The sequence below is a fragment of the Pseudomonas sp. HLG18 genome (assembly GCF_051903985.1).
Lineage (GTDB): Bacteria > Pseudomonadota > Gammaproteobacteria > Pseudomonadales > Pseudomonadaceae > Aquipseudomonas > Aquipseudomonas fluorescens_BT.
The window spans coordinates 1701497-1752899 of record NZ_CP195831.1; the positions used below are offsets into that span (position 1 = coordinate 1701497).

Here is a 51403-nt window from a genome sequence, read left to right on the forward strand (position 1 = left end):
TCGGCTGACGCACCTGGGCAATGGGGGGTCGAAGACTGTGCGCTGGCCGCCCAGAACCTGATGCTCAGTGCCTGTGCAGAAGGACTGGGCACTTGCTGGATCGGTTTTGCCCAGCGGTATCTCAATACTCAACAGGGCAAGCAAATGCTGAATCTTCCACAGGCGTGGGTTCCGGTAGCACCGATCATCGTCGGCCATCCGAAAGCCGCGCCGGCGCCTGTTGCCCATCAGGCACCAGAGATTCGCTGGATTGGTTGATGCACCGCTGAGCATTCATCCGGATGAGCGGGCACGCGCACATTATTGCGACGAGTGATTAACCGGCACGCCGGGTTGGCCATTCATTGACAAAAATCACAGTGCCGGCGCAGGGGGGCCGGATACTTTGAAGGGTGCCGGCGTGTTCCCGGCTCACTCAACTGAGGAGAACCACCATGAACAAGCGTTTATCTGTTGTTGTGCTGAGCGTCCTTCTGGCGATGACGGCGGGGTGCAGTCATAAGCATGTGCAAGAAATGAATGCTCGTATCGATTCGGCACAAGGCGCTGCCGCTGCTGCGCAATCCAGAGCCGATGCCGCGTATTCAAAAGCGGAACAGGCGCAGGCCGCGGCCAGTCAGGCACAACGCACCGCCGATGAGGCCAATGAACGCGCCAGCCGAATGCTTGAAAAGGCGAGTCGCAAATAATGCCCTTCCACCCGGCCATCGTTGCGAGCGGGTTGTGTAAGTGGTTTGGCGAAGGCAGTACGCGCATGAAAGCGGTCGACCAGGTGGCGCTGGTCGCGCAGTTCGGCGAAATGGTGTTTGTCGTCGGCCCCTCGGGTAGCGGCAAGACCACACTATTGAGCATCCTCTCCGGCATCCTGCGACCCGACTCAGGAACGGTGCTGATTAATGGCCTGGACATCTGGAGCCTGAACAGCGACAGATTGGCCGAACTGCGCCTGGATCACATCGGGTTCGTGTTCCAGGACTATCACTTGTTTTCGCGGTTGACGGCGGCCGAGAACGTCGCCATCCCCCTGATCCTTCGGCATCAAAAATGGAACGATGCGCTTTCGAAAGCCCGCCAGAGTCTGGAGGTGGTGGGCCTAAAGGATCGGGGGAACATCTTGCCCATGAAGCTTTCCGGAGGGGAGCAACAGCGCGTTGCCATTGCCAGAGCCATCGTGGGGGAGCCGCAAATCTTGATAATGGACGAGCCCACGGCATCTCTGGATGGGGACACGGGAAAAATGATAATCGCGTTCGTCAAGGAGAGAGTACTCAATCAGCAACGCTGCATCCTTATTGTCACTCACGATGCACGGATCAACGAGTACGCCGACCGTATCATCTACATGACTGACGGCCGAATCAGCGAAACCGGGCATGCCATATCGTGAAAAAGTCCCTGCTGTTTACGCTGGCGGTAGTCGGTGTTCTCGGGGGGCTGATCGCCGCCTATCTGCTCGGGCGGACACCGCAGCCGCTGCCGCCCGCCTTCGCACCAGCGAGCAGCAACGATGCCAGCGCGATCTATGCCAATGGCATCATCGAGGGCGAGCAGCCCGGTGGCAGCAATATCGTGATCTATCCGCAGGTGGCCGCGCCGGTAACTCGGGTGTGGGTGCAGGAGGGGCAGACCGTCAACCGCGGGGAGCCGCTGGTCACACTTGACGACGCGGTGCCACGCGCCAATTTCGAACTGGCCCAGGCCAGTCTGGCCACCGCCCGCGACCAGTACAACAAGCGCTTGGCGTCTTACAACATTGATCCGAAATCGATCAGCAAAGATACCCTGGACACCGCGCGCAATTCCGTGACCCAGGCGCAGGCTGCCCTCAAGGCGTCGGCGGCGTTGCTGGCGCAATACCTCATCAAGGCGCCAGCGGACGGTGTGGTGATGACTGTTAACAGCGCAGTGGGCAGTTATGTATCGCCCCAGGGGGCCTATGACGTTTACACCCAAGGGTTCGCGCCGCTGCTGGTCATGAGCGCCGATCAGGCGCATCTGGCTGTGCGCTGTTATGTGGACGAGATTCTGATCGCCCGTTTACCAGCGCCCGAGCACATGCAGGCGCAGATGCTGATTCACGGCACGGACATCCGTGTGCCGCTGGCCTTCGTGCGGGTGCAGCCTTACGTATCGCCGAAAATCGAGCTGTCCAACCAGCGCCGGGAAAAAGTCGACCTGAGGGTGCTGGCGGTGATTTTTCGCTTCGAGAAGAAAGATCTGCCGAACGTCTACCCGGGGCAGTTGGTGGATGTGTTCATAGGTCAGAAGTAATGGAAAGGGTAGACCGGTTACGCCGCACTGGGCGCTTCTACCTTGCACTGAACCTGTTGCTGGGCAGCGGATGCACGGTCGGCCCGGATTTTTCGCCTCCGGCCACGCCTGTGTCAGAGCGCTATCTGAACGAGCCGCTGTCGGGGACTGTTGCTGCGCAGGGCCAGGCTCAACAGTTCGTGCCCGGCGGTGAGGTCACACCGGACTGGTGGCGCTTTTTCCACTCGACGGCGCTTGATGCACTGGTGCGCCAGGCGATCACCCATAACATGACCTTGCAGGCGGCCGAGGCCAGTTTGCGTCAAAGCCAGAACGCGCTCAGAGCCGGTCACGGGGTCTTCTATCCGCAGCTCGATGCCCGCTTCAGCGCGAGTCGTGAGCGCAGCGCGCCGGTCCAGCAAGGGCTGACGACGGCAGGCTCGATCTTTAACGTGATGATATTCAGTGGCACGATCAGCTACACCCTCGATGTCTTTGGCGGCGAGCGACGTGCCGTGGAGGGCTTGCAGGCCCAGGTCGATCGCCAGACCTGGCTGACTCAGGCGGCCTATCTCACGCTAACGGCCAATGTCGTCAATACGGCCATTGCCCGGGCAGCCTATACCGCGCAGATCGAGGCCACGGAACAATTGATCGGTTTGCAGCGCCAGCAGCTGCAATCCACCCAAGTTCAGGTGCGCAGCGGAACGGTGCCTTATTCGGCGACATTGAGCCTGCAGAGCCTGATCGCGACTAACGAGGCCTCGTTACCGGCGCTGAAACAGAAAGTCAGTCAAAGCGAGCACTTGCTGGCCACGCTCGAAGGCGTGATGCCTGCAGAACTCAAACTTCCCGACATTCGGTTGACAGCACTTTCGTTACCGCACGATCTGCCGGTCAGTCTGCCTTCCGACCTAGTGCGCCAGCGTCCGGATATCCTCACCGCCGAGGCGCAATTGCATCAGGCCAGCGCGCAAATCGGTGTCGCCACGGCGGCTATGTTTCCCAGCTTCAGCTTGAGCGGTACCTACGGGGCGGCTGGGTCGTACACCGGTTCACTGTTTGCCGGTGCCGGACGATTCTGGAACTTCGGGCCGTCGATCGATATTCCGCTGTTTCAGGGAGGGCGCCTGTGGTACAGCCGCCAGTCGGCAATTGACGTCTATCAGCAAGCAGCGGCGAACTACCGACAAGTGGTGCTGGAGTCTTTCGCGCAGGTGGCGGATGTGCTCAGGGCAATAGAGCTCGATGCGCAAACGTTACAGAAGCAGGCCGAGGCGCAGGCCGCTGCCCGAGAGGCCTTGAGATTATTGCAGGCCAACTATCGCTCGGGGTTGGTGACCTATCTGGATCTGCTCGTGGCCGACGTGCAGTTGCATCAGGTCGATATTGCTTACCTTCAAGCATTGGCGCAGCGGCATCAGGACACGGTTGCGTTGTTCGTGGCGCTGGGCGGTGGCTGGTGGAACCGGCCCGATACTGGCATTAGCGGAAACTAGGCATGAAATACAGTGGAATTCTGCGCATCGGGTACAAACTCCTAGTCAATGATCGCGCCAAATTCTCGGCGTTACTGGTGGGTATCACCTTCTCGGTGTTCCTGATGATGCAAATGACCGCCATGTTCGCTGGCATCCTGAACCGCGCCTATTCGACGGTCACCAATGTCGGAGCACCGATGTGGATCATCGATCCGGCGGTCAACACCCCGACGATTGCCATCCCGTTGCCGGACTACCTGCTGGACGCAGTGCGCAGCATGCAGCAGGTGGAATACGCCGTCCCGGTATTCATTGGCAGCGCCCAGGTGCGCCTGGAAAATGGCACATATCAAGGGGTTAGCGTGATTGGTCTGGACGACACCAGCCTGCTCGGTCGTCCGGCCCTGGAGCAGGGCGCCATCGAGGATATCTACGCCGAAAACGCGTTCATCGTGGTTCACGATGCTGAATTCGCAAAACTGGGCAACCCTGCCATCGGTACCTCATTCGAGCTCAACGACCACCGGGGCATCATCGTCGGCATCGCCAGGGTTCTGGTCGGTGGATTGACCGGAGTGCCGACGCTTTACACAACCTACCGGCGTGCCATCGAATACATCCCTACGACACGCTTCACCGTGTCATACATCTTGCTCAAGCCCAGAAGCCGGCAAGGTGAGGCAGCCATCAAGCAGCAAGTGGCGCGGTTGGGCTACATCGCCCTGACCAGGGATGAGTTCAACCGGCGTATTGCCGACTTCTACATCTATCAGACCGGTGTCGGGACCAATATTCTGATGATGACAATCATCAGTTTTCTGGTCGGCCTGTCGATTTCCGGTCAGACGTTCTACAGTTTCATTCTGGAAAACCTGGATAAGTTTGCCGCTTTGAAAGCCATCGGCGCCAAGAACCGGGAGATGGTCTACATGATCTTCTTCATGGCCATGTTCACCGCGATGACCGGTTATGGTCTGGGCATCGGACTGGTGACTCTGATGATCGTCATCGCACGAACCTGTCTTCCCAACTACGCTGCGATCGTCACTTTCTGGAATCTGGGACTGGCGTTTGGTCTGGTGCTGTTGATTGCCGGGTTTTCCAGCTACCTGGGCATTCGCAAGGTGCTGAAGATCGAGCCGTTCGACATTTTCAGAGGCTGAGGCCCAAGAAAAAGCCCCTTGCCGGTTTCCCGGCAAGGGGCATACGTCTGCGGATTCATTCGCCCTTGATCGGCACGACCTTGTCCGCTTTCATCGCTTCGGGTTTTTTCGGCAGCGAGATGCTCAATACGCCTTTGCTGAAGTGCGCATCGATCTTTTCGGCGTCGACCCCTTTGGGCAGGTTGAACACCCGCTCGAAGGAACCGTAGTGACGCTCGCTCAAGTGATAGCCCTTGCGTTTTTCTTCCTTGTCCTCCTTCTTCTCGCCCTTGATGATCAGGCTGCCGTTGGACAGTTTGATCTCGATGTTCTTCTGATCCATGCCGGGCAGTTCGGCGGTGATCTCGAAGCTTTTATCCTTTTCGGTGATGTCCACCGCGGGCATGCTGCGGGAGAACAAGTCACGCGAGAAGAACGGCTCGACATCGAACAGGCCACGACTGAAGGGCGACATCAATGATCCGCGGTTAAAGTCCTCGAACAGGTGGTCAACCTGTTGCCGCAGCTTCTCCAATGGGTGCCAGAGATCGGTCGTCACGGGCACCTTGTTCGATTTTGCGTCCGCATGTTCCTGCATTTTTTTCACGGAATTGCTCATTTTCGGTACTCCTCTCGGATGGAAGGCGCAGCGCCGGACGTCCTGTCGGCGAACCGCGCGGACTGAACGAACTCCTTACAACGTCAACGTCCCGGACCACAGCATCCAGCCGGCGTAGGCCGCTGCGGCCCAGATGATGATCAGCAGACCTGTCTCGGGACCGCCAAGGGGCTGACCCTCACGGGATTTCAGCGTGCCCAGGTAGATCAGTGAGCCGGGGGCGTAGAGCAAGGCGCTGAGCAGCATGTATTTGGGGCCGGCGGCGTACAGCAGCCAGACGCAATACAGCGTGGCGACCAGCGCGATGGTCAGGTCTCGCACTTGCAGGGCGCGATGACCGGCGTAGGTTTCGCCCTGCCAGGTCATTTTCAGTGCATACAGACTGCTGAGCAGGTAGGGCAGCAGGATCATCGAGGTGGCAAGGGAAATCAGTGCCAGGTAACTGGCGCTCGAATACAGCGTCAGCAGCAGAAAAAGCTGGATGCATCCGTTGGTCAGCCACAAGGCGTGGACCGGTACGCCACGGGTGGACTCCACGCCGAGCGACAGTGGCATGACCTTTTCCTTCGCCGGTGTGAACACCGATTCGGCTGCCAGAAGCGTCCAGGCGAGCAGGGCGCCACCGACCGAAACAATCAGGCCGATGCTGATCAGCACGGCACCCCATGGCCCTGCGGCGGCCTGCAGTACGCCGGCCATCGAAGGGTTTTTCAGGGCGGCCAGTTCCGGTTGTTTGAGAATGCCCAGTGACAACAGGGATACCGCAATCAGCAGCAACAGGGTGATGACAAAACCGATGACCGTGGCGCGTCCGACATCGGCGCGTTCTGCGGCGCGGGCAGAAAACACATTGGCGCCTTCGATGCCGATAAACACCCAGACCGTCACCAGCATCGTGCTTTTGACCTGGTCGAGGGTGCTGCCCAGCGCCGGTGCGCCCCAGAAGTCCATGGTGAACGTGTCGCGCCGGAACGCCGCGATCACAAAACCGATGAACAACAGCAGCGGCACAATCTTGGCTGCGGTGCTCAGGGCGTTGGCACGGGCCGCCGTGCGCATGCCCCGCAGGATCATCCAGTGCAACGACCAGAGCACGACCGATGCACCGGCAATCGCTGCCTTGTTATTGCCGTCGCCAAATGCCGGAAAGAAGTAACTCAGCGCGGCAAACAGAATCACCAGATAGCTGACGTTGCCGATCCAGGCACTGATCCAGTAGCCCCAGGCAGAGTTGAAACTGAGAAAGTCACCGCCCAGTGCCCGGGCGTAGGCGAACACACCGTTATCCAGTGCCGGCTGGCGGTTGGACAAACTCTGATAGACCAGAGCCAGGGACAGCATGCCGACCCCGGTGATCAGCCAGCCGATCAGGATCGCCCCGGCCCCGGCGCTGGCGGCCATGTTCTGCGGCAGGCTGAAAATGCCACTGCCGATCATCGAACCCACCACCAGCGCCACCAGCAGGCTCAGCGTCAGGCGCCTGGGCTCGCTCTTGCGCAAACTGCCGGTCAGTGGCGAATGCTGGGCGGGGGTAGCGCCCGGTTGAACGTCTTGCAGTTGAGTAGCCATGACGCGCCTCCACGAGACAGGATGGTCGGCATTGGCCGCGGACGCGGTAATGCGGACCTCGAGGATTAATCTCGGCGAGAAACGCGCAGGCGTGTTTGATTAAAATCAACTGAGAGAAAAACGCCGCGCCGGTCGCAGGTGACGATCAACCGGTCGCGGCTCGCGCCGCAGGCAAGTCGAGGGCTTTCAGCAGCGTTCTGCAGGGAAGGGAAGCAGGAGGGCTTACGCCCGGTCCATTGCTTCGTCCAGCCCTTGTTCTTCACCCAGAAACCCACCGCTTTGATGTTGCCAGAGGCGTGCGTAAGTGCCGTTTCGTTCCAGCAGCTCGGCGTGGGTGCCTTGTTCGATGATGCGGCCCTCGTCCATGACGATCAGTCGATCCATGGCCGCAATCGTCGACAAACGATGGGCGATGGCGATGACGGTCTTGCCCTGCATCATGTCATCGAGGCTTTCCTGGATGGCGACTTCGACTTCGGAGTCCAGGGCACTGGTGGCCTCGTCGAGCAGCAGGATCGGCGCATTCTTGAGCATCACCCGGGCGATGGCGATACGTTGCCGCTGACCGCCGGACAGCTTGATGCCGCGTTCGCCCACCAGCGTGTCGTAACCGGTGTGTCCCTGGCGGTCGCTCAATTGGCTGATGAAACCGTCTGCCTGGGCGCTGATCGCCGCGCTGCGGACCTGCGCATCGGTGGCGTCCGGGCGACCGTAGGCGATGTTGTCGCGAATCGAGCGGTGCAGCAGCGACGTATCCTGCGTGACCATGCCGATGGCGCTGCGCAGACTGTCCTGGGTTACTTGCGCGATGTTTTGCCCGTCGATGCGAATCGTACCGCTGTCCACGTCATAGAAGCGCAGCAGCAGGTTGATCAGCGTTGATTTGCCGGCACCGGAACGACCCACCAGACCGATTTTTTCCCCGGCGCGGATGTGCAGGCTCAAGCCGTCGAGCACCTGGCGCTCACCGTTGTAGTTGAAGTGCACGTTGTCGAAGGTCACGGCGCCGCCGGAAGGCACCAGCACGCCGGCGTTCGGCGCGTCCTGTACTTTCGGGCCCCGGGTCAGGGTTTCCATGCCGTCCTGCACGGTGCCGATGTTTTCGAACAGCGACGTCATCTGCCACATGATCCAGTGGGACATGCCATTGATCCGCAACGCCATGGCGGTGATTGCCGCCACCGCACCCGCGCCGACCTGGCCCTGGTGCCAGAGCCAGAGCGCATAACCACCGGCGCCAAGAATCAGCCCGACCACCAGTGCCTGATTGACGATCTCGAACTGGCTGACCAGACGCATCTGGCGAAAACCGGTGTGCTTGAAATCCTCCATCGCTGCGCGCGCGAAATGCGCTTCACGGTTGGAGTGCGAGAACAATTTCACCGTGGTGATGTTGGTGTAAGCGTCGGAAATCCGCCCCGTCATCGACGAGCGTGCATGGGCCTGTTCCTGCCCGACCTGTCCCAGACGCGGCACGAAATACAGCATCGCCAACCCGAACAGCGCGACCCAGGCAAGAAAGGGCAGCATGAGTTTCAGGGCAAAACCACCGGCCAGTGCGATGATCGCAATGAAGTAAACACCGATGCCGGGGGCAATTTCGATGACGGTGAACAGCACTTCGCGCACCGCCAGCGCGGTCTGCATCACTTTGGTCGTGACCCGGCCGGAGAATTCGTCCGAGAAGAACGAAAGGCTTTGTCGCAGCATCAGGCGATGGAAGTCCCAGCGCAGCCGCAGCGGTAGATTGATCGCCAATATCTGGTGCTGCACCATCGTGCGCAACGCCACCAGACCGATGCTGGTCAGCAACACAATGGCGATGCCCCACAACACCCGACGCTCCTGCGCACTCTGGGCGCCACCGGCCTGCCAGGCCGAGAGCAGGTCCACGACTTGCCCGAGAAACGAAAACAGCCAGGCCTCGTAGATCGACACGCCGGCACTGAGCAGCGCCAGCGCAAGGACATAACCCCGGGCACCCCGGGTGCAGGCCCACAGAAAACGCAACAGGCCTGCGGGCGGTGGCGGTGCCTCGTCGGGTGGGAAAGGGTCGAGCCTGCGTTCAAACACGCGAAGCATAGTGGTCTCCGAAATGATCAGTTTCAGGGGAGTATGCCATTTTCGTCATTGCCCCCGGATAAGAGGACAACAGCCGCACGGCCGAGTTTGACCGCAGGGCGTTTCTCAATACTATCCAGCAGGCACGCAGCAGCGAGGCGTAACGGGCAGTCTGGCGATCCCCGGCTTATGGCACAGATGGATCATGGCCAGGCTCAAAGCAGGTCTTCGGGCTGCATCGTCAGAATGATTTTCCCGACGTTTTCAGAAGACTCCATTCGACGGTGAGCATCTGCAGCCCGTGATAACGCAAACGTGCTATCGACGACTGGCTCAAGGCTGCCGGCACCCTCGAAGCGATCAAGCCAGTGCTCGCGGAAACGCTTGATCATGGCGTGCTTCTCCGGTTGCGTGCGGGACTTCATGACCGTGCCGATGATTTGCAAGTGGCGGTAAAGAATGTCCTCCAGCGCCACCGTCATGTTGCCGCCTCCGCCAAGGATGCCCACCTGAATCAGGCGACCGCCGCGTGCAAGGGACGCGATGTTGCGGGCGAAGTAGGGCTCACCGATAAAGTCGATGATCACATCGACACCGCGACCCTGGGTTTTGTCGGCGATCACCTCAGCGAAATCCTGCGTCTTGTAGTCGATCGCCACATCAGCGCCCAAATGCTCGACACGCGCCAACTTGCTGCGATCGGTCGTCGCATACACCGTGGCACCGGTGGCGTAAGCCAACTGCACAGCGGCAGAGCCGACGCCGCCGGCTGCCGCATGAATCAACACTGAATCGCCAGCCTTGAGCCGAGCCAGGTGCATCATCGCTTCATGGGCCGTGACGAAGACCTCGGGAATGGCCGCCGCCTGTACATAATCAAGCTGTGCCGGGATGTGCATGGCCATGCGGTAATCGATGCGCGCCAACTCGGCGTAAGCACCGCCGCCGACCACGCCCATGACTCGATCTCCCACCTCGAACCCCGTCACCGAGCTCCCTTTGCCGATCACTTCGCCGGCGATTTCCAGACCGATGATCAGCGAGTCGCCAAAATTCGGATGCCCGTATCCACCGGTCCGGTGAGTCAGGTCCGCACGGTTCACCCCGGCGGCATAGACACGCATCAGCAGGTCGTCCGGACGGACTTCAGGATTGGCAACCTCTACGAGTTCCAGGACGTCTGGCGCACCAAACGCTTTGATGTTGATGGCTTTCATTCAGTTGTTCTCCGTTTCGTTGAACGTGGCGTTGGCGATAGCCGATGCGGTGATGGCGCCAGGGAAGCCTACATAGAACGCCAGGTGCGTGATCGCCGCCGCCATTTCGTCTTGGGTCACACCGTTGCCAGCCGCCCGGCGTAGGTGAGCAGGCAACTCCTCCGAGTGACCACCGGCAATCAATGCCGCCACGGTGATCAGGCTACGGTCGCGCGGGGACAGCGCCGGATCGCTCCAGATGTGCGGATAAAGCGTTGAGTCGACGAATTGCGACAGCTTCGGTGTGAACGCGCGCGCGGCTTCCCGAGGACTTTTGAAATTGAGCTTGGACATGGGCGAGTTCCTTAAACCTGGCTGATGAATTTGTGGGTGAGATAGTGCTCGATGCCTTCAATGCCGCCTTCGGAGCCGTGACCGCTTTCTTTCATGCCGCCGAACGGGAGCTCGGTCGCGACGATGCGATATTGGTTGATCCCGATCATCCCGGCCTCCAATCCGTCGGCAACGTCAATGGCCGTGCGCGCGCTGGAGGTGAACGCGTAAGCGGAGAGTCCGTAGGGCAGGCGGTTGGCTTCTTGCAGTCCATCGGCCAGTTCATCGAACGGCATCAGCACGGCGATGGGGCCAAAAGGCTCTTCGTGCATGACACGGGCGTTCATCGGCACATCCGTCAGAACCGTGGGCTGGAAGAAGTAGCCTTCGCCTGACAAGGCTTCACCACCGACCAATACCCGTGCACCTTTCTCAACGGCATCGGCGACCAGCTCTTCCATCTTGGCCAGCTGTCTTGGGTTGGCCAGCGGTCCGACCTGGGTGTCCGGATGCAGACCGTCACCGATCCTTAGCGCTTGGGTCGCCGATACAAAGTGATCGACAAAGGCTTGATAGGCGCCACGCTGGATCAGAAACCGGGTGGATGAAATACATACCTGCCCGGTGCCGCGAAACCGGTTGGCGACGCCCTCAACGGCAGCTTTTTCAATGTCGGCATCCTCGAAGACCAGCACCGGTCCGTGCCCACCCAGTTCAAGGGTGATGGGTTTCACGCCTTCGGCAGCGCGTGCAGACAGCAGGCGCCCGATCGGTACTGAGCCGGTGAAGGTCACTTTGCGAATGATCGGCGAAGCGATCAGATGGCTGGACACTTGATCCGGTACGCCAAAGACCACTTGCAACACACCCTTGGGCAATCCTGCATCGTCGAGTGCACGCGCCAGGGCCAGCGCTGTGGAGGGGCTTTCTTCACCCGGTTTGAGAATGACGCTGCAACCGGCGGCCAGTGCTGCCGAGAGCTTGCGTGCCGGGGTGATGGCCGGGAAATTCCACGGTGTGAATGCGGCCACCGGGCCGATGGCCTGGCGTTTGACCAGTTGCAATACGCCTGGACGATTGGACGGGACCACACGGCCATCGATACGCCGGGCGCTTTCGGCGAACCATTCGAAATACTCCGCCGCGCGGGTGACTTCATCCAGGCTTTCATTCAGCGGCTTGCCTTCCTCCAAGGTCATCTGCGCGGCAATCTGCGGCGCACGTTCGAGGATCAGGTCAGCGGCACGCTTGAGGATCTTGGCGCGTTTGTCAGGCACAGTCTGACGCCATTGCTCGAAGCTCAGGCGAGTCACTTCAAGGGCGTGATCAAGGTCGTCTGCGGTGGCGAGAGGGACGCGTCCGATTTCCCGACCGGTTGCCGGATTGACGACGGCGGCAGTATCGCGCCCTTCGGCACCGATCCATTCACCACCGATGAAAAGATAAAGCGGATTGTAGGAAGTCTTCATGCTGTGTCCTTCAGTTGGTTGTCAGAGATTCGTATGAAACCCGGCGCCTGATCAGGCGGCCTGTGCAACCCAGTCTATGGAAGGAGAGCCCATCGATTTAGACGGGCCAAAGGGAATCATTGTTGTCGGCAGAGGTAATATCGAGCCGCGGGCCGAACGTGTAGCATCCGGAAAAAAGCGGGTTGTCACGGTGAGCGTCAGATCTACAGGAAGGTTGCGATGGATAAGCTTTCGAACATGTCGGTGTACATAAAGGTTGTCGAGATGGGCAGTTTCACGGCCGTGGCCAATCATCTGGACTCAACGGTCGGTAACGTATCGCGTGCTGTCTCCGCGCTTGAAAACGTGCTCGATGCGCGCCTGTTGCAACGCTCGACCCGACGCCTCTCGGTCACCGATGCGGGGCGACGTTTCTATGAGCGCTGCACGAAAATTCTGGCTGATCTGGAGAGTGCCGAAGCCGAAGCCAGCAATGCCGCGCTGGAGCCTCGGGGAACAATGCGTGTGCATTGCGTCCCCGGGCTGGCTCGGCATCTGGTCACGGGGGCGGTGCTGGAGTACCGCCGGCAGTTCCCGGAGGTGACGGTGGATTTATTGCTCTCGCAACGCATGCCGAACCTGTTGGAGGACCAACTGGATGTCTCGATTCTGATTGCTCGAGCGCTACCCGATTCGGCGTACGTCAGCCAAAAGATCGGTGTCAGCCATTGTGTGCTGGTGGCGTCACCTGACTACCTGGCCCGACATGCGGCTCCCGAGACGCCTGAAGACCTGCGTGATCACCAGTGTCTGCTGTTGGGCACCGTGGATTATGTGCGGGATGAGTGGCAGCTCAGGAGCAAGGCGGGGGACGCGACGTTTGTCCCGACAGGGCCAAGTTTCAGCGTCAACGATATGGATGCGATGGCACATGCCATTCGAGAGGGGGCGGGGATTGGTTTGCTGGCCGGGTTCACGGCCATCGAGGATTTGCGTTCCGGGAAGCTTGTGCGGGTTCTGCCTGACTACCACACCTATGAGCGCAACGTTTACGCCGTCTATACCTCCCGGCAGTTCGTCGATGCAAAAATCACGCGCTTTATCGACACGTTGAAGGATCGGGTTGGCAGTCTGCTGGCAGCCACGGCCAAAGAACTTATCGATTGAAATCCTGGTAGGTCATGTGCGTCGGTACGGCTGCGCAAACATCCGGCACCGGGTCTTCAGAGATGCCCTTGGCGACATCAAGGTGGCTGCCGTAGGCGTATTGCTCGATCTGTCGAGTCTTTGCAGTACCGTCGTGTGCCGCTGTCACAGAGCTGAGGGTATGCGAATGTTCGATTCGTGACTATATGTTTCATTGGTCACGATTTGTAAGTCCTCGAGAGGGTGAGTAAGCTACGCCCATGAATCAGCCATCCCTATCTTCGCCCGGCCCTCGTGGCCCAGTCGATCACGACATTCGTGATCAGATTGTCGCGGCAGCCAATGAACACTTCAGCCAATACGGCTATGGCAAAACCACGGTTTCCGATCTGGCCAGGGCCATTGGTTTTTCCAAGGCGTACATCTATAAGTTCTTTGATTCCAAACAGGCGATCGGCGAAGCGATCTGCTCAAACTGTCTGGGCCAAATCGTTGCAGCGGTAGAACAGGCTGTTAACGCAGAGGCGATTTCGCCGACCGAGCGTTTCCGCCGCCTGGTGAAAACCGTGATAGCAACGGGTGTGGACCTGTTCTTCAATGATCGCAAGCTCTACGACATCGCTGCATTTTCCGCCGCGGAGCGCTGGCCCAGTGCCCAGATGTATGAAGACCAGATCAAGCGCTTTATCTTCGACATCGTGCGTGAAGGGCGGGAGCTCGGAGAGTTCGAGCGCAAGACCCCACTGGACGAGACCGTCGAGGCGATTCATCTGGCCTTGCGCCCCTTCGTCAACCCGTTGCTGCTGCAGCACAATCTGGATTTTATCGAGGTAGCGCCCACGCTGACCTCCAACCTCATTCTGCGTAGCCTGATGCCCTGAGCCAACTCGGATCACCAGTTCAGGTGAGCTGAGCCAGAGCGCGACATCCCCCAACCGGATTTCCTGTTACCGGCACATGCGTGCCGGTACGGCTTTGAATTCTGCTTCATGTGACCATTGACTGAAATGGTCACTTGGATAGTATGGCTTCGCTGTCTTTCTCGATGTTGTTTTTCAGTGATCCCATAGAGTCCAGATAATGAAAAAAATAATGCTCAAGAACCCCCTCGGCCTGGCCGTTGCGCTGGTGTCCTCCAATGTGTTGGCCGGGGGTTTTGCCCTCAACGAACAAAGCATCAGCGGGATGGGGTCCGGTTTTGCCGGGCGATCTTCATCAGCCGAAGACGCCAGTACGATCTACGGCAATCCGGCAGGCATGGCGCGGCTTAAACGAGAGCAGGTGAGCGTGGGGGCGGCGACGCTGTTCGCCAAATCGGACATCAGCCAGACACGCAGTACGTTTGGGGGAAAGGAAGACGGCGACATGGTGCCCACCACCACAGTACCGATGGGGTATTACGTCAAACCGATCGATGAACATTGGGCATTCGGTGTCGGGTTCTATGTGCCTTTCGGGCTGATCACCGACTACGGCAGTGGTTTTGCCGGACGCTATTACGCCAACAAAAGTGAAGTCACCACACTGACCTTTCAACCGACCATCAGTTACGCGTTTAACGAAAAGGTATCGATCGGATTCGGGCCGACCATCAATCGTATCGGCGGAGAGATATCGGGCATGGTACCCAATCCACTCAGCCCGGGGCGCAATGACGGCAAACTCAAAAGCACCGGCGATGACACCGCACTGGGCTTCAATGCTGGCGTGCTGGTGCAGGCGACCGAACAGACCCGCCTGGGCCTGACGTATCACTCCAAAGTCAGTTACCACCTGGATGCCAAAACCAAGGTCACCGATGGCATCTTCAGCGTACTGGGCGTCAGCGGCCGTAGTTACGACGCATCGCTGGATGTCGACACGCCTGAGTCAGTGGACTTTTCGCTGACGCATCAATTCAACAACGACTGGACGCTTTATGTGGGCAGTACCTGGACGCGCTGGAGCCGCTTCAAGGAGCTGACGATTGAGAACAGCGGCTTGCCGCCCTTGCTCAGCGGTCAATTGGGGACGATCAGCGAAGAGCAGAACTGGCATGACACCTGGGCTCACGCGATCGGTGCGGCCTATCAATTGAACAGCCAATGGGTGCTGCGTGGCGGGTTTTCGGTCGATCAGTCACCCGCCAACAACACCAATCGGGGGCCGCGCATTCCGACGGGCGACCGTAAGGTTGTCAGCATCGGTGCCGGCTGGACACCCGTGGACAATGTCACGATCGATCTCGCGTATTCCTATCTTTGGGAGGAAAGCGTGGAGGTCAACGACACCTCGGCAGCGAGAGGTGCCTACAGTGCCAAGTACAAGAACAGTGCCAGCGGGTTCGGAACGTCGGTCAGTTACCGCTTCTAGTTGAGCGCTATCAAGCCAAATGCGGATCGGGAGTACACGTGTCTCCCGACTCTTGAAACGATCTGGGGTTGCTGCTCAGCGCGCCGCTACAGAACCCGGCTCAACGGGTTGCCATCCTCCACCGAGCGACTTGAATACTGCCACCGCCGCACGGGCCGATTCAGTCCGCGCCTGCGCTCTGGCGTCGGAGGCCTGCAACAATGTTTCGTCGGCGTGCAGGACATCGATCAGGCTGGCGGTGCCTCTTTCATAGGCGGTGAACGAGGACTGGCGAGCTTGAGTCAGCGCCGCTTCGCCCCCGGTAAGGGTAGTGGTCTGGGCTTGCCGGTTCACCAGTGAGGACAGCGCGTTCTCTACGTCTTCGGTGGCGCGCAGTACCGACTGGCGATAGACCGCCAATGCTTCAGATTCCTGACCTTTGGCCTGATCGATCTGGGCGTTGATGCGTGCGAAGTCGAATAGCCTCCAGCGCAAACCCAGCACACCGGCCGACTGGCTTGCGCCGCCGGTGAAAAGATTGCCACCGGATACGGCTGTCGCGCTGCCGAGCAAGGCGCTGAGTGAAAATTTCGGGTAGTACTCGGCAATGGCTTCACCGATGCGCGCGTTGGAGGCCGCAAGACGGCGTTCGGCCACGATCAGATCCGGTCTGCGCCGCAGCAGATCTGCCGGTGTGCCCAGCGCAGTCAACGACGGCACATCGGGAATTTCGCCCTCACGTGCCAGTTGCGTGCGGTGAGAGCCGGGAGGCGTGCCGAGCAGCACGTCCATCGCATTCATGGCTGCTTCCAGACCGCTTTGCAGTACCGGAACGGTCGCCTGGACTTGCGACAATTCACCCTCGGCCTGACGCACCTGGTAGTCCGCGGCCAGGCCCTTGCCGTAAAGCAACCGGACTTTCTCCAGCAACGCGTGTCGGGTGTCGACTTGCCGGTTTGCAATATCCAGCCGTGCCTGTAATCCGCGCAGGGTGATGTAGATATCGGCCGTTTGCGCGGCGATCGCCAGCCGTGTAGCGGTGAAGCCCGCTGCTGAGGCCTGGTACTCGGCCAGTGCTGCCTCACGTCCACGGCGCAGCCCACCAAAGACATCGACTTCCCAGCCCGCCTCGAGGTTGGCCTCGTAAGAATTGCCATAACGGTCATAGCCAGGTGTTGAATTCAACACCTGGCCCAGTGGCGTCTCGACGGACTGATAAGCGCGTGCCGCCTGTGCGTTGATGTTTGCCGAGGGCAGCAGTGCTGCGTTTGCGGCTCCCAGGCCGGCCCTTGCCTGGGTTACGCGCGCCGACGCTTGTGCCAGATCCAGATTCTGCTGCAGTGCCTGGTTGATGAAGTCGGTCAGCAGCGGATCATTAAAGTTTTTCCACCAGGCGGCGAGACCGTCCGGTGTCAATCCGGATCGCGGTTCGACAGCGGGCTGCCCCAGGTAATGGTCCGAAAGCGGGGCGTCTGGACGACGGTAATCCGGACCCACCGCACAACCTGCCACGAAGCTGGCGGTAACCAAAAGAGTAATCGTACGGAGGGGAGGCATTGGCGTTCCTTAACGAGGTTTGTGACCATAATACGTATTGGTCACAACGTGTCAATCAAGGGTGATTGAACGTATTGGCCGATTAAACGGGTATTTCAGGCAAGCATGATAAAGCCGAAGCGTCGGACACTTCATATTCAGTGACTGTTGACGATAGTGGTCACAAGGTCGAGAATATGATGACCATCCTATTTCTAGTAAGGGAACCTATGCGCCGGCTCCGAATTTTCCCCATCGCCGCATGCCTGTTGCCACTCGCCCTGGTAGCGTGCGGTGATTCTTCCTCCGTAGTCGACCCGCGTACTCAAGCGCCTTTGGTCCGGGCCACCGCCGTTCAGGCAGCGGCCGACGGTTCCCGATCTTTTACGGGGGTGGTGACGGCGCGCATTCAGGGCGACCTGGGCTTTCGCGTATCGGGGAAGGTGCTTGAGCGTCTGGTTGACACGGGGCAGACCGTCAAGCGCGGTCAGCCGTTGATGCGGCTTGATCCCATCGACTTGGGGTTGCAGGCGCGCGCGCAGCAGGAGACGGTCATCGCCGCACGGGCCCGCGCCAGGCAGACAGCCGATGACGAAGCCCGCTATCGCACCCTGGTCAGCGCCGGCGCCATTTCCGCATCGGCCTACGATCAGATCAAAGCCGCCGCAGATACCGCCAAGGCGCAACTAAGCGCCGCTGAAGCTCAAGCGGACGTTGCACGCAACGCTTCCGGTTATGCGGTGCTGGTCGCCGATGCCGATGGCGTTGTGGTGGAAACACTCGCCGAACCCGGACAAGTCGTCAGCCCGGGACAACCGGTGGTTCGACTGGCGCGGGCAGGGCAACGCGAGGCCATCGTGCACTTGCCCGAGACGTTGCGTCCCGCAGCAGGATCCACCGCTCAAGCTACGCGCTACGGCGACGTTTCGGGGGCTGTTACCGCGAAACTGAGGTTGCTTTCGGATTCGGCGGACCGCACGACGCGTACGTTCGAGGCCCGCTATGTACTGGAAGGCGCGCTGGCCAATGCACCGATAGGTTCGACAGTCACTATCAGAATAGCGGAGGGCTCGACACCTGCCGCGTCGTTGCAAGTGCCCATTGCCGCGCTTTACGACGCCGGTAAAGGCCCTGGAGTGTGGGTTATCGGCGGCACCCCGCCAACCGTGACCTGGCGACCGGTTCAGGTGCTGGGGTTGAGCGACGAATCGGCCCGAGTGGCCGGCGACCTTCGCGTTGGCGAGCAAATCGTTGCGCTGGGCGCTCATCTGTTGCGCGAAGGTGAGTCAGTAAGAATGCCTGTGCCTGATGCGGCCACCGTCGCCGGGAGTCGTCCATGAGCGAAGGACGATTCAACATTTCCGCCATCGCCGTTCGCGAGCGGGCGATTACAGTCTTTCTGATTTTCCTGATTGCCGTTGCCGGCATCCTGGCGTTCTTCCAGTTGGGGCGTGCCGAAGACCCTCCTTTTACAGTCAAGCAGTTGACCGTCATCACGGCGTGGCCGGGGGCGACCGCACAAGAGATGCAGGATCAGGTCGCAGAACCCCTGGAAAAACGCCTGCAAGAGCTCAAATGGTACGACCGCTCGGAAACCTATACGCGGCCGGGGCTCGCTTTCACGATGGTCTCGTTGCTCGATAGCACGCCCCCTGCGCAAGTGCAGGAGGAGTTCTATCAGGCGCGTAAAAAACTCGAAGATGAAGCCATCAAGTTGCCGGCGGGCGTCATCGGGCCAATGGTCAATGATGAGTATTCGGACGTGACCTTTGCGCTGTTCGCCCTGAAAGCCAAAGGCGAGCCCCAGCGCTTGCTGGTCCGCGATGCTGAGTCGATGCGCCAGCGCCTGTTGCATGTGCCGGGGGTGAAGAAGGTCAACATCATCGGCGAACAAGCCGAACGGATATTTGTTTCGTTCTCTCATGACCGGTTGGCGACCCTGGGCTTGTCACCGCAGGACATCTTCGCCGCGCTGAACAGTCAGAACGCGCTGACCCCGGCCGGATCAATCGAAACCAGCGGGCCACAGATTCTTCTGCGTCTCGATGGTGCGTTCGACAAACTGCAGAAAATCCGCGACACCCCTGTGGTCGTGCAAGGGCGGACACTCAAGCTGTCTGATGTGGCGACGGTCGAACGCGGTTATGAAGACCCGGCCACCTTTCTGGTGCGCAATAACGGCGAAGATGCGCTGTTGCTCGGCGTAGTGATGCGCGAGGGCTGGAATGGTCTTGATCTGGGCAAGGCGCTGGAAGCCGAGACCGCAAGGATCAATGAGGAAATGCCACTAGGCATGAGCCTCTCGAAGGTCACCGACCAGGCTGTGAACATCGACTCTGCCGTCGGCGAGTTCATGGTCAAATTCTTCGTCGCGCTGCTGGTGGTCATGCTCGTCTGCTTTCTCAGCATGGGCTGGCGTGTCGGCGTGGTGGTCGCCGCCGCCGTACCTTTGACCCTGGCGATCGTGTTTGTGGTGATGGCAGCCACCGGCAAGAACTTCGACCGTATTACCCTCGGGTCGTTGATCCTGGCGCTGGGGCTGCTGGTCGATGACGCGATCATTGCCATTGAAATGATGGTGGTGAAAATGGAGGAGGGCTACGATCGCATCAAGGCGTCTGCCTATGCCTGGAGCCACACGGCGGCGCCGATGCTGTCCGGAACCCTGGTGACGGCGATCGGTTTTTTGCCGAACGGTTTCGCTCAGTCAACCGCCGGCGAATACACCAGCAACATGTTCTGGATCGTGGGCATCGCTCTCATCGCTTCGTGGGTCGTGGCCGTGGCGTTTACCCCTTATCTGGGCGTGAAACTGTTGCCGGACATCAAGGCAGTCGAGGGTGGACACGCGGCCATCTACAACACGCCGCGATACAACCGCTTCCGCCGGGTTCTGACCCGGGTCATCGCGCGCAAATGGTGGGTCGCGGGCATGGTTACCGCGCTGTTCTTCGTGGCGGCGGCGGGCATGGGGCTGGTGAAGAAACAATTCTTCCCGACCTCTGACCGTCCCGAAGTCATGATCGAGGTGCAAATGCCCTACGGCACTTCCATCGAGCAGACCAGCGCCACGGCTGCCAAAGTCGAAGCCTGGCTGCGCCAGCAAGACGAGGCAAAAATCGTCACGGCTTATATTGGCCAAGGGGCGCCGCGTTTCTTTCTGGCGATGGCGCCGGAACTGCCCGATCCGTCGTTCGCCAAGATCGTGGTGCTGACCGACAGTCAGGAGGCACGGGAAACCCTCAAATTGCGTTTTCGTGACGCGGTCGCTCAAGGGCTCGCCCCTGAGGCGCGCCTCAGGGCATCGCAGATTGTGTTTGGTCCTTATTCGCCATTTCCAGTGGCTTACCGGGTGATGGGGCCTGATCCGGCCAAGTTGCGCGTGATCGCCGAGCAGGTGCGGGGCGTGATGCAAGACAGCCCGATGATGAGAACCGTGAACACTGATTGGGGGCCGCTGACTCCGTCGTTGCATTTCAACCTGGATCAGGACCGTCTGCAGGCAGTGGGGCTGACATCGACTGCGGTTGCACAGCAATTGCAATTTCTGCTCAGCGGAGTACCGATCACGGCGGTGCGTGAAGATATTCGTTCAGTGCAGGTCATGGGGCGGGCAGCGGGCGATATACGGCTCGATCCGCAACAAATCGAAGGCTTCACTTTAGTCGGTGCGTCGGGACAGCGAATCCCCTTGTCGCAGATCGGCGAGGTCGATGTGCGCATGGAGGATCCGATCCTGCGCCGGCGTGATCGCACCCCGACCATCACCGTGCGCGGCGACATTGCCGAGGACTTGCAGCCACCGGATGTTTCCAGTGCGCTGCTGAAGCAACTGCAGCCGATCATCGAGAAGCTGCCTTCCGGTTACCGGATCGAGCAGGCGGGCGCGATCGAAGAGTCCGGCAAGGCCGGCAAGGCGATCCTGCCGTTGTTGCCGATCATGATTGCCATGACCCTGGTCATCATCATTGTGCAGGTCCGTTCGATCTCGGCGATGATCATGGTGTTCCTTACCTCGCCGTTAGGGTTGATTGGTGTGGTGCCGACACTGCTCATCTTCAGTCAGCCGTTTGGCATCAATGCGCTGGTCGGTTTGATTGCACTGTCGGGGATCCTGATGCGCAATACGCTGATTCTGATCGGTCAGATTCATCACAACGCGCAAGAAGGGCTGGATCCGTTTCACGCTGTCGTCGAAGCCACGGTGCAACGTGCACGACCGGTACTGTTGACGGCCCTGGCGGCAATCCTGGCGTTTATTCCCCTGACACACTCGGTGTTCTGGGGGACGCTGGCCTATACCCTGATTGGCGGCACGCTCGTCGGCACCATCATGACGCTGGTGTTCCTGCCCGCGATGTACTCGATCTGGTTCAAGATCCGTCCTGACCATAAGGGGCAAACTGAAAAATAAATCCGACACAGGTATAAAAGCTTGAAATCGAGGCCCGCTTTGTCGTGCCTCTTTGCCCCCCTTACTACTCATCTTTTGACTGGTCACGTCTGGCAGGATCACTGACAGTTTTGTCGTTTATCCGAACGTGCGTATTGGCCGTGGCAGACATTCACGCTGATCCGCTTCTGGCCGTAAGCTGCCTACGGACGTCACCGAATACCCATTGTGGATGAGTTCTGAGTTTCTTGATCCAGGCTGGAACGCTGGAATGGAACGGGAGGGTTGCGGAAATAGCTGAAAAGATGCGGAAACGATCCAGAAAGGGAGGTCCAAAAAACGCGAGTTCCAGAAACGACAAAGCCCTGAATAATCAGGGCTTTGAAGTACTAAATATGGCGGAGGCGATGGGATTCGAACTCATGGACCTGTTACAGTCGACGGTTTTCAAGACCGCTATGGAAAGCCGCTGAATACGCGGCCTCAGACTCTTTTTCGTTCCAATACTTTTGTTTTGCAGCACCTCTACAGACCGCATTCTACAAGGGGCGCGATTTGAGTTATGGAACGCATTTTTTGCCTATTTTGAGGGTTTCGCGATGGCACCAACGCGGCGGTAAACCCGCTCGGTAATGTCGCCTTTTGTGTGCCCAAGCAGCAGGCTGGCGTCACCCACATCGCTGATCTCCGATGCCGCCTTCGGCCGAATGTCCCGGAACTGGAATTCACCGATCCGCTTAGCCAGCAGCTCGTCTCCCTGCTCAAGCGCTTCCTGTTTTGCCTTCTCCCGCGCCATGTCCCATCGCTTCCTCAGCATTGTCGCTGTCATCCGTTTACCGCTCCGGTTGATGATCAGGTAGCTCGAAACGTGCGCAGCGTTTCGCTCTGTGATCGCAGCGATCAGAATGCCCAGACTGTTCGCTTCTCCGGCGGTCGTCATCTGAATGCGCAGCTTCTTGTGCGTCTTGTTCTGCTGAACAGTCAGATAACCCCCTTCAACATCGTCCTTCCTCATCACCAGCACGTCTGCCGGCCGCTGTCCGGTCAGATAGGCCAGGTCCATCGCTTCCTTCAGCTCCTGGGCTGCCTTCTTGTAAACCGCCTCCCAAACCACATCATTCGCGTAATAGTCCCTCGGCGTCTCCTTGTTCTTGCGCACGCCTTGGCAGGGATTTTCCTTAGTAGTCAGCCCCCACTCCCGGGCGATATTGAAGATGTGGGAGAGGGTGGCGATCTCACGGTTTGCCCGAACCTTTGCCGATCGTGCGTCTCGGTAGCCAGCAATCGTTGCTGGTGTGATCGAGTCGATCGGCGCGCTATCGAACATCGGCCGCAGCTGTTTGATCTCCGCCAGGTTGTCCTTCTGCGTGCGCGGCGCCTTTTTCGGCACCACGTCGCGGATGTACCGATCGAAGATGCCCTTCATGGTGCGCAGGTCGAGAGGCTTTTCCTTGGCCTCCAGTTCGGCCCATTTCAACCGGGCTTTGTCGAGATCCTTGCCCAGCGGAATGTCTTTGCCGAGCAGGTCGCGATAGTAGTAGGCCGTCCAGGTGGTGCCGTTCTTGCGTTTTCGAGATCGTTTGTACATCCGTGGTGGCAGATGATGGTGCTCGGTCTTGCGGGGGCGCATATCAGTTCACTCGCGAAAAGTCTGGCGTCCATGCCGGCACTGCCGGCGGCGGGTTTGGATCGGCAATGGTGGGGCTGATAATGCCCAGTTTCATTCGGGCGTACATGCGCCCCACCAGCGGGCGCTTACCGCGGCTTTCGACAAACACCCACTGGCGATCTATCAGCCAGCGGCGCTGATAGGCCCGGGCCTTGTAGCCGGTGAGTTCGGCCAGCTCCGCGTCAGAGAGGATTTCGGTTTCCATGAGGTATTGCTCCATGCCGCGCGTGGCGGCAGAAGGTGGTGATGGGTTATGCGCCGGCCTTGGCCAGAACCGCATCGGCAACCTTCATGGCCGCCTGTGCATCATTGACGTAGGCAGGATCGAAGTAGCCGGCCAAGTGGATGGTCGCCTGACAGGCCCGCAGGTTCTCGCGAGTGAGCTTCAGCACGGCGACGAGCTCTTCGTGAAGCCCGCGCTCCTCGCGGCCGATAGCCCAGAAGCGCTGGCCCCAATGCCCGGCCGGTGGCGCGTTGTTGTTCTGCGCGCCGAACGCCAGTGCACCGACTACAGAGTCCAGCAGGTCGCGCTTGTAGGCGTTGTCGCCGTCGATGCTCAGGCCGCGCCGGCGTAGGGTGGAAACCACCTCGTTCAGGTCGAGCCCTTTGTCCTGCAGAACAATGTCGAGTTCTGGTTTTTCGGGGGTGTAGATGGTCAGGCAGAGATTTGCGCCTTCAGGGAGGCTGGCGCTGATCTTCTCCAACGAATCGCTCGCAGTTTCGTGGAAGCGGTTCAGTGCGGACATACGAATTCCTTGCCCGCCGTACACTGGCAGGCTGTTGAGTAGGGTGAGGGGTTACTGCTGGATGAGTTCGGCGGGGACTTTGACCGTGGCGCCGCGCTGGCGAAGACCACGGCACGGAACACGGCGATGGTCCGGGTTTCACCGGGCTGGCGGTTGAACGGGTCGTTCGTCGCGTCAGCCAGCCACGGGTGCCGGTGACCGACATCGACCCAGACGCCGTACTTCTCGATCAACTGCTCGGCGTCGGGCAGGGCGAAGAGATCGAGTTGACCCGCGACGGGCTGCTGCTCACCCTCGATCGCGTTGATTGCCCAGTCCAGCGCCGGGCCGGCCAGTTCCTCGGTGCGGACGCTGACCAGGCGGTTCATCGCCGTGCGCTCGATTTCTTCGGCGGCGAGGGCGGAAATGCGAAGAACATTCTCGTCTTGCCCGTGTAACCACACTCTTGGCACCCGGCGGCCGGGTGGGTGTTGTACCCATAGCTGCAGCTTGAGCAGTCGCAACTACAGCCTGAGCATTCAACTGTGCACTGAGCCTCCTGCTCAACCTCACCACTCCGTGTGATCAAGAAATTGGAACGACGATCCAGCCGGAAGCCCGTGATTTTCTCAGCCTCCTCGTAGGTGGCTGCCTCCCTCCGGAAGCCCCATTTGGCAGTGGGATCATCAACGATGCGAGTGACTTTTCTCATCGCCACGACCCCTTGTAGATGAGGTAGGCCATGTAGAGCGGGGCGAAGATCATGGCGTCACCTCGCGGCGTGCCCACCAGCAGACCGGGCCGTCGTCAGTGTCGTGAATGGACAGGCAGAACCAGCCCTCGCCGTCAGGGCGATCCGGCTCCCAGTAGCTGCAATCCGGATCGTGGGATTCGAAGTAGCGGTCGGCAATTGCTGGATCGGCGAACTCCAGGCTTACCATCTTCACGGTTAGGCCCTGCTCAGCAATCCAGGCTTTGCACTTGTCACCGTCACCCTCGTCGAAGTCGGGCATGTCGGGGTGCTGGAACATCCCGTTGTCATCCCGTTTTACCGGCCAGTGTTTGATCAGGCCAATGCGATCGATGCGCTCAATCTCTGCGAGCAGAAGCGCTGCCGCCTTGACCATGTCGCGGCGCCGATCAGCGCTTGGCTTGAATGTGCCCTGGCCCCATGGCCACGCCGTGCTACGAGTTGTCGGCTTTCTTGCAAGGCTTGCGTAAACTGCACCAGCTTCGGCCAGCTCGCCATTCACATAGAGGTCGTCACGGTGTAGCGAATACCCCTCGACAGACACCTGTCGTTGACGCTCGGCGATGACATCCCGCGCCGCGCTGTTGAGGCGTATTGCATTTTCTTCAGGCATGACTTCGTCCTTGCCGCTATAGCGGCTGACCATGAGGTCGATGTTTAGTAGTCAATAAATTTGCTAGAGTGGTTTTTTTATTGCGGGCGTGGACATTTGAAGCGTTTTTTTGATTATTGGACAAAGCAAGCTCAGTGGTGGGGCAGCAAAAAATTGGAATGGTGGGCTGCACATGCCACAGCTTTCTATTTCGGCGGTTCCATACTGGTCATAGGGGCGAAGTTCGACGAACTAATTCTCCTGAAACTGAACGAGATAGGTGACCTGGCCGCCGGAGTCTTTGGACCCCTTGCTTTTTTATGGTTGGTTCTGGGGTACATCCAGCAAGGGCGTGAGTTAAGAATAAGTTCTGAATCTTTGAAAATGCAGGCCGATGAGTTGAAGGCTTCGGTGGAGCAGCAAACGGCCATGGTCGAAGCTCAGAAAAAAGCGCTCGAAAATCATGAACGTTCACTGGAACCGCTTTTGCTAGTTCGATATGTCGGGATCGATGATCAGGGCAGTGAATGCTTTGATCTTTTTGAAGTAGTGAACCATGGAGCTTATTGTCGAAATGTAGTCGCTGACTTCATTGGCAAAAATCTTGCGTTGGCAGGTATTCAGGTCGTTTCACTAGCAAAAGATTCTCCCCAACGATTTAGAGCTACGGGGCCGATACCTTATAACCAGGTTTGGAAGCTCCAACTGACTTATGAAAAAATCAACGGACAGACGAGCTCGCAATCTTTCGGTATGTCTAAGCGTGCTTCAAATGGTCGTGATACCTATGTCGTGATTGAAGATAAGGGTTTCATCGACGATATAGATGCCTAAACGCGATTACCTTGCAACTACAGTTGTCGGATTCATCGTGTGGTAGATGTGGGCGAAAGCTTCGGTGTCGGATTGGCGCGGTTGATGAAATAGTCGGCGATTCCAAGGCTGGCCACGAGTTTGGCGGCTAGGCGCCAGAAGAGGGTGATCATGCTGCCTCTCGCTGCGGTTGTTACTGCCGCAGCGCTTCCTGAACTGCCTCGACAATGCGCTGTAGGTACGTGAATTCGTGGTTTTCCTCGACGGCCTTGTCGCCGACGGGGTAGTGCCACTCATCACCAAAAAGCGCGGTCAGCAACTTGCTGAGATGCCAGCATTCGTTCGGTGACTCGACGCTTCGCAGAACATCGATCTCATTCCAGAGCTCGCGGGCTTCACCCTTCCTCAACTCATCCAGTTCCCAGTCGTGACGGCCGGTCTGTTGCCGACGGCGCTGGACAATGCACTTTTTCGCGAATGCATGGAGCGCGTTCCCGCTGAACCGCGTGCTGCTGATACCGCGATCCAGGCAGTTCAGTACATAGTGCCAATCACAATCAGCCACGAACTCCGCCACCGTGCGAGGCCCCATGCCACCCCAGTAGGCGCTCCAACTCTTGTCCCAGCAGTTGATCGTGATCTTTCCTTGGGCGGTCTGGTAATTCGGGTCAGACTCGGTCGGGCAGTTACGGCGCCCGAAGTCTTCAAGGAACACGGTGATCGGGTCAAGCCTCGGCGCGCCGGTGATCACCAGCTTCGTGACTGTCGAGCGCTCAACCAGCAGCGGCTCGGCCGTTTTGTTTTCTGTGGGCATGCGGGCTCCTAAAACATATAATTTTCGTTTGCATATGGAGAGGATCATGAAAAAAGGAAGCTTTTTGGATTTGTTAGAAGCTGATCTTGAGGGGTTGATTTCAAAAAGAGAGCTTTTCGATTTGATTCGGCTATCGAAAGTAGAAGGTTCGGATCATTGGTACGGAAAAGAACTTTTGATTGGTAATACGCCGCAGCAGGGGATAAATTGGGTTGGGGCGTTTCCGGATTTAACGGGGGTAATACTAAAGGTGCGGCCTGGAAGTTACAGCGGTGACGGCTGGGTGGGGGCTGATAAGGAGCGTTACAGATATTCTCTGAAAGCTCGAAAAGGTGTCGTTTCTTTAACGGAAAAAGCGAACAGGTCTCTTATTAATCAGCCGCAATATTCTTATCCAGTCGTGCTGTTTTCTGATCGTAAAGCTTTTTGGAGATTTGAGGGCGTATTTGAAGTTTCAGAAATAGGTGATGATAGTGTTGAGTTAAGAAGAAAGGCGATTGGTGGGGATAGGGTTAAAGAAAAATACGAACCTGACTTCGTTGAGGGAGGCAAGAAGTACGTAACGCATTTGATTTCAGAGCGCAGCAAAGAGGTTGTTTCGCTTTTGAAATCCAGTGAGAAATTTGAATGCGAAATTTGCAATTTGGATTTTCGAGCAAAATATAACGTTGATTATATCGAGGCGCATCATAAAGTCGCAATTTCAACTTTTTCTTCGAGTACTAAAGTGACTATAAATGATTTTGCCTTGTTGTGCGCAAACTGCCATTCGGTCGTTCATGTCCATATGCGTAATAGCTCGGATGCCTATCCTGATATTAAAAGAAAAATACAACAAACTATAGGAAGTGACACGCCGAAATGATCCTTTCTCCTATCCACCGAATAACATGAACTGCTTTACTATTACCAATTGCCTTGTACCGAGGCCCGTCGGGACAAGCACTTTCCAAGCTTCCACGCCAAGGAATCCGCGTGTAATTGTCAGGTAGGCCTTGGCAGCGCTCCCATTCGATCACGCTGGTTCGGCGTACTCCTTCGGGCTCCAGTACATATGCCTCTCGATCATCGAGAGAGCCTCCTCCTTGTGCCGTGAGAGTAGGATGAACTGCGAGCTTCTCCGGCCATCCCGGCGGCCGATCCCTGCGAGCGCCTTTTCGCTCAAAAAGTACCTCGGTGGGATCGAATCCGTCTCGAGCACTTGCGACAACGAACACACGGCGGCGTCGTTGGGCCAAGCCGAAATATTGGGCGTCCAGGATCCGCCACGCGATTGTTCTTTTGGGTCCATACACACAACCAGCGTCCGGCCATTTCTTCCCTGAAGGCTGCAGTTCGCAGTCTTCCCCAGCAAGCGCGCCAAGAAAGCATCCGAAGGCGTTCCCTTTATCGCTGAGGACGCCGGGGACGTTTTCCCAGACGACAACGCAGGCGGGCTTTCGCTGGCCGGCGCGAACATAGTCAACTGCATCTGAAAGCTCCACGTATTTGATGGTGAGGGCGCCGCGCGGGTCGGTGAGGCCTTCGCGCATGCCGGCCACGCTGAACGCCTGGCACGGGGTGCCGCCGACGAGGACGTCCGGTGCGGCGATCTTTCCGGCGAGCACCTGGGCGCCGAGTTTGGTCATGTCGCCGAGGTTCGGCGTGTTCGGGTAGTGGTGGGCCAGCACCGCGCTGGGGAAGGCTTCGATCTCGGCGAACCAGGTCGCCCGCATGCCGAGCGTCTTCCAAGCAACCGTTGCCGCCTCGATGCCGGAGCAGACCGAGCCGTAAGTGATTTCCATAGGGGATCCTCGCCGACTGGCGTGATTAGTAGACCATGAGCGCTCCAGACAGGCGGAGCATGGTTTCGCTTTGCATGACCTACTCTTGAGGAGCAGTTCCAATATCCAAGGAGGTCAAAATGTCTAAAGGTGGCGGCAGTAAAGGCGCGGGCGGGGCTGGTGGGTCGGGTAAGGGAGGAGGTGGCTCATCTCGAGGCCCCTCAAGTCATCCCGGACCAGGCGGTAATTGGCCAAGCACCACGGGTGGAGTGTCTGGAGGCAATAGAGGGAATGCTCCGTCAGCACCTGGAAAGAAAGGCTGACTTTTAAGCGTAAGGTTTTGTCCTGCCCTCAGCGCAATTGGTGAGGGCAGGTCATGCGGCCCGCTCTTGCTGCTCAACAGGCTTCGGTGGCCACTCGGAAAAACCAACCTTCGGCACCTTGGTTTTCGGATTGAGGATTGGCTTTCCCTTGGCGTCAGTCAGTACCGCCTTTGCCCTGATCTTCAGATCACGACAGCGCAAAGTCTTGCGAGCCAGCTCCATGAACTGCTCGGCGTACTGCGGCGCGTCAAACAATGGCGATAGCTGGCGGACCGTAGCCCCCCCCCATGATCTTCTCGGCGCGCTTGCGAACCATCTCAAGCCACTCAGGCTCCGGTATTGGCTCGACGCCGCCTGGAGCCTTGAGGTTCTTGCGGGTGCCGCTTGTTTTCTTGCGCGCCTCGGCGGTGGCGACTTCAATGGTCATCCCAAACACAGCGAAGGTGCTCATAAGCATTCTCCAGGCATACGCCTGCCTCGTCGGCTGGCGTGATTCGTAGAAGTGGGGTATTTGTGTTGGGCCCGGCATGGGACCTGATAGCGAGAAAGGTATGCGCTTAGATCATTTCATTTGTTGCGAACACCACTTCTTGGCGTCGGTCAACGCGAAGATTAAAAGGTCAGAGCGGCAAATTTATAAAATTGCTGAAGATTTAAATCTTGCATCTGATGCTATCGATATAAAGGTTGAGAGTGAAGTTAAAGAAAATGGCTTGGGGTATCGATTGATAGTCAAAGATCTGCAAGGTTTTTCTTTGGAGGATATTTCAATGCAGATTGGAGAGTGTGTACATAACTTACGCAGCTCTCTTGATAATTTGGCCTATGCTCTAGCTCGCCTAACATTAGATCCTCCTGCAGAAATTAAGAATATTGCGTTTCCTGTTTGTATTGATAAAAAATCTTACGGCAAGAATTGGAAAGAGCGCGTGGAGAAAATGTTTCACCCCGATGTTGTAGCGGTAATAGAAAGCGTCCAACCCTACACCCGGACGGGTGAATATGGAACTCCCGAAGGTGATCCCTTGTACCTGCTAAACGGCCTGAATAATTCCGATAAGCATAGAGTTCCTAATCTTGTGGTTTTGGCGCAAGAGAAGATTGTTTTTAATGGCTCTATTAAATACTATCGAATGGAGGATGCTTATGCGGATGGCGCGCCAGATTTGAAAGTTAGTATCGATCCAATTGTTTCTGGAATGACATTGCTAGATGCTACAACAAAATACCCAGTAGATAAGGTAGAAGGGCATTTCAATATTCACGGAAGAGTTATGTTGGAGGTGAATGGGGAATACTATGATTCAGTTGAATATCTGAAAATGACTAGAGCATATTTAATGGCTGTTTACGATCTTTTTGCCGGCTTTTTTGCTGATGACAACAAATAGTAGATCAGGGTTGTCGCATTGATGATGCAGCGAACTCTTCAAGCTGCCGCGACCACTTTTCCTTAATGACTAATTCCGGTCGCGACATGCTGGCGAATCGTTCCGACTCAGGCGCCGGCGCCGCGGCCAGATTGATGATGAACGTCGACACCGTCTCCTGCCATTCCTCGAAGCTGTGACGCTCGCCGAGGATCTGAAGCGCCTCATCAAGCGCTTTCGAAACAATCAGCGAGCGCTTCTCGGCGCCGATCCGCTCGAGCAACGCCTTCTCCTTGGCGCGCTTGTCCTTCTGCAATTGTGCGTTGCTCTTGGCCATGGCCTACCTCTTCAATTCCGCTGGCCGGCAAGTCCAGCCAGGTCTGTCGGCGGCGCGTGGCCGCCCGGTTGGTGGTTCGTTTCACTGCTTCCTTCACTTGATCCGGATCGAGCTTTCGCCGCGCTCAAGGTGAGCCCAGGCTGGTTCCGGCAGCAGTTCATGTTCCGCGTCTTCGCCGGCTTCGATGCGCTTGCGCACAGCGTTGTTGTGATCGCGGATTTCCTTGAGCCGGGCTGCGATCACCTTTTTGTCGGGGGTGATCACACTCTTCACTGAGACAAACTCGTCGGGCACGGCTTGTTCGTTGTCGACGACGACCTTCTCGGGCGAGAGAGCGAGAGTGATCGTGAACAGCGGACGTTTGATCGACTTGATGTCTGCGGCCTCCATGTTCCGGCGCAGGTAATCGCTGAGTTGCCCAACAGTGTTTTTCTTGATGCGCTTGAGCTCGTTCAGACGGTCGACTTCCTTATCGATGGCGTCGATGTCACCTTCGATGTTCCGGCGCAGCATGACGACGTTGTCGGCCTTCACTTCGAACTCACCCTTGATGCCGTCCATGGTGTCTTGAATAGCCTGGCGTAGCCCTTCGTCGTCGGTGTCAGCAAGCGCCGCGAGTTCGGCCATCTGCGCATTCAGTTTGTAGAGGTCAGTCATGCAGCACCTTCCATAGCGTCTTCAAGGTCTGCCTTGCGGGCATCCTTGGCGCGGGTGAATTTGAGTTTGTGGGCTGCGCAATCTGGATCAGTTTTGCGCAAGTCCAGCTTGCGCATCGCCGACTTGTAGAGCTGCTCCAGCTCATTGAGCGACTGCGCGGTGCCAATCAGATGAAGTGTTTCTGAGAGCCATTCGCGGTACTCGGCTGCCAGACGCTCCTTCGCTTCGATCTTGTCCTCGGCGCGCTCGATTTCAGCTTCACCCAGACGTTCGTTGACGTAGTGAATGTCGTCGTACAAACCCAGGCGAACGTCGGCCGAGAAGCCAAGCTGACTCAGGCACTTGCCGATCGCGTCGGTAAGGGATTTCTTCGAAGCGTCGAAATCAGTGCTGATGCCAAACCGGTTCTGCGTGATAAATGGGGTGTGCCCGTAGTGCGTGATGGTCTTGCGCTCACCGTCGTCTCCTAGGTACCAAAGGGCGACTTTGAGGGTATGCACCTGAGCGTGAGCCAGCACTGTTCCGTCCTTGTTCAGCAGAGGGCCTCCGATATCGAAGCGCTCTTCGATCACGTCATAACCCCAGCCAGTACCACATGGGCCGAACTGCTCGGTGGCACGTTTAGCCAGGTACTGGGCATTTACCGCGGTACCGGTGAAACCGCCGGGACCGGTGTATTCCTTGGTGAACTTGGGGTCGGTTTTTTCGACCTCCTCCCATAGGGCCAGGTTGGGTACAAGCATGACTATCTCCCGCCGCGCAAGTACGCAGCTCTGAAAGAAGTGGGTTACTGAGTGATGCGGTCGGCGAGGGCGCTGAGCAGCATCAGGAAGGTGAAGACGCCGATGGCGGAGAAAGAACCGCGCCGGATTAGCACGCGACGGGCAAGCTGGCGACCGGTCACGGCCGGACCTTCACAGCGATCCGTTTGCCCTTCATGGACGGCGCCAGGCGTTGCGGGAGGTTCGAAACCAACTCCTCGCGCTTGCGACCGATCACCTCGTTGAAGGGAAGGCCGAAGCCGAGCAAGGCGATCTTGTTTTCTATGTCGTCGAGTTGCTCATCGATCAGCGATTTAACCGGTGCCGTACTCATGCTGTCTCCTTGCGCTGCTGACAGACGCCGCGCAGCCGCTCGCAGTAGTGGTTGAACTCATCGATGGTGATCGCGCCGTCAGTGAAGAGGCGGGTGATCAGCTCCTGTACGAGCAAGCCTGTCTCTTCATGGGCGAAGGGAGCGGTCACACCATCAAGTGCCTTGTCGATCAGTATGTGAGGGCTCAAAACCCACACTCCTGCTCGACGCGATCGCTTTCGCGCTTTGCATCGCGGTATTCGTTGGCGTGCACCGCGACCAAGTCGCCAGCGAGCGACCGAATGATCTGCGCATCACCGCCGACGGCTTCGACGGCCCAAGTGTGCAAGATGCCGCCGTCGCCGCGCCGGACCAACTCGATCAGGATTTTCTCGATGCAGCGGCCTGGGTCTGGGGTCGCGGCCATGTGATCCGCAAGCGCTTCCGGCAGGTGATCAGCGTTGACCAGGACCTTGCTTCGGCCCACCGGATTCGGCGCTTCGATATGGCGCCGGCACAGCAGATCGTCGACCGACTCGGCCAGCCACTCCTGACCAGCCTCCGTATCGAGAAAGTCGTCTTCCGGGATGAGCTTGCGTAGAGCTGACATGGTCGTCTCCAGGGGGGCGGGGTGTTGATCCAACAAAACTCGGATGCACTCATCCGCTCCGCTGGTTGCCGTTGGGCGCGGAGGGGAGTGCATTCGGGTGGTGTTGCGAAGGGTGACTATCTTTACGCGATAGCGTCTATGCAGCTCTGCGCAAAGAAGTAATAAGGACGTTACGTGGTTCGAAGAGCAATTTTACTGGTGCTGATTGCCAGTCTGAATGGGTGCATGGCGACAGCCATGCGTATGGATTATGACAAGCACCGATGCCCCTATATCGGCGTGCGATTTGACTGGTGGTTGGTAGGTACGTCCAAAGGGAAACTGATTCCCTTTTTACTAATCGACGCGCCGTTTTCTTTGGTAGTCGATACCGTCTTTTTTCCCTTCGAATACCAATACAGCTGCAACCTTTGAACTGTCATACGTCCACACCGATGTGATCTCACCGGGCGCAATCACCATTCAGCGGAGGGATAGCGCTTTAGGTGGCCGGTAGGCTCATCGGGACGCTTCTTAGTGGGGCAGGCGATGAAGTCTTATTCCGAGCCGCCGGCAACGAGCATGGTTATCCTAAGGTGCAAATCCAACGGTGGTTATGCCGGTAGGGCGCGCGGGTAAAGTGGACATCTGAGACCAAATTCATCCCACGCTGCTGGAGCGCCTCGGTCAGTTGTACGAGTGTCTCTGCTTGGATAGTCATTGCTGTCACCTCGTCAGATTTACTGCGTTCATAATTCTTGACCGAGCGGGCAAGTGGCTAATTCATTTTTTCTACTTCGGCTATTGTTCAATCCATACCGCAGAGCGCTCCCTGCCTGTCCCCTTCATCTGAGATTTAGGGCAAGGAGAGCTCTGCGCTATGGATTGATGCCGCTTCAGAAAAGCGGCATCGATAAATCTTCTTTTTCTCCGCACCTGCTTACCAGGTCATTCACTCAGTTCGGTTAACACCTCGTCCGCCGTCGCAGTGGGCTGCGCGTGGGCAGGCTTTCGGGCCTGTCGGATCGCCGGTCGCCGATAGAGGCAAGTGCGGTTTTTTTCATCGGTTTACTGCCCTCCCACCGATGGAGCCGGGAGTGACCTAACCGGACTGTCCGGGTAGTCGTTCATGGCGCTGGTTGTTAAAGAGCGGCGCGGCTTTCGCTGCTGGGCCCGTGTCGCTTGGCTTGAGGTAAATTTACCATTTGGAAATTACCTGTCAATGCAGAATGGTAAATATAAGGTAAATAAAATTTCGCATTTTTGGTAAATTATTGATGGGATTCGCTTTTGTCTGGACGAAAAAAAGCCCGCGCTGGGCGGGCACTGATCCGAGGGATTAGCATTTAGGAATTCTTCTTCCTCTTTTCGGCATTACGCATGCACGCAGAGAAGAAGTCGTTCTGAAAATCTAGCACAGCTTTTTTCTGGTTTTGCTCTACGGCAAATCTTGGCTTGTCGTAAGCGCTGCGAATGAGCATTTTGTACATTTCTTTGATGTATTCGCTATCGGACCCTTCAGCAATCTCCCATAGCGTTGACATGGGTACATCTGATTGTCGCGACTCCATCACCGTCTTAGCTGAATGCTCCATTCGCTTACATTCCTCCAAATCTTCTTTGGCGGATTGGGCATGTACCTGCTGGATGCCAGAGGCGAGCAAGGCTAAAGCTGCAGCCCAAAGACGGTGACTCAAAAACTTGGAAATCATTCCAATGCTACTCCTTAAATTCATTCTGACATTCTACCATTCATGGCTCGGCGCCACTATTAATTGCACCGTCAGTCGCCGACATCGAACCGCCACGTAGCGTGCGGCCTCTACCGACTCACAGACCAATAGGTGAATCGCCATGAGACTAGAAGAGAAACAAAAAGCACTGTCTGCCTGGCGCGAGCTGCTGGAGGAGCCCGAGCTCAGGATGGATGCCGAAGAGCAGTACGATGAGTTGCTCAAGATGGCAGACGCCATGGAGCAAGATGGCTTGATCACCGCAGGTGAGTGGCGTCAGCTTGTAAGAGAGGCGGGTACGAGGTTCGCTCACGCAACTGAAGGGCTTGAGGGTGGAACGTAGGAGGGCAGGAACAAAAAGCCCGGCGTTGGGCCGGGCTTTTTTCGCTACTTAAATTCGGCGAGTATCAATATTTTAATTTTTTCTTTTCTCAGGTCTGAGCTTAAGACTGTACCTGTCACCCTAGATTGGCTCAATAAGTGAGAAAATCCTTTATTTAAAGCCCTACTTACGTAGCCAATTCGACCAAAACTTGTCATGATTGCGATTGCATTTTTATCATGTTGGTTTTCCGGTTCGTGAACAAAAGTTACAAGCATTCCCTCAGTTATATCGCCGAGTACCTTGTTGTACTGAGTTCCACTTACTTCTAGCACGACATCGATTGGCGCTGAAGCAGTAGATAAGTCAGGGGAAAGTTCGAAGCTATCACTTGCTAGTCTTGCACCGGTGTATCCAAGTAGAGAAAAGTCGGATCCATTAAAGCTACTAGGAAGCCCATATTGAGCGAGATACTTAGGGAAGTCTTGTCTTTTTCGTGGCGGAATTCGACTCATAAAAGCCGCAAGTGCGTTATCAAACTCTTCGTTGCCATTAATTGTGAATGCGGGAAAGCCAATAAAGCCTTCGTTAACGGCAGCGTGATAGTCAGGTGTGTCTTTTAAATAACGAAATGTACAGTGGTCATTTTTTTTTACTAATTCGCCAACTATTCGGCGATTTCGTGCTACACCTTCGGTCGTACTGGTCCAGACCAAAAATAGGCGAGTTGGTTCAAATACGTGATCAATGGTGTGCATTTAATTTTTCCGTAATCAACTTCATGCGCCTCAAGGTGAGCCTGATCACAAAATTGGCCCTTGCTCTGCTCAGTCTAGCATGTTGCGGCATTGGTAGGTCAACCAATCTATCCATCATTTCTTTGAAGCGTAAGATGTCAAATTGCTTGAGCTTTCTTAATAATAGAGCTCTCACAGCGGGGTTGTATTTCGAAATGAAGTCCATCGATTCTAGATGGCCAACCTGAGTTAAATTGTCTGGTGCCCATCTTATGTGGTGAGTGCCTTTTGTAATGAAGTTGTCGAGCCGCACATCATCCCACTGTGAGAATTTACGTTCTATTATCTGGTAGCCTAAGCTAGTTCCATTGTCGAACCATGGTGCAAATTTTAATCTAACGCCGTATTGCTCTCCTTTTCGTCGAGCAACACTTTTGGTATTTGGGGATGATGTTATCAAATAGCCCCAGTTGTCTTGGTGGCGATCAGTATTTCCAATGAGAGAGTCAAATAATAGCATTGACCAGAAATCAAAAATTTGATCTTCATTGATGAAGTTCGCACTAAGTTTTTGGGCGGTTAGAAGGTTGTGCTGTGTTCCTTTATCCTTGTCGAAGTTTCGTATTTCTCTATAGAAAAAGTATCCGGCTGCGAAAAATACGTCTTCTCCAGGTGCATAAAACCATTCGCTTAACGAGCCGCACTCACCGGTCATTGAGTCAAATGCAGCATGCGCTGGCGGTACTTCTATTTTGAGGAGTAGCCCAATTTGATATGCAATAAGTTCCGCCCAATATTGTTCCGGATATTTCTCATCTGACAGTTTGAACATATATTGCCAATCTGGAACGATGACCTCTTGGACAGGGTCGTGCGGCGATACCACAATTCGTTTCGGCCTGGCTCCCTCTGGATATGCTTCCGAGAACTCACCGTGGCGCCGCCAGTCAGCAATATCGATAGGGTTTAGCTGAATAGGCAATGACATTCATCCTTGAACAACTACCTACAGGTAGGAGGGTTAATTGGTTTGGATTAACGTGAATACATCGCCCACCAGAACACATGCCCCAGAATCGAGATCTGTTGCTCCTGGATCTGCTGAAACGTGTAGTCCTCGTCTGGATGCTCATCCCGGTTGAAACTGCGCAGGCGTAGCCCGGTAGGGATCCGATAAACCTGCTTCACGCGAAGCTGCCCGTTGTGGTTGATGGCGTACATCTCGCCGTCGACGATGTCGCTCAGTGAGTTCTTGCCAACGTTCACACCAACCGTGGCGCCGTCGCGCAGCACGGGCATCATGCTGTTCCCGCCGACCTTCACACACTTCGCGTTGCTGAATTGAACGCCATTTTGGCGCAAATCCTTTTTGTTGAAGCGCAGACGTGAGTTGGCGTTTTCCTCGATCGCGAACCTGCCTGATCCGGCCGCCAGCTCGACTTCGTGAAGGAAGGGGACGTAGACCTCGTCATCATCAAGCGGGGTCTCGTCGTCCCAGGTCTCGATGGAGGACAGAGGGATCTCGACTTGAATCCTCGGCTTGGCAGCACCAGACACCGATGCTGCGGATAGCTCACCCTCGCTCAAGGGGCGATCAAGGGAGCCAGGAGCGAGTCCGCACTTCATTTCAAAGTCGCGCGCCATTTTCTCCCCGATATTCCGAAGATGCTCGGCCTTGTCGGTGAACAGCCGGGAGATATAGGACGGCTGCTTATCCACGCGGGCGGCGAAGTTAGCGTCTTTTCCGCCGAAGTCGCGATCAATGATCTGGCGAACTCTGGCTCTGCGTATGTCTTTGATTTCCATCTTCTCATTAGAACCTTTATTTCCCTTTGGGGAAATTACCTTTACTTGGTAAACATTTATGGTAAATTCGCGCATAAATGAACCAGAAGGTAAATTCATATGGACTTCCCCACGTACGCAAAGCAGCTTCCGCGCGGCGGAAGAAAACGCCTCGCCCTGAGCCTCGGCATTCCGGCGAGCTACCTCTCTCGTTTGATCTCTGGCGACCGCTCCATCACTGCGGAGCGCGCCATTGAAATTGAACACGCAACAGGCGGGAAGGTGACTCGGCAAGAGTGCCTTCCGGATATCCAGTGGAAGAACGCTTCGTAAGTTCGACCCATAAAGCCAATCCGTTGAAGCCAGATTAAAAGAGAGCGGGTCCCCATGGAAACGTCCAGTCCAAGACATAGCGCCCAAACCCGTGACCAAGTGCTGGTGGCGCACGCGGCAAACCAGATCGCCCGAACCAGCTTGAGTCAGGACGATTTCGCGCAATCGCTGAGTCGTGAGCTGCACCTGTCGATTCCTGAGCGCGCCAAGAAGAAGGAAGTTCCAGATTTCAATTCGCCAGAACTGACCGGTGACGTGAGCGAGTTCGTGAAAGCGACCGGCCGCTGGCTGAAACGCGTACAGCGCTGGCTGTCTGGTGATCAGGAAATGCCGTCTTGGCTTGAGGAATCCTGGGTGAACGCTCTGGAGCCGGAGTTCCGCGACAACTGCATCAACGAACTGGCCGGACGCCACGGTTTGATCGGCGCCCGCCAGATGCAGAGCGACCAATGCGCCAACAAAAGCTTCGGTGCGCTGATCCGCGCGCTTGGCGATGTGATCGACACCGGTAGCGAAGTTTTTGACGACCAGGTGATGTGTGAAGAGGACCTGCCGCACCTGCCGGCGTTCGCCGAGCAGTGCCGTCAGGTTGAAGCGCGGGCAGGGGAGCTGGGCCGTAAGGCTGAAGCACTGATCGCAAAGCACCGACCGAATTTGAAGCTTGCCTGATTTTCCGCGCATGCGCGGAATTCTGAGTTCACCACCAAAAAAGGGGTCTTTGGGTCAGCACTCTCAAGTAGCAGCCCCAGAAAGCCCAGGCACAAAAAAGCCGACGGTCGAGGTCGGCTGATTCGTAAACTAGAGAGCCCCGATTATGCAGAGCCAACCCAATTCAAGCAATACCCCCAACAGTGTCGCGACACGTTTTGCGAATTCTCAAAACGTGTCGCGAGCTTTTGTCTTTTCCGTTCACGTCAGGAACACCTGACATGCAGTTCACAGTCACTATCAATCAGGTGAAAGCGCTGGAGTGGGGGCTGAATTCTCAGCAGGCCCTGCTGTTCGCCTTCGTCTACGGCTGCCCGAGCTGGACGAAGCCAATCAAGACTGACGACGGGATCTTCTTCGCGTTGAGCAAGGCAAAGATCATTGAGGAGCTACCGCTGCTCACTGATAAGCCGGACACCGCTTACCGCATGCTGAAGGCCCTGGAAGAGGCCGGTTTGATTGAGCTGTCCAGCACGTCGAACATCACCCTGTTTCGCCTCACCGAAAAGGCGATCGAGTGGAACCAGAAGCTGGACGGATCGGAAAAATATCCGACCCCACCGATGAAAGAAGGTCGGAAAAAAATCCGATCTACCTCGGAAAAAAATCCGAGCAAGGTCGGAGAAAAATCCGAACAAGGGTCGGAAAAATCTCCGACAAATCAGGATACCAATCATCAGGATACCAATCAGGAAACCAGTCAGGACTTGCAGGGCGGCTCCGGCAAGCCGGCCCGCAACCTGGTGCTGGTGGTTGATCGCACCGACACACCACGGGTCGAGATTCCTGCTGACATGCCTGGCCCCAAAGACCAGTCCTGCAAAACCTTCAAGGTCTGGGCGAATTACGCCATGGCCTACCGCAAGCGCTACAGCACTTGGCCGGTATGGAACGCCAAGGTAGGTGGACAGCTCGGCCAACTGGTTGACCGGCTCGGCGCTGATGTCGCCCATCACGTCGCCGCTCACTACCTGAAAACCAGCGACGCCAGCGTACTGCGCAAATGCCACAGCCTCAACGAACTCCTGGCCAACGCCGAGAGCTACCACACCCAGTGGGTGACTGGTCAACGCATCAACGGGACCACCGCCCGCCAGATGGAGCGCACCGAGGCAAACGTCTCCGCTGCCGAGCAGGCCGCGCAAATGGTCTTGGCCAAACGCCAAGGGGGAGAGCGCAATGAGTACCTTTGAAATGAACGATCAACAGGTCGCCGGGCTCGCCGCTGCGATCTGCGCTACTGCCGAGGCCATGGGGCAGGAAATGAACCCGGGCACCGCTGCGATGATGGCCGAAGACCTCTGCGCTTACTCGGTGCCCTCCGTGAAGGCTGCACTGAAAGCCTGCCGCTTTGAGGTGAAGGGCAAGCTGGCGATGGCCGACATTCTCCAGCGCGTGCAGGCCGCCGACGGCCGCCCGGGCAAGGACGAGGCCTGGGCTATTGCCATGACCACGAACGATGAATTCGAAACCGTGGTGCTTACCGACGAGATTCAACTCGCGCTTGCCGCTGCAAAACCTGTTCTCGATGCCGGCGACAAGGTTGGTGCGCGCATGGCATTCAACAGCGCTTACGAGCGGCTGGTTGGCCAGGCCCGGGAGGACAACAAACAGGTGAACTGGCACGTATCTGTTGGCTTCGACGCCAACCGCCGCACACAGGCGATCACCAAGGCTGTGCAGATGCAGCGGATCCCGCAAGAGCGCGCCCAGCAGTACCTGGCCGACTTGAGTGTCGCTCCGGTCACTGAAGACGGTAGGGCCGTCGTTGCGCTGCTCACCGGCGAAGTTGCGCGGCCTTCGCCAAAACTGCGGGAGAAGCTCGCCGCGGTGAAGGACTCAATGCTCGCCATGCGCAAAGCATCGACCGAGAAAAAAACAGAACTGCGAATTCTGGCAGCCAACGAGCTGGCGGATCGCCGGGCGCTGCTCATTCAGCAGGCCGAACAATTGAAAGCAGGGAGCGCGGCTCAATGACCGATATCAATGACCAGAAACAGCAAGCTGAGGCCAGCTTCAAAAACTTCCACCGCAGCCTTTGCGAGCGCTTTGGCTATTTCCACGATGAGATCGACTGGCAGCGTGATCAGGTGTCGCTGGAAGAACACATCGCCTCGCAGTTCAGCCACGTCAACGCGGAGAACGTCGCGCTGCGCGGGCAGGTTGACGCTTTGCAGCGGGGCGCTGGCCAGTTGCAGGAACAGAACGACGCTTTGCTCGAAGGCATGACCCGCATCATGCAATCGACTCGCTTGGGCGAGCCAGCGTTTGCCATAGCGTGCGAAGTGGTTGGAGAGCTTGAGCATTCCCCTGGCAGTCGAGCGGGCGGGGAAGGAACAGAATCCAGCCTCTCGCTTTCGCTCAGACTTCCGAAAGGTTCGCGCGCGCATGAGGCTGGTGAGCAGATTTTATGCAACGAAAAAACTGTGATCAATGGGGTGGAGCATGGCTGAGCTCGCCCTTATCCGCACTGCGCAAGGCCTGGTTCCAGCCACTGAGGCCGACCGTGAAGTAACCCAGAAGTGGAAGCTCGGCCAGGTCATCCACGGCAAATTTACGAAGATGCGCAACGCCAAGTTCCATGGCAAATTCTTCTCGATGCTGGATCTGGCGTGGGAATACTGGGAGCCGGTTGGCGGTCTGGTCCCGCGTCAGGAAATGCGTGGCATCCGTGGGCTGGCCAAGTTCTTCGAAGCTGCCAGCGGCAAGCCCGGGCAGTTGTCGCATGCCGTTGACTCCTACATTGCCCAGCTCGAAACCGAGCGGGCCGAACGCTTCCCGGCCGTGGACAAGTCTCGCGAGGCATTCCGGGAGTGGGTGACGATCGAAGCCGGTCATTTCCACTTGGTGCGAACTCCTGACGGTGTGCGCAAGGAGGCCAAGTCGATCAGTTGGGCAAATATGGACGACACGGCCTTTGAGCCGCTTTACCGCGACGTGTTCAACGCCTGCTGGCGCCTTGTACTGTCCGCGCACTTTGAAACCGAAGACGCGGCCCTGAGTGCTGCTGACCAGATCGGGAGCTACGCATGAAGCGCACTCCACTCCAGCGCAAAACCCCGCTCAGGTCTGGCGCTCCACGGCGAAAACGCTGCCCATCCTGCCGGGTGATGTTTACTCCAGCTCGCGACACGCAGGCTGTATGCGGGGAGATCGAATGCGCCATCGCTCACGGTCAGTCAGAGAAGGGGCAGGCAACAGCTCGCAAGGCCTTGGCGGATTTGGGGCGCCGCGAGATCAAGGTCCGCAAGGAGAAGCTGAAGAGCAGGGCGGATCACCTGCGCGAAGCCCAGGCCGCCGTGAACGAGTACGTTCGCCTGCGTGACGCGCACCTGCCGTGCATCAGCTGCGACTCGATGCCGAACGACAGCGATCTGATGACCGGCAGCCGCTGGGACGCCGGCCACTACCGATCCGTCGGGGCCTGCCCGGAACTGCGCTTCGAACCGCTGAACATCCACCGCCAGTGCGTGAAGTGCAACCGCAACCTGTCCGGTAACGCGGTCGAGTACCGGATCCGGCTGGTGTTGCGCGTCGGCGCCGAAGCCGTGGCTTGGCTGGAAGGGCCTCATGAGCCCCGCAAGTACACCGTGGAAGAAATCAAAACCATCAAGGCTGAATACCGGGCCAAGACCCGCGAACTGAAGAGGGCAGCATCATGATCTATCCAAGCGTTCTGAACGCAGTTGTCTCCGCCCTCGCGGCCGAGGCTATCGACAACACCAGCACACAGGCATGGCAGAAGCTGTACAACTCTGTCGACGAAGAAGAGGGCGGCGACCTGGCGACACTGGTTCGTTCGCGTGGTGCCGACGCCATGGATCGCAGGGAAGTTGACTGCTGGGTATCCGCCAGGCTTCACAGCGCGCTTGAGAAAAAGCACTGGGATGCGCTCTTGGCGAAGTACAGCACCCACAAGGGGCGCAAGGTGCAGGCCATCTCCGCATTGCAGGCTCTCATTAGGACTCCGGCACCGAAGCTGTTTCTGTACAAGGCGACCACAGCCTGGGCTATCCCTCAGCTCAAAGGCGCACGGCCGAAGGTGGCGACGTCCGTATCCGTCGAGATCCCGCTCGATGCGCCGGAGTGGCGTCGGGAGTCGATGGTGAAGGCAGCTGTTGCAGCCGGGCAGGCCAAGGCGAAGAAAGACGAATCCCGATCTGCTGACATGATCGTCCTGAAAGACAGCTTCTACGACATGAATACCTGGGACAACGACGGCACTCCGGAGTCGACGCGGCGCCGGTGGCGGCAGGATATCGGCAAGGCTGCTGACGACCTGGTCAACGAGGCGCTGGCGCACGCCGCCGACATTTTGGAAGGTGAAGGCCTGCTGATTGAACAGGCTGCGTGATCGCCTGTTGACATCATTGAGCGGATGAGCGAAATTAACTCCATCCTGTCATTCCTGCGTGTGTGAGGAGTGACGAAATAGCTTCGGGGGGCGAACGGTTCGATTCCGGCGGCTCTCACAGCTACCCAGATGGCATTGCTGTTTGTTATGGCGGTCTTCATGACCGTGCTTTACACAACTCCAGAAATGCTGACCGCGACAGTTATTTCGCTCGCGGACGAGGGTAGTAAGATGATCGAATTCCAAAGTTTCACCGCGCTGTTTCTCAAGCCTGTTGCAACCGTGGTATCCGCCATCTGGTGTAGCTGCATCGCTGCTGGTGCAGTTCCCCGCTCCATCTGAGGCTTTCCAGCCTCGACTAAGCCCGGCCTCCAAGCCGGGTTTTTTTATGCCTCGAATTTACCTGTAGCCAGGGCAGCCCTCGGGAAGGCCTGGACGTCGTTGGCCGGTAGTGCGATGCATCTGAAAAACACCGGCAGCCCGCGCACCTTGACCTCACATTGCTTTCGGGGTGGCGCGAGACTGGATCAGCGAGATCGATGCAATGGGGCGTCGACGTTGAGAAGGCCTTTGGCGGACAGCGCGGAAAGACGCGCGCACCTATTCAGGGCCTCTGTAACCGCTTGTACATCGGTCAAGCCGCGACGATGACTGCCTCAGTAATACCATTTGCTTGGCAGACCAGTTTCGGTGAGGGCCTTTCCAAGTCTTTTGGAACCTCAAGTTTTAGCCCTGCCAGAAGAATCATCCATGCATCATTGGTGGCTACCTGATCGTTTCTGAGGCAATTAAAGGATCGACCTGCACCGTGTTGAGTGTAGAAGATTTTGTAGTTGGTGTAGTACGGCTGAGCCTCTACAGAGAGTCGTAAGTTTAAAGCTTTCAAGGCGACCTCCAGTTGTTCGATCTTAGACGTGTGAAGGAAGTCCACCAGACGATCGCCCTGTGCCTGGTGCACACCGAGCAAGCGGCACAAGTCAGCCTTGCGCATATCGCGGCTCATCATGGCGTTCCACAAAGCGATCTTCGCAACGGTAACGGCTGACGCAGACACAACGTGCTCTCCGTCCTCCGGCTGAGACGCTTCTGGAATGGATCTACGCTGATCGACATACAGCGAAAGCGTGGTAGCGATAGCGTCGTCTGCCTCGCTGATTGCATGTTTGAGATCATCGCCGAAGCTATTCAGCTCTGGCAGGTCTCGGCAGAAAACAGCAACGCCTGTCGCGTCTTGCTCAAATCGGATTGCGTAGTTGTACATGGTCACTCCTTGGAGGTGATCGCTCAGCATTCAGATGTGGTGAAGGGGCTCTCAGAGCCCCAGTTGTTTAATGATCGCCTTGCGGGTCGGTTCCGGCATTTCCTTGGAGCCGTGATCCGCGAAGGTTGTCCTGTTGCCGTTTGGGGCGGTGACTTTGAAGTGGCTTCCTTTGCCGGCTTCGAAGATCACCCCTTGGGCCTTCAACCATCGTCTGAACTCGCTGAACTTCATCACCTCGCCTCGTTATTTGGATGAGGCAATCTTACAACATTTATGTGTTAATACAACAAAAATGTTTTATTTCGTTAATCATGCACACGGAGTCGAGCGCATGGAGTATTTGCAGCGCCTGCTCGACAAGATCGACAGGTTTGAATTGCTGATCGCAGGACTGGTCGGCGCTGTCGTCGCAAGCTGGTGGCACAAGGACGACCTGGCCGACTGGCGCGCCTGGATGATCTTCCTCATCACCGGCATCGCTTGCTCGCTGTACCTGACGAGCATGGTCAGCACCTATCTGGGTGTGACCGAGCCGAAGATCGTCGCGGGCATTGGCTTCCTGCTCGGCACCTTCGGCGGATCGCTGCTCGCGGCCATCAACCGAGCCATCAAAGCCGCTGACCTCTGGGCGCTTATTCGCCAGCGGTTCGGGGGAGGCAACCCATGAATCTTGAACTGATCAACTCCATCGCCTGCGGCTTGATTGCCTTCTGGGCGACCTGGTGTGTTCTGAGCGGGAGAGTGCGGGACGGCGTCATCGGCAAGCTGATCTATTCGGCGATCGCCATCAGCGGGTTCGTTGTGATGAGCCGGGAGCAGAACATCTTCATGATGGGGCCGACCACCGCCGGGATCACGCTGCACGTTTCGCTGGCCCTGGCCGGTATGCGCCACATCTTCATGGTCATCTGGTGGCTGCGGGTGAAGGGCTGGCTCTGCCGGACGCTGAACTGCGAGCACTGCCTGCGCTGTGACAATGCGCCGGGCGGGATCGAGCGTCGATCCAAGTAAGTCGCGACACGTTTCGCGAATCAGCAAATTGTGTCGCGACACCGGGGCAAGACATGACCGCAGAAATCCACGATATCGCTGATCATCGTCCGCACCTGACGGTGACGGTTGATGGTGGTGTCCATGTGATTCCCTGCGACCTAGTGCGCTCAGTGATCGCCGGCGACAAACCATCAGCCATCCTCAGCGAACCGGTTCTGCGCCGTATCATTGAAGAGTGGCTCCACGGGGTGACGGCATGACCGCGAAGCTTGTTGAGTTTAAGAGGGAGGACTGGCGCGACGCCGCCAAGACCCTGCGCAAGATCGCTGATGATCTTGATGCCGGCGTGCATCCGGAATGCACGGTAGGCGCGCTGACCCTCATGGGGCCGAAAGGCGAAGTGACGGTGTTCGGTCTCGGGCCCAAGTGCGACGACCTGCAGTGCTTGGGTGCAATGCGGCTGGGCGAGCAGAAGCTGATTGATGTACTGCTAGATGGAGGGGAAGGGTAGGTGTGCTATTGAAATGACATTGTATGGCCCCCATGTCGGTGAACAACCCAACAAAGGAGCTGTGAGATGTCCAGTATCGCTAAATCAGACGTGGTCGCTCTAAAAAGTGGCGGTCCCGCAATGACTGTTGCTGAGATCAAATACCAAAAGCCAATTTTTAATGTGCCTGAATCAACGAATGCTTTCTGCCAGTGGTTTGATGGCGATAAACCAATGGAAAAGTGGTACGACGTTGAAGTGTTGGAGCGCATTGAAACATTGCCAAAACTGTCGTGAGAGAAGCCCCGCCAAGTGCGGGGCTTTTTTGTATCTGGAGTTCTAATGACAATCAAGCAACCCGACTGGGAGGCAATCGAACGAGCCTACCCAGCCGAGATTGCAAACGTCATGGCTTACTGAGCAGGCAAGCAACAATCCCAGGCTCTAAGCATTCCGGAGCAATCATGAAAATGACGACTGCTACTGCGAGTACTAAGTAAATCGTGTTTTTCATCCTGTGAACCTCGTTGGTTAATGAGCGCTCATTAGGCCCCGGCTGGTTCGCATATTGGCGGGCAATCTGCCCCCCTTTTGGGGGCGAACTCTGAATTGAGAAGGTTCTTCTGGTATGAATCGGCCGCTTCCTCCCGCGTCGCTGGTCGAGCTGTCAGAGATATCCAACTTTGGTATCCGCCTGATCCCCGCGCCCGAAGTGTGGGAATGGCTCCAAGCCGAGATCCTTTCCGATACCGGCAGCATCCACAACGAAGAGCATGCCCATCTGATCGATGCGGACATTCGTGTGATGTGGGCGTCTTCTGCGTTTACGAAGAAGGGACGCACGGTGGTGGGCCAGGCTGAACAGGTAGCGTTCCGCGCCGGTGGCTGGCAGAAGGCCCGGATGGAACAGCAGATGCGTGATTGGTTCGGCGATGTGCCGGACTTCATCATCACCCTGGCCGCCGACTACTGTGCCCAGTGTTCTGATGCTGACTTCTGCGCCTTAGTCGAACATGAGCTGTATCACATAGCTCAAGCGACCGATAAGTACGGTCAGCCAGCTTTCACCCAAGACGGATTGCCCAAGCTCGAGATGCGCGGACACGACGTTGAAGAGTTCGTCGGTGTCGTCCGCCGCTACGGGGCAAGCCCTGACGTTCAAGCGTTGGTGGATGCTGCAAATAAACCCGCCGAGGTGGGGAAACTGAACATATCGAGGGCTTGCGGAACCTGTCTGCTCAAGCTGGCCTGATCCTTGACAGGACCTTGACGGAATAAACCCATATGGCAGCCCTGAAAGATGAGGTGAAGCGCTTCATTGTGCAGGCGCTGGCCTGTTTTGATACGCCAACGCAGGTCGTGACGGCGGTCAAGGAAACATTCGGGCTTGAAGTGACTCGCCAGCAGTGCGAGCTCTATGACCCGACGAAGTACGCCGGACGTGATCTTGGGGTGAAGTGGAGAACGGTGTTCGAAGACACCCGAAAGCGCTTTCGAGAGGACACTGCCGAGATTCCTATCGCCAACCGCGCCTACCGTTTGCGCGGCTTGGGGCGAATGGCCGAGAAGGCCGAGAGCATGCGCAACCTGGCTTTGACCGCTCAGCTTTACGAGCAAGCTGCCAAGGAGTGTGGCGACATGTACGTCAATCGCAAGATCGAACCCGATAAGCCCCTGGGATCCCAGGCGGACCAGCAGCACGCAGTTGCTGAGTACACCCTGGAGCCTGATGAGAATGTCCCCGCTTCCCCGTACCTTTGATCCGCCGGTAAAGCTGACGCCGAAACAGGCGAATATTTACTGCTGGGGCTTCCAGCCTGAGGCGCGCTTCCGCGATGCGGTGTGTGGTCGACGGTTCGGCAAAACGTTCCTGGGCAAGGCCGAGATGCGGCGGGCCGCGCGACTTGCTGCTGAGTGGGGAGTTAGCGTTGAGGATGAGATCTGGTATGGCGCACCCACGTTCAAACAAGCAAAGCGCGTTTTCTGGCGTCGCTTGAAACAGGCGATCCCCGAAGCATGGCGCGCACACCGCCCGAACGAGACTGAATGCTCGATCACGCTCAAGTCCGGCCACGTCATGCGTGTGGTTGGCCTCGACAACTACGACAACCTGCGCGGCTCTGGACTGTTCTTCGTCCTAGTGGATGAATGGGCGGACTGCCCATGGGAGGCTTGGGAAGAAGTCCTGCGGCCGATGCTTTCAACCTGTCAGTACACGATTCCCGGTGCGGGGGCTCGGAAGGGTGGACATGCACTGCGCATCGGTACGCCAAAGGGCTTCAACCACTGCTACGACACGTTTCAGGACGGACGTCCGGGTCATGAGCCTGATCACAAGAGCTGGCTATACACCTCGCTCGATGGCGGCAACGTCCCGGCTGAAGAGCTTGAAGCAGCCTGTCGCAAGATGGATCCTCGAACCTTTCGACAGGAATACGAGGCCAGCTTTGAGAACTACGCGGGTGTCGTCTATTACACGTTCAATCGTGAGGCGAACCGTACCAGCGAGACCATCAAGCGTGGTGAGGCACTGCATATTGGCATGGACTTCAACGTTATGAAGATGGCGGCCGTCGTGCACGTGATTCGCGATGATTTGCCACTGGCGCTCAGCGAATTCTCAGATGTGCGGGACACGCCCGAGATGATCGAGAAGATCAAGCTGCGCTTCCCCGACCACAGCATTGCGATCTACCCGGACGCCAGCGGCCAGAACACCAGCAGCAAAAGTGCGAGCGAATCAGATCTGTCGCTGCTCAGGAAGGCCGGCTTCACCGTGGTGGTGGACTCGACCAACCCGGCAGTGAAAGACCGGATCAACGCCATGTGCTCGATGTTCGCCAACACGTATGGCGAGCACCGGTACCTGGTCAATGTCGACCAGTGTCCGAAATACACGCAGTGCCTGGAACGCCAGATCTACACGGATAAGGGCGAGCCCGACAAGAAGTCCGGATATGACCACCTAGTGGATGCGCCCGGCTATTTCATTGCCAAGCGGTACCCGATCAAAACACGCACAGGCGGAACTCGCCGAATTGGAGGCTTGGCCTGATGCCAGTGCAATCGACAAACCCCGACTACGACGCGCACATCGCTGAGTGGGAGATGATGGACGACGCGCTCGAGGGTGAGTGCGCCGTGAAGCGCAATGAGCGCAACCTGCCCAAACCGAGCGGCATGGTCGAGGCCGAAAAACTCGACGCTGCCAGCAACAAGTACCTTTACGCGAACTACACGGCACGCGCTCAGTACGAACACTGGGTGCGTGACTCGCTTCGCTCGATGATGGGATTGGTGTCTCGGTTGATTCCTGAGATCGAACTGCCCGGCGGCCTGAAAGGACTGGAGGACAACGCCACGGCGGACGGCTTCGGTCTGAAGCAGCTGTTCTTCCGCATGGTGCGCCAGGCTATCTCGCATGGCCGGGTACCGCTGGTGGTGAATATCGATGATCGCGGCGAGCCGTATTTCTCGACGTATGCCACGCGCAACGCCATCAACTGGGACACTGCTGATCAAGGCGGCCGGCAGGATCTAGTCCTTTCGGTGTTCCGCGAGTTTCGCAAGAAGGGCGGCGATCGTTACAGCCACGACTGCGACACGGTTTTCCGTGAGTTCTTCATGCAAGGCGATACCTGTTACACCGCAGTGCGTAATGAGGGTGGTGAGCTCGTGGAGGACGAGAAGCCTCTCGGAACCACTGGTACCGACAACCGTCTGGTGAAGGGGCTGACATACCTGCCGGTGATTTATTGCGGTTCGACCGACAATTCCCCGGATGTCGATGAGGTGCCGCTGCTGACCATGGCGCGGGCCGCATTGAAATCGTACCAGCTAAGTGCCGATTACTTCACTGCGCTGCACCAAACCAGTCATCCGCAGCCGTGGGTGTCCGGCCTCGATGACTCCGTAGAGCTCAGTGTGACGGGGCCATCGGCGGCGTGGGATCTTGGGCCCAACGGACAGTGCGGCTATCTGGAGTTCCAGGGTGCCGGCGTCGAGGCAGTTCGCAAGGCCATGGATAACCAGAAGAACGCCGCGCTTGAAGCCGGTGCCAAAGTCATGGATGTTGGCGGGATTGAGTCGGGCGAAGCGCGCAAGACACGCCAGAACGATCAACACGCCACGCTGCACAGCATTGTCGTCACAGTGGCGGAAGCGGTGGAGCAGGGACTGCGGTACGCAGCTGATTGGAAGGGCTACGACCCCAAGCAGGTCAAGTTTAAGGTGAACCCTGAGTTTGTGACCCCTGTGGTCGATGCTCAGGTGCTTGCTGAGCTACTCAAAGGCGTAATGGCCGGCACGATCAGCGCCGACACCTATTGGCAGTACCTCACCACCGGCAAACTGCCGGATCGCCCATATGAAGATGAAGCCGACCTGATCAGCGATGAGCGCGAGTCGGCTGGCATCAACCTGGACAAAGAAGATGCCAACGACCAGTCAGGCGCAGGCGGACAGCCAACTGTTGGAGCAGACGACCCGTCACTCGGTAATGTTGGAGCGGCTTAAGGCTGGCGAGGTCAAAAAGTTCGAGAAGTATCTGCGCCAGATCGACAAACTGGTACGCGAGCAATTGACCCGCAAGGAGCTGACCACCTACAGCCGGGATCGTCTTGAGCAGTTTCTGGCCCGAGTCGATCGCAAGCTGCTGGAGATCTACAAGGCCTACGGTGATCTTGTTCAAGCCGATCTGGTCGATATCGCGCTGTATGAATCGACTTTCGAAGCCAAGAGCTTGAGCAATGCGCTCTCCATCGACGCAGTGGTACCGACCAACACTGTGATCCGCGCGGCGGTGTTCTCCTATCCGCTGCAGGTGAAAGGCATCGACGGCGGCAAGCTGCTGAAGAGCTTCGTCAGCGGCTGGACGCGCACGGAGACGATGCGAGTCACGAACACAATCCGGCTCGGCTTCGGCCAGGGCCAGACCAATGCCCAGATCATTCAGGCGATTCGCGGCACCGCAGCTCAGAACTTCACGGACGGCATCTTGGCGGTGAGCAATCGCAACGCTGCGTCCGTGGTGCAGACCGCAATCCAGCACGTGGCCACGACGGCGCGAATGGAAACGCTGAAGGCCAACAGTGACGTGGTTCTGGGCTACCGCTGGGTGTCTACGCTGGACCGCAAAACCTCGCAGCAATGTAAAGGGCTGGACGGCATGCGCTTCGACTTGGGTAAAGGGCCGTTGCCGCCGGCGCACATCAACTGCCGGTCGACCACGGTGCCGACGACCAGGCTTTCGGAGCTGTTCGCCAAGGATGCCACGCGCGCTTCGGTGGGCGAGAATGGCGGGGCGCAGGTCGATGCCAGCCTGAACTATTACGAGTGGCTGGCAACTCAACCCGCCAGCTTCCAAGACCATGCACTCGGACCGGTGCGGGCCAAGTTATTCCGCGATGGTGGTCTGACGCCTGAGAAGTTTGCCAAGCTACAGCTCGACAAGTCGTTCAAGCCGCTGACCCTGCCCCAACTGAAAGATGTGGAGCCTGACATGTTCACTCGGGCAGGAGTTACACTCGGCACTCAAACAAGTTGAGATGGCACATGCAGATCCTCGTTGAGGACGGGAAGGGCAGGCCAGACGCGAATAGCTTCGTGCCGCTGGAGAAGCTGACCTTCTACCGCGACTACTACGGATTCCGGATACCTGAAGCTGAGGCTGAGCAGGTCGAACTGCTGCTGCGCGCTGCAGCTGA

The 51403-nt window shown here is 57.4% G+C and carries 65 protein-coding genes and 1 pseudogene (2 of these 66 cut by a window edge); 36 read left to right on the forward strand and 30 right to left on the reverse strand.

The window, feature by feature from the left end:
• The 6 genes from ACSPX5_RS07755 to ACSPX5_RS07780 all read left to right on the forward strand — a co-directional run.
• Positions 1-258: the 3' portion of a nitroreductase family protein gene (locus ACSPX5_RS07755; RefSeq protein ID WP_323161438.1), read on the forward strand. Its footprint begins 303 nt before the window's first position; 258 of the gene's 561 nt are visible here — the last part of the coding sequence; its start codon lies off the left edge, out of view; its stop codon occupies positions 256-258.
• A 176-nt stretch (positions 259-434) separates the two neighbouring features.
• Positions 435-689, forward strand: a complete 255-nt coding sequence (locus ACSPX5_RS07760) for an Lpp/OprI family alanine-zipper lipoprotein (protein WP_323161437.1) — start codon at positions 435-437, stop codon at positions 687-689.
• Positions 690-754: 65 nt separating this feature from the next.
• On the forward strand, positions 755-1387 hold the full coding sequence (locus ACSPX5_RS07765; protein ID WP_323161436.1) for an ABC transporter ATP-binding protein: 633 nt from the start codon (positions 755-757) through the stop codon (positions 1385-1387).
• Entirely contained in the window at positions 1384-2271 is an 888-nt protein-coding gene (locus ACSPX5_RS07770) for an efflux RND transporter periplasmic adaptor subunit (protein ID WP_169430155.1), read from the forward strand. Before ACSPX5_RS07765 ends, ACSPX5_RS07770 begins: the two co-directional genes overlap by 4 nt.
• Complete coding sequence (locus tag ACSPX5_RS07775) at positions 2271-3749, forward strand: efflux transporter outer membrane subunit (protein ID WP_439821348.1); 1479 nt, start codon at positions 2271-2273, stop codon at positions 3747-3749. Before ACSPX5_RS07770 ends, ACSPX5_RS07775 begins: the two co-directional genes overlap by 1 nt.
• Positions 3750-3751: 2 nt before the next feature.
• Positions 3752-4894: an ABC transporter permease gene (locus tag ACSPX5_RS07780; RefSeq protein ID WP_169430157.1), complete on the forward strand. Its 1143-nt coding sequence runs from the start codon at positions 3752-3754 to the stop codon at positions 4892-4894.
• A gap of 55 nt (positions 4895-4949) precedes the next feature.
• Here the strand turns inward: ACSPX5_RS07780 and ACSPX5_RS07785 are convergent, their stop codons facing one another.
• The 6 genes from ACSPX5_RS07785 to ACSPX5_RS07810 form a co-directional block, all read right to left on the reverse strand.
• Positions 4950-5492: an Hsp20/alpha crystallin family protein gene (locus ACSPX5_RS07785; protein ID WP_323161433.1), complete on the reverse strand. Its 543-nt coding sequence runs from the start codon at positions 5490-5492 to the stop codon at positions 4950-4952.
• 75 nt (positions 5493-5567) lie between these two features.
• Complete coding sequence (locus ACSPX5_RS07790; protein WP_169430159.1) at positions 5568-7061, reverse strand: basic amino acid/polyamine antiporter; 1494 nt, start codon at positions 7059-7061, stop codon at positions 5568-5570.
• A 222-nt stretch (positions 7062-7283) separates the two neighbouring features.
• Positions 7284-9143 carry an ABC transporter ATP-binding protein gene (locus tag ACSPX5_RS07795; protein WP_169430160.1) on the reverse strand — a complete coding sequence of 620 codons (1860 nt, stop codon included), beginning with the start codon at positions 9141-9143 and terminating at the stop codon, positions 7284-7286.
• Positions 9144-9337: 194 nt separating this feature from the next.
• The gene (locus ACSPX5_RS07800) at positions 9338-10339 is read right to left on the reverse strand and encodes an NAD(P)H-quinone oxidoreductase (RefSeq protein WP_439821349.1); all 1002 of its coding nucleotides are present in this window, start codon (positions 10337-10339) and stop codon (positions 9338-9340) included.
• Positions 10340-10672: a carboxymuconolactone decarboxylase family protein gene (locus tag ACSPX5_RS07805; protein ID WP_169430162.1), complete on the reverse strand. Its 333-nt coding sequence runs from the start codon at positions 10670-10672 to the stop codon at positions 10340-10342.
• Positions 10673-10683: 11 nt separating this feature from the next.
• The gene (locus ACSPX5_RS07810; RefSeq protein WP_439821350.1) at positions 10684-12120 is read right to left on the reverse strand and encodes an NAD-dependent succinate-semialdehyde dehydrogenase; all 1437 of its coding nucleotides are present in this window, start codon (positions 12118-12120) and stop codon (positions 10684-10686) included.
• Between the two features lie 219 nt (positions 12121-12339).
• Here ACSPX5_RS07810 and ACSPX5_RS07815 point away from each other — a divergent pair, with 219 nt between their 5' ends.
• Positions 12340-13266: a LysR family transcriptional regulator gene (locus tag ACSPX5_RS07815; protein ID WP_169430164.1), complete on the forward strand. Its 927-nt coding sequence runs from the start codon at positions 12340-12342 to the stop codon at positions 13264-13266.
• Here ACSPX5_RS07815 and ACSPX5_RS07820 read toward each other — a convergent pair.
• The gene (locus ACSPX5_RS07820) at positions 13256-13414 is read right to left on the reverse strand and encodes a DUF2790 domain-containing protein (protein ID WP_439821351.1); all 159 of its coding nucleotides are present in this window, start codon (positions 13412-13414) and stop codon (positions 13256-13258) included. The genes ACSPX5_RS07815 and ACSPX5_RS07820 overlap by 11 nt on opposite strands.
• Before the next feature lie 91 nt (positions 13415-13505).
• Here ACSPX5_RS07820 and ACSPX5_RS07825 point away from each other — a divergent pair, with 91 nt between their 5' ends.
• The gene (locus ACSPX5_RS07825; RefSeq protein WP_439821352.1) at positions 13506-14126 is read left to right on the forward strand and encodes a TetR/AcrR family transcriptional regulator; all 621 of its coding nucleotides are present in this window, start codon (positions 13506-13508) and stop codon (positions 14124-14126) included.
• A gap of 199 nt (positions 14127-14325) precedes the next feature.
• A complete protein-coding gene (locus ACSPX5_RS07830) occupies positions 14326-15597 on the forward strand; it encodes an OmpP1/FadL family transporter (protein ID WP_439821353.1) in 1272 nt (423 codons plus the stop codon).
• Positions 15598-15672: 75 nt separating this feature from the next.
• Here the strand turns inward: ACSPX5_RS07830 and ACSPX5_RS07835 are convergent, their stop codons facing one another.
• The gene (locus ACSPX5_RS07835) at positions 15673-17133 is read right to left on the reverse strand and encodes an efflux transporter outer membrane subunit (protein WP_439821354.1); all 1461 of its coding nucleotides are present in this window, start codon (positions 17131-17133) and stop codon (positions 15673-15675) included.
• A 209-nt stretch (positions 17134-17342) separates the two neighbouring features.
• On the opposite strand from ACSPX5_RS07835, the gene ACSPX5_RS07840 reads away from it, so the two are divergent.
• On the forward strand, positions 17343-18452 hold the full coding sequence (locus ACSPX5_RS07840) for an efflux RND transporter periplasmic adaptor subunit (RefSeq protein ID WP_439821355.1): 1110 nt from the start codon (positions 17343-17345) through the stop codon (positions 18450-18452).
• Entirely contained in the window at positions 18449-21526 is a 3078-nt protein-coding gene (locus ACSPX5_RS07845) for an efflux RND transporter permease subunit (protein WP_439821356.1), read from the forward strand. Before ACSPX5_RS07840 ends, ACSPX5_RS07845 begins: the two co-directional genes overlap by 4 nt.
• A 559-nt stretch (positions 21527-22085) precedes the next feature.
• On the opposite strand, the gene ACSPX5_RS07850 is transcribed toward ACSPX5_RS07845, so the two are convergent.
• The 5 genes from ACSPX5_RS07850 to ACSPX5_RS07870 all read right to left on the reverse strand — a co-directional run bounded on the left by ACSPX5_RS07850 (position 22086) and on the right by ACSPX5_RS07870 (position 24930).
• Complete coding sequence (locus ACSPX5_RS07850) at positions 22086-23135, reverse strand: tyrosine-type recombinase/integrase (protein WP_439821357.1); 1050 nt, start codon at positions 23133-23135, stop codon at positions 22086-22088.
• Position 23136: 1 nt separating this feature from the next.
• Positions 23137-23379 carry a DUF4224 domain-containing protein gene (locus ACSPX5_RS07855; protein WP_439821358.1) on the reverse strand — a complete coding sequence of 81 codons (243 nt, stop codon included), beginning with the start codon at positions 23377-23379 and terminating at the stop codon, positions 23137-23139.
• 46 nt (positions 23380-23425) lie between these two features.
• Complete coding sequence (locus tag ACSPX5_RS07860; protein ID WP_439821359.1) at positions 23426-23920, reverse strand: hypothetical protein; 495 nt, start codon at positions 23918-23920, stop codon at positions 23426-23428.
• Positions 23908-24288 carry a hypothetical protein gene (locus ACSPX5_RS07865; RefSeq protein ID WP_439821360.1) on the reverse strand — a complete coding sequence of 127 codons (381 nt, stop codon included), beginning with the start codon at positions 24286-24288 and terminating at the stop codon, positions 23908-23910. The genes ACSPX5_RS07860 and ACSPX5_RS07865 overlap by 13 nt, the downstream gene beginning before the upstream one ends.
• 372 nt (positions 24289-24660) lie before the next feature.
• Positions 24661-24930, reverse strand: coding sequence for a hypothetical protein (locus ACSPX5_RS07870; protein ID WP_439822012.1), 270 nt, complete (start codon positions 24928-24930; stop codon positions 24661-24663).
• Between the two features lie 429 nt (positions 24931-25359).
• Here ACSPX5_RS07870 and ACSPX5_RS07875 point away from each other — a divergent pair, with 429 nt between their 5' ends.
• Positions 25360-26076 carry a hypothetical protein gene (locus tag ACSPX5_RS07875; protein ID WP_439821361.1) on the forward strand — a complete coding sequence of 239 codons (717 nt, stop codon included), beginning with the start codon at positions 25360-25362 and terminating at the stop codon, positions 26074-26076.
• A 172-nt stretch (positions 26077-26248) separates the two neighbouring features.
• Here the strand turns inward: ACSPX5_RS07875 and ACSPX5_RS07880 are convergent, their stop codons facing one another.
• Positions 26249-26869, reverse strand: coding sequence for a hypothetical protein (locus tag ACSPX5_RS07880; protein ID WP_439821362.1), 621 nt, complete (start codon positions 26867-26869; stop codon positions 26249-26251).
• A gap of 46 nt (positions 26870-26915) precedes the next feature.
• Here ACSPX5_RS07880 and ACSPX5_RS07885 point away from each other — a divergent pair, with 46 nt between their 5' ends.
• The gene (locus ACSPX5_RS07885; protein ID WP_439821363.1) at positions 26916-27734 is read left to right on the forward strand and encodes an HNH endonuclease; all 819 of its coding nucleotides are present in this window, start codon (positions 26916-26918) and stop codon (positions 27732-27734) included.
• Here ACSPX5_RS07885 and ACSPX5_RS07890 read toward each other — a convergent pair.
• The 4 genes and pseudogenes from ACSPX5_RS07890 to ACSPX5_RS07905 all read right to left on the reverse strand — a co-directional run bounded on the left by ACSPX5_RS07890 (position 27709) and on the right by ACSPX5_RS07905 (position 29406).
• A complete protein-coding gene (locus ACSPX5_RS07890) occupies positions 27709-27918 on the reverse strand; it encodes a DNA cytosine methyltransferase (RefSeq protein WP_439822013.1) in 210 nt (69 codons plus the stop codon). The two genes, ACSPX5_RS07885 and ACSPX5_RS07890, sit on opposite strands and share 26 nt — an antisense overlap.
• An 81-nt stretch (positions 27919-27999) precedes the next feature.
• Positions 28000-28653, reverse strand: a pseudogene (locus ACSPX5_RS07895) (DNA cytosine methyltransferase); the annotation flags it as partial.
• Between the two features lie 353 nt (positions 28654-29006).
• Positions 29007-29177, reverse strand: coding sequence for a hypothetical protein (locus ACSPX5_RS07900; protein WP_439821364.1), 171 nt, complete (start codon positions 29175-29177; stop codon positions 29007-29009).
• 25 nt (positions 29178-29202) lie between these two features.
• Positions 29203-29406 carry a hypothetical protein gene (locus ACSPX5_RS07905; RefSeq protein ID WP_439821365.1) on the reverse strand — a complete coding sequence of 68 codons (204 nt, stop codon included), beginning with the start codon at positions 29404-29406 and terminating at the stop codon, positions 29203-29205.
• 100 nt (positions 29407-29506) lie between these two features.
• Here ACSPX5_RS07905 and ACSPX5_RS07910 point away from each other — a divergent pair, with 100 nt between their 5' ends.
• Complete coding sequence (locus ACSPX5_RS07910) at positions 29507-30346, forward strand: hypothetical protein (RefSeq protein WP_439821366.1); 840 nt, start codon at positions 29507-29509, stop codon at positions 30344-30346.
• Positions 30347-30350: 4 nt separating this feature from the next.
• On the opposite strand, the gene ACSPX5_RS07915 is transcribed toward ACSPX5_RS07910, so the two are convergent.
• The 6 genes from ACSPX5_RS07915 to ACSPX5_RS07940 all read right to left on the reverse strand — a co-directional run bounded on the left by ACSPX5_RS07915 (position 30351) and on the right by ACSPX5_RS07940 (position 33003).
• Positions 30351-30662 carry a hypothetical protein gene (locus ACSPX5_RS07915; protein WP_439821367.1) on the reverse strand — a complete coding sequence of 104 codons (312 nt, stop codon included), beginning with the start codon at positions 30660-30662 and terminating at the stop codon, positions 30351-30353.
• A gap of 93 nt (positions 30663-30755) precedes the next feature.
• Positions 30756-31319 carry a siphovirus Gp157 family protein gene (locus ACSPX5_RS07920; protein WP_439821368.1) on the reverse strand — a complete coding sequence of 188 codons (564 nt, stop codon included), beginning with the start codon at positions 31317-31319 and terminating at the stop codon, positions 30756-30758.
• Positions 31316-32062, reverse strand: coding sequence for a hypothetical protein (locus tag ACSPX5_RS07925; protein ID WP_439821369.1), 747 nt, complete (start codon positions 32060-32062; stop codon positions 31316-31318). Before ACSPX5_RS07925 ends, ACSPX5_RS07920 begins: the two co-directional genes overlap by 4 nt.
• A gap of 157 nt (positions 32063-32219) precedes the next feature.
• Positions 32220-32414, reverse strand: a complete 195-nt coding sequence (locus ACSPX5_RS07930; RefSeq protein ID WP_119428319.1) for a hypothetical protein — start codon at positions 32412-32414, stop codon at positions 32220-32222.
• Positions 32411-32602 (reverse strand): hypothetical protein, encoded by a 192-nt coding sequence (locus ACSPX5_RS07935; protein WP_439821370.1) that lies wholly within the window; start codon positions 32600-32602, stop codon positions 32411-32413. The genes ACSPX5_RS07930 and ACSPX5_RS07935 overlap by 4 nt, the downstream gene beginning before the upstream one ends.
• Positions 32599-33003 (reverse strand): hypothetical protein, encoded by a 405-nt coding sequence (locus ACSPX5_RS07940; RefSeq protein WP_439821371.1) that lies wholly within the window; start codon positions 33001-33003, stop codon positions 32599-32601. Before ACSPX5_RS07940 ends, ACSPX5_RS07935 begins: the two co-directional genes overlap by 4 nt.
• A 225-nt stretch (positions 33004-33228) precedes the next feature.
• Here ACSPX5_RS07940 and ACSPX5_RS07945 point away from each other — a divergent pair, with 225 nt between their 5' ends.
• On the forward strand, positions 33229-33417 hold the full coding sequence (locus ACSPX5_RS07945) for a YceK/YidQ family lipoprotein (RefSeq protein WP_016773976.1): 189 nt from the start codon (positions 33229-33231) through the stop codon (positions 33415-33417).
• 911 nt (positions 33418-34328) lie between these two features.
• On the opposite strand, the gene ACSPX5_RS07950 is transcribed toward ACSPX5_RS07945, so the two are convergent.
• Entirely contained in the window at positions 34329-34694 is a 366-nt protein-coding gene (locus ACSPX5_RS07950) for a hypothetical protein (protein WP_439821372.1), read from the reverse strand.
• A 142-nt stretch (positions 34695-34836) separates the two neighbouring features.
• On the opposite strand from ACSPX5_RS07950, the gene ACSPX5_RS07955 reads away from it, so the two are divergent.
• On the forward strand, positions 34837-35058 hold the full coding sequence (locus tag ACSPX5_RS07955) for a hypothetical protein (protein ID WP_439821373.1): 222 nt from the start codon (positions 34837-34839) through the stop codon (positions 35056-35058).
• Positions 35059-35102: 44 nt separating this feature from the next.
• On the opposite strand, the gene ACSPX5_RS07960 is transcribed toward ACSPX5_RS07955, so the two are convergent.
• From ACSPX5_RS07960 to ACSPX5_RS07970, 3 genes are read right to left on the reverse strand one after another with little or no spacing between them, the layout of a single operon-like run.
• A complete protein-coding gene (locus ACSPX5_RS07960) occupies positions 35103-35795 on the reverse strand; it encodes an HIRAN domain-containing protein (RefSeq protein ID WP_439821374.1) in 693 nt (230 codons plus the stop codon).
• Positions 35782-36756 carry a hypothetical protein gene (locus tag ACSPX5_RS07965; protein WP_439821375.1) on the reverse strand — a complete coding sequence of 325 codons (975 nt, stop codon included), beginning with the start codon at positions 36754-36756 and terminating at the stop codon, positions 35782-35784. The genes ACSPX5_RS07960 and ACSPX5_RS07965 overlap by 14 nt, the downstream gene beginning before the upstream one ends.
• A 53-nt stretch (positions 36757-36809) precedes the next feature.
• Positions 36810-37679, reverse strand: coding sequence for a S24 family peptidase (locus ACSPX5_RS07970; protein WP_439821376.1), 870 nt, complete (start codon positions 37677-37679; stop codon positions 36810-36812).
• Here ACSPX5_RS07970 and ACSPX5_RS07975 point away from each other — a divergent pair, their 5' ends adjacent.
• The 9 genes from ACSPX5_RS07975 to ACSPX5_RS08015 all read left to right on the forward strand — a co-directional run bounded on the left by ACSPX5_RS07975 (position 37680) and on the right by ACSPX5_RS08015 (position 43296).
• Positions 37680-37892: a transcriptional regulator gene (locus ACSPX5_RS07975; protein WP_439821377.1), complete on the forward strand. Its 213-nt coding sequence runs from the start codon at positions 37680-37682 to the stop codon at positions 37890-37892. It begins immediately after the preceding gene.
• Positions 37893-37946: 54 nt separating this feature from the next.
• Positions 37947-38561, forward strand: a complete 615-nt coding sequence (locus ACSPX5_RS07980; protein WP_439821378.1) for a hypothetical protein — start codon at positions 37947-37949, stop codon at positions 38559-38561.
• 260 nt (positions 38562-38821) lie between these two features.
• Positions 38822-39793: a phage replication protein gene (locus ACSPX5_RS07985; RefSeq protein WP_439821379.1), complete on the forward strand. Its 972-nt coding sequence runs from the start codon at positions 38822-38824 to the stop codon at positions 39791-39793.
• Positions 39780-40577, forward strand: a complete 798-nt coding sequence (locus ACSPX5_RS07990) for a hypothetical protein (RefSeq protein WP_439821380.1) — start codon at positions 39780-39782, stop codon at positions 40575-40577. The genes ACSPX5_RS07985 and ACSPX5_RS07990 overlap by 14 nt, the downstream gene beginning before the upstream one ends.
• The gene (locus ACSPX5_RS07995; protein ID WP_439821381.1) at positions 40574-41053 is read left to right on the forward strand and encodes a hypothetical protein; all 480 of its coding nucleotides are present in this window, start codon (positions 40574-40576) and stop codon (positions 41051-41053) included. Before ACSPX5_RS07990 ends, ACSPX5_RS07995 begins: the two co-directional genes overlap by 4 nt.
• Positions 41046-41633 (forward strand): DUF1367 family protein, encoded by a 588-nt coding sequence (locus ACSPX5_RS08000; RefSeq protein WP_439821382.1) that lies wholly within the window; start codon positions 41046-41048, stop codon positions 41631-41633. Before ACSPX5_RS07995 ends, ACSPX5_RS08000 begins: the two co-directional genes overlap by 8 nt.
• Entirely contained in the window at positions 41630-42262 is a 633-nt protein-coding gene (locus tag ACSPX5_RS08005; RefSeq protein ID WP_439821383.1) for a recombination protein NinG, read from the forward strand. The genes ACSPX5_RS08000 and ACSPX5_RS08005 overlap by 4 nt, the downstream gene beginning before the upstream one ends.
• Entirely contained in the window at positions 42259-42954 is a 696-nt protein-coding gene (locus ACSPX5_RS08010; RefSeq protein WP_439821384.1) for a hypothetical protein, read from the forward strand. The genes ACSPX5_RS08005 and ACSPX5_RS08010 overlap by 4 nt, the downstream gene beginning before the upstream one ends.
• A 129-nt stretch (positions 42955-43083) precedes the next feature.
• Positions 43084-43296, forward strand: a complete 213-nt coding sequence (locus ACSPX5_RS08015) for a hypothetical protein (protein ID WP_439821385.1) — start codon at positions 43084-43086, stop codon at positions 43294-43296.
• A gap of 292 nt (positions 43297-43588) precedes the next feature.
• Here the strand turns inward: ACSPX5_RS08015 and ACSPX5_RS08020 are convergent, their stop codons facing one another.
• Positions 43589-44215, reverse strand: a complete 627-nt coding sequence (locus ACSPX5_RS08020) for a type II toxin-antitoxin system HicB family antitoxin (RefSeq protein WP_439821386.1) — start codon at positions 44213-44215, stop codon at positions 43589-43591.
• Between the two features lie 51 nt (positions 44216-44266).
• Positions 44267-44446, reverse strand: a complete 180-nt coding sequence (locus tag ACSPX5_RS08025; protein ID WP_167655244.1) for a type II toxin-antitoxin system HicA family toxin — start codon at positions 44444-44446, stop codon at positions 44267-44269.
• 100 nt (positions 44447-44546) lie between these two features.
• On the opposite strand from ACSPX5_RS08025, the gene ACSPX5_RS08030 reads away from it, so the two are divergent.
• The 11 genes from ACSPX5_RS08030 to ACSPX5_RS08080 all read left to right on the forward strand — a co-directional run.
• Positions 44547-44882 (forward strand): MFS transporter, encoded by a 336-nt coding sequence (locus tag ACSPX5_RS08030; protein WP_236192752.1) that lies wholly within the window; start codon positions 44547-44549, stop codon positions 44880-44882.
• Positions 44879-45226, forward strand: coding sequence for a hypothetical protein (locus tag ACSPX5_RS08035; protein ID WP_439821387.1), 348 nt, complete (start codon positions 44879-44881; stop codon positions 45224-45226). The genes ACSPX5_RS08030 and ACSPX5_RS08035 overlap by 4 nt, the downstream gene beginning before the upstream one ends.
• A 53-nt stretch (positions 45227-45279) precedes the next feature.
• The gene (locus ACSPX5_RS08040) at positions 45280-45468 is read left to right on the forward strand and encodes a hypothetical protein (protein ID WP_439821388.1); all 189 of its coding nucleotides are present in this window, start codon (positions 45280-45282) and stop codon (positions 45466-45468) included.
• On the forward strand, positions 45465-45719 hold the full coding sequence (locus tag ACSPX5_RS08045; RefSeq protein ID WP_085708288.1) for a hypothetical protein: 255 nt from the start codon (positions 45465-45467) through the stop codon (positions 45717-45719). The genes ACSPX5_RS08040 and ACSPX5_RS08045 overlap by 4 nt, the downstream gene beginning before the upstream one ends.
• A 66-nt stretch (positions 45720-45785) precedes the next feature.
• The gene (locus tag ACSPX5_RS08050; RefSeq protein ID WP_439821389.1) at positions 45786-45995 is read left to right on the forward strand and encodes a YodC family protein; all 210 of its coding nucleotides are present in this window, start codon (positions 45786-45788) and stop codon (positions 45993-45995) included.
• 331 nt (positions 45996-46326) lie between these two features.
• Positions 46327-46950, forward strand: a complete 624-nt coding sequence (locus tag ACSPX5_RS08055) for a putative metallopeptidase (RefSeq protein ID WP_439821390.1) — start codon at positions 46327-46329, stop codon at positions 46948-46950.
• Positions 46951-46982: 32 nt separating this feature from the next.
• The gene (locus tag ACSPX5_RS08060; RefSeq protein WP_439821391.1) at positions 46983-47459 is read left to right on the forward strand and encodes a DUF2280 domain-containing protein; all 477 of its coding nucleotides are present in this window, start codon (positions 46983-46985) and stop codon (positions 47457-47459) included.
• On the forward strand, positions 47434-48753 hold the full coding sequence (locus ACSPX5_RS08065) for a terminase (protein ID WP_439821392.1): 1320 nt from the start codon (positions 47434-47436) through the stop codon (positions 48751-48753). Before ACSPX5_RS08060 ends, ACSPX5_RS08065 begins: the two co-directional genes overlap by 26 nt.
• On the forward strand, positions 48753-50213 hold the full coding sequence (locus tag ACSPX5_RS08070; RefSeq protein ID WP_439821393.1) for a DUF4055 domain-containing protein: 1461 nt from the start codon (positions 48753-48755) through the stop codon (positions 50211-50213). Before ACSPX5_RS08065 ends, ACSPX5_RS08070 begins: the two co-directional genes overlap by 1 nt.
• Positions 50131-51243, forward strand: a complete 1113-nt coding sequence (locus ACSPX5_RS08075) for a minor capsid protein (protein ID WP_439821394.1) — start codon at positions 50131-50133, stop codon at positions 51241-51243. Before ACSPX5_RS08070 ends, ACSPX5_RS08075 begins: the two co-directional genes overlap by 83 nt.
• An 8-nt stretch (positions 51244-51251) precedes the next feature.
• Positions 51252-51403, forward strand: the beginning of a protein-coding gene (locus ACSPX5_RS08080; RefSeq protein WP_439821395.1) for a DnaT-like ssDNA-binding protein. The gene runs 343 nt beyond the window's last position; 152 of the gene's 495 nt are visible here — the first part of the coding sequence; its start codon is at positions 51252-51254; the stop codon falls past the right edge of the window.

What these genes read in the sequence shown, in the direction of transcription:
- ACSPX5_RS07760 (WP_323161437.1), top strand. Translation starts at nt 435, where the DNA reads ATGAACAAGCGTTTATCTGTTGTTGTGCTGAGCGTCCTTCTGGCGATG.
- ACSPX5_RS08015 (WP_439821385.1), top strand. Translation starts at nt 43,084, where the DNA reads ATGGCATTGCTGTTTGTTATGGCGGTCTTCATGACCGTGCTTTACACA.
- ACSPX5_RS07980 (WP_439821378.1), top strand. Translation starts at nt 37,947, where the DNA reads ATGGAAACGTCCAGTCCAAGACATAGCGCCCAAACCCGTGACCAAGTG.
- ACSPX5_RS08035 (WP_439821387.1), top strand. Translation starts at nt 44,879, where the DNA reads ATGAATCTTGAACTGATCAACTCCATCGCCTGCGGCTTGATTGCCTTC.
- ACSPX5_RS08000 (WP_439821382.1), top strand. Translation starts at nt 41,046, where the DNA reads ATGGCTGAGCTCGCCCTTATCCGCACTGCGCAAGGCCTGGTTCCAGCC.
- ACSPX5_RS07920 (WP_439821368.1), bottom strand. Translation starts at nt 31,319, where the DNA reads ATGACTGACCTCTACAAACTGAATGCGCAGATGGCCGAACTCGCGGCG.
- ACSPX5_RS07885 (WP_439821363.1), top strand. Translation starts at nt 26,916, where the DNA reads ATGAAAAAAGGAAGCTTTTTGGATTTGTTAGAAGCTGATCTTGAGGGG.
- ACSPX5_RS07775 (WP_439821348.1), top strand. Translation starts at nt 2,271, where the DNA reads ATGGAAAGGGTAGACCGGTTACGCCGCACTGGGCGCTTCTACCTTGCA.
- ACSPX5_RS07970 (WP_439821376.1), bottom strand. Translation starts at nt 37,679, where the DNA reads ATGAATTTACCTTCTGGTTCATTTATGCGCGAATTTACCATAAATGTT.
- ACSPX5_RS08065 (WP_439821392.1), top strand. Translation starts at nt 47,434, where the DNA reads ATGTCCCCGCTTCCCCGTACCTTTGATCCGCCGGTAAAGCTGACGCCG.
- ACSPX5_RS07915 (WP_439821367.1), bottom strand. Translation starts at nt 30,662, where the DNA reads ATGGCCAAGAGCAACGCACAATTGCAGAAGGACAAGCGCGCCAAGGAG.
- ACSPX5_RS07855 (WP_439821358.1), bottom strand. Translation starts at nt 23,379, where the DNA reads ATGGAAACCGAAATCCTCTCTGACGCGGAGCTGGCCGAACTCACCGGC.
- ACSPX5_RS08060 (WP_439821391.1), top strand. Translation starts at nt 46,983, where the DNA reads ATGGCAGCCCTGAAAGATGAGGTGAAGCGCTTCATTGTGCAGGCGCTG.
- ACSPX5_RS08030 (WP_236192752.1), top strand. Translation starts at nt 44,547, where the DNA reads ATGGAGTATTTGCAGCGCCTGCTCGACAAGATCGACAGGTTTGAATTG.
- ACSPX5_RS08025 (WP_167655244.1), bottom strand. Translation starts at nt 44,446, where the DNA reads ATGAAGTTCAGCGAGTTCAGACGATGGTTGAAGGCCCAAGGGGTGATC.
- ACSPX5_RS07945 (WP_016773976.1), top strand. Translation starts at nt 33,229, where the DNA reads ATGGCGACAGCCATGCGTATGGATTATGACAAGCACCGATGCCCCTAT.
- ACSPX5_RS07860 (WP_439821359.1), bottom strand. Translation starts at nt 23,920, where the DNA reads ATGTCCGCACTGAACCGCTTCCACGAAACTGCGAGCGATTCGTTGGAG.
- ACSPX5_RS07835 (WP_439821354.1), bottom strand. Translation starts at nt 17,133, where the DNA reads ATGCCTCCCCTCCGTACGATTACTCTTTTGGTTACCGCCAGCTTCGTG.
- ACSPX5_RS07985 (WP_439821379.1), top strand. Translation starts at nt 38,822, where the DNA reads ATGCAGTTCACAGTCACTATCAATCAGGTGAAAGCGCTGGAGTGGGGG.
- ACSPX5_RS07810 (WP_439821350.1), bottom strand. Translation starts at nt 12,120, where the DNA reads ATGAAGACTTCCTACAATCCGCTTTATCTTTTCATCGGTGGTGAATGG.
- ACSPX5_RS07845 (WP_439821356.1), top strand. Translation starts at nt 18,449, where the DNA reads ATGAGCGAAGGACGATTCAACATTTCCGCCATCGCCGTTCGCGAGCGG.
- ACSPX5_RS07960 (WP_439821374.1), bottom strand. Translation starts at nt 35,795, where the DNA reads ATGCACACCATTGATCACGTATTTGAACCAACTCGCCTATTTTTGGTC.
- ACSPX5_RS07865 (WP_439821360.1), bottom strand. Translation starts at nt 24,288, where the DNA reads ATGAACCGCCTGGTCAGCGTCCGCACCGAGGAACTGGCCGGCCCGGCG.
- ACSPX5_RS07795 (WP_169430160.1), bottom strand. Translation starts at nt 9,143, where the DNA reads ATGCTTCGCGTGTTTGAACGCAGGCTCGACCCTTTCCCACCCGACGAG.
- ACSPX5_RS07955 (WP_439821373.1), top strand. Translation starts at nt 34,837, where the DNA reads ATGAGACTAGAAGAGAAACAAAAAGCACTGTCTGCCTGGCGCGAGCTG.
- ACSPX5_RS07870 (WP_439822012.1), bottom strand. Translation starts at nt 24,930, where the DNA reads ATGTTCCAGCACCCCGACATGCCCGACTTCGACGAGGGTGACGGTGAC.
- ACSPX5_RS08045 (WP_085708288.1), top strand. Translation starts at nt 45,465, where the DNA reads ATGACCGCGAAGCTTGTTGAGTTTAAGAGGGAGGACTGGCGCGACGCC.
- ACSPX5_RS07975 (WP_439821377.1), top strand. Translation starts at nt 37,680, where the DNA reads ATGGACTTCCCCACGTACGCAAAGCAGCTTCCGCGCGGCGGAAGAAAA.
- ACSPX5_RS07805 (WP_169430162.1), bottom strand. Translation starts at nt 10,672, where the DNA reads ATGTCCAAGCTCAATTTCAAAAGTCCTCGGGAAGCCGCGCGCGCGTTC.
- ACSPX5_RS07905 (WP_439821365.1), bottom strand. Translation starts at nt 29,406, where the DNA reads ATGAGCACCTTCGCTGTGTTTGGGATGACCATTGAAGTCGCCACCGCC.
- ACSPX5_RS07930 (WP_119428319.1), bottom strand. Translation starts at nt 32,414, where the DNA reads ATGAGTACGGCACCGGTTAAATCGCTGATCGATGAGCAACTCGACGAC.
- ACSPX5_RS08010 (WP_439821384.1), top strand. Translation starts at nt 42,259, where the DNA reads ATGATCTATCCAAGCGTTCTGAACGCAGTTGTCTCCGCCCTCGCGGCC.
- ACSPX5_RS08005 (WP_439821383.1), top strand. Translation starts at nt 41,630, where the DNA reads ATGAAGCGCACTCCACTCCAGCGCAAAACCCCGCTCAGGTCTGGCGCT.
- ACSPX5_RS07850 (WP_439821357.1), bottom strand. Translation starts at nt 23,135, where the DNA reads ATGCGCCCCCGCAAGACCGAGCACCATCATCTGCCACCACGGATGTAC.
- ACSPX5_RS07780 (WP_169430157.1), top strand. Translation starts at nt 3,752, where the DNA reads ATGAAATACAGTGGAATTCTGCGCATCGGGTACAAACTCCTAGTCAAT.
- ACSPX5_RS07825 (WP_439821352.1), top strand. Translation starts at nt 13,506, where the DNA reads ATGAATCAGCCATCCCTATCTTCGCCCGGCCCTCGTGGCCCAGTCGAT.
- ACSPX5_RS07990 (WP_439821380.1), top strand. Translation starts at nt 39,780, where the DNA reads ATGAGTACCTTTGAAATGAACGATCAACAGGTCGCCGGGCTCGCCGCT.
- ACSPX5_RS07815 (WP_169430164.1), top strand. Translation starts at nt 12,340, where the DNA reads ATGGATAAGCTTTCGAACATGTCGGTGTACATAAAGGTTGTCGAGATG.
- ACSPX5_RS07785 (WP_323161433.1), bottom strand. Translation starts at nt 5,492, where the DNA reads ATGAGCAATTCCGTGAAAAAAATGCAGGAACATGCGGACGCAAAATCG.
- ACSPX5_RS07995 (WP_439821381.1), top strand. Translation starts at nt 40,574, where the DNA reads ATGACCGATATCAATGACCAGAAACAGCAAGCTGAGGCCAGCTTCAAA.
- ACSPX5_RS08050 (WP_439821389.1), top strand. Translation starts at nt 45,786, where the DNA reads ATGTCCAGTATCGCTAAATCAGACGTGGTCGCTCTAAAAAGTGGCGGT.
- ACSPX5_RS07900 (WP_439821364.1), bottom strand. Translation starts at nt 29,177, where the DNA reads ATGGAGCTGGCTCGCAAGACTTTGCGCTGTCGTGATCTGAAGATCAGG.
- ACSPX5_RS07830 (WP_439821353.1), top strand. Translation starts at nt 14,326, where the DNA reads ATGAAAAAAATAATGCTCAAGAACCCCCTCGGCCTGGCCGTTGCGCTG.
- ACSPX5_RS08055 (WP_439821390.1), top strand. Translation starts at nt 46,327, where the DNA reads ATGAATCGGCCGCTTCCTCCCGCGTCGCTGGTCGAGCTGTCAGAGATA.
- ACSPX5_RS08040 (WP_439821388.1), top strand. Translation starts at nt 45,280, where the DNA reads ATGACCGCAGAAATCCACGATATCGCTGATCATCGTCCGCACCTGACG.
- ACSPX5_RS07790 (WP_169430159.1), bottom strand. Translation starts at nt 7,061, where the DNA reads ATGGCTACTCAACTGCAAGACGTTCAACCGGGCGCTACCCCCGCCCAG.
- ACSPX5_RS08075 (WP_439821394.1), top strand. Translation starts at nt 50,131, where the DNA reads ATGCCAACGACCAGTCAGGCGCAGGCGGACAGCCAACTGTTGGAGCAG.
- ACSPX5_RS07940 (WP_439821371.1), bottom strand. Translation starts at nt 33,003, where the DNA reads ATGTCAGCTCTACGCAAGCTCATCCCGGAAGACGACTTTCTCGATACG.
- ACSPX5_RS07840 (WP_439821355.1), top strand. Translation starts at nt 17,343, where the DNA reads ATGCGCCGGCTCCGAATTTTCCCCATCGCCGCATGCCTGTTGCCACTC.
- ACSPX5_RS08020 (WP_439821386.1), bottom strand. Translation starts at nt 44,215, where the DNA reads ATGTACAACTACGCAATCCGATTTGAGCAAGACGCGACAGGCGTTGCT.
- ACSPX5_RS07800 (WP_439821349.1), bottom strand. Translation starts at nt 10,339, where the DNA reads ATGAAAGCCATCAACATCAAAGCGTTTGGTGCGCCAGACGTCCTGGAA.
- ACSPX5_RS07910 (WP_439821366.1), top strand. Translation starts at nt 29,507, where the DNA reads ATGCGCTTAGATCATTTCATTTGTTGCGAACACCACTTCTTGGCGTCG.
- ACSPX5_RS08070 (WP_439821393.1), top strand. Translation starts at nt 48,753, where the DNA reads ATGCCAGTGCAATCGACAAACCCCGACTACGACGCGCACATCGCTGAG.
- ACSPX5_RS07880 (WP_439821362.1), bottom strand. Translation starts at nt 26,869, where the DNA reads ATGCCCACAGAAAACAAAACGGCCGAGCCGCTGCTGGTTGAGCGCTCG.
- ACSPX5_RS07765 (WP_323161436.1), top strand. Translation starts at nt 755, where the DNA reads ATGAAAGCGGTCGACCAGGTGGCGCTGGTCGCGCAGTTCGGCGAAATG.
- ACSPX5_RS07925 (WP_439821369.1), bottom strand. Translation starts at nt 32,062, where the DNA reads ATGCTTGTACCCAACCTGGCCCTATGGGAGGAGGTCGAAAAAACCGAC.
- ACSPX5_RS07950 (WP_439821372.1), bottom strand. Translation starts at nt 34,694, where the DNA reads ATGATTTCCAAGTTTTTGAGTCACCGTCTTTGGGCTGCAGCTTTAGCC.